Source organism: Rossellomorea sp. DUT-2 (genome assembly GCF_052665285.1).
In genome coordinates this window covers 288,357-345,073 of record NZ_JBQPEO010000003.1, presented here as the reverse complement: position 1 = coordinate 345,073, position 56,717 = coordinate 288,357, and the positions used below count along the sequence as shown (strand labels likewise).

Genomic DNA, 56,717 nt, shown 5'->3' with positions numbered 1-56,717 from the left:
TGAAACCCTTTTTCAACCGCCGCCATATGTAATAATAGGGCCCCGATGCTATTCCCATCCTCACTTGGCAAGAAGTCCAATTCAGATGTGGTTAGACCCTTTACTGCTTCCAAAGTTGTGTACCTCGCATAATCCATCTGCGAGACAAGATGACCGACCTGTGGAGTGAAATCTAAAATAAGGAAGCTTCCCCCTTTTTGAGGAACCCCCCTGTGATTGTAGTAATTTTTATCATAGTAGGCATGGCGATGATTCTCCAGCCATTATCAATTCAATCTTTTTCAGATCTCTTCCGCTGGTCAGCAAACTATCCCTAATCCTCTATAGCTGTCGATAATATAACAGTATCCCCAGTAAAATTACCTGTACATCGCTTCAAGACATACTGCTTCTTTCGACCATCTTCATTTATCACGACATTTTCACACCGGTATTCTTCAATGAATTCTTCGTCTACACTGCGATAAACGTGGACATCATCCCCATTATAGGTCAATTCTTCAACCACTCTCTGTCCCTCAATCCCATAATGGATCACATTGTTTTTTGCTTTTTGTTGACCTTTCAACCTATCAACAAAGGTATCCAAGTCTTCTAGATTACTGATGTTTCCGTGTTCATTGATGACTTCTTCTACGTTCAATTGGGAGGCTTGCTCTTCATCTGAGAATCCATCCTTGATTATTTCTTTCACCTCTTCACCTTGAAATACAAAGAACGCAACGATCGCTATCGTGCACAAAATGATACTTCCGAAAAGCAATGAAGGAATGAATCCTTTTTTCTTAGCCATGCTATGTCCCCCTTCACCATTTTAGTGAGAAATTTCATTGGTATGTAATCCTATTTCTACTCTCTGAATTGTTTATAATCATCAACATAGAAAGCCACATAGCCGCAGTTCGTACAAACGGCGGCATTAGGTTTTGCCGAAACTTTATTAAATAAACCTTTCCGTTTTTTACTTATCTTCATCCCATACATGACACCTTCAACATTGACGTTACACCCTTTTACCATTTCAATTTTGCAATGAGTACAGTTCATTTAATTCCCCCCTAGAGCCCCAGTTCTTTCACTACCAATTATTTCAAAATAGACTCCCAATCACAATCATTAATTTTCACAAAAAAAAATGACCACCCTCACGAAGGTCACTCTTCTTTCAGCATGATCAGCTTCTGAAATACAGGAAATTCGACAAAGAGATTATAAAATGAAAAGGTGGGTCATATTTCAGGATTCCGGATCATAAATGGGGAAACCGGTTCATATATCCAAAAACCGGATCATAAGTAGTGAAAACCGGTTCATAAAATCTTTTCATGAAGAAAAAAACCTCTAAATGCCTATCAGCACGATTCTTTTCACTTCGAAAATCGAAAAAATAACGATTATTTCACTCCCTAGGCAGGATTTTCACTCAAAATGGAGAACTTTTCTATAACCACCCAACGAAGGAGTGATCCCTTGATTGCAAAAGAAAGAAAACCCCCTCGCAAACTTCTCCAAACCGAGGCCATCTTAAGAAGGCTGCAACCCCCAAACCATCCGAAACGCCCCACCATTGAACAGGATCTGAAGAAAAGAAAAGCGGGATACAACGGAGAAAAAGCCGTGGATTATCACTTAAGTTTCCTGACAGACAAGAAGTACATGATATTCAACGACCTGAAACTCCCCCTTGCACCGGATTACTTCCAGATTGATAGCCTTCTTGTCACCCCACACTACTCACTCCCGATTGAAATAAAGAACATCGCCGGCACCCTGACGATCGACCCGGAATTCAATCAACTTTCTAAGCATTACCAAGGTATCGAAACGGGTTACCCCGATCCCATTACACAGGCGAAGCGTCAGATGCTGTTCCTGCAAAAGTGGTTTTATAACAACAAACTACCGTGCCCTCCCATTGAATTTCTCGTCGCATTCAGCAACCCGTCAACCATTCTGAGAATGGCTTCCGGTCACAGACTCATCCCCCCATACGACAAAATGATTCATGCCCAAAATCTCGTCAGTGAAATCAGCAAACTCAATACAAAGTACAACGGTGAAGAAAATGAAATCATCGATCTCAAAAAAACCAAAAGACTTCTATTGAATCAGCATCAAGAACACCACTATTCATCCATCCTGACCACCTATCAATTACAAGAAGCAGACCTGATAAAAGGGGTCCTCTGCGATCAATGTACGAAAGTCATGACAAGAATGACCGGCACCTGGTTTTGTCCCCACTGCCTTCACTCATCCAAAACCGCTCACCTGCAAGCCATCGACGACTACTTCCTATTAATCAAACCAACTATCACCAATCGGGAATTAAGGGACTTCCTGTTGCTTCCCTCACGGAGAACAGCTGCCACTATCCTTCAATCCCTCAACATGAATGGATCAAAAAAAGGAGTCTTCTACACCCAATCATTTTAGAAAACAAAAAAAAATGACCACCCACAGGATGATCATTCCTTCTTCTCCATTATACGTTTCTGACAGCCTCTTCAATCCCATCATTTCCTGAAATCAAATCGAAGCCCTTATTAAATGTACGTTCTTCTCCCAGACTCACTACGATCGTGCCCGCTACATCTTCACGTGGAATCGATGCTCTTGATAGATTCTCTCCTGCGGTCACCTTCCCTGTACCCGCTTCATTCAATAAACCGCCAGGACGGATGATGGTATAGGTTAATCCGCTCTGTTCCAGTGCACGGTCGGCAAAATGCTTCGCCACATAATACGGCTTCAAGGATTCGTTCCAGTTCTCACGGTTGTGAGCCTGCAGGGCACTTACCATGATGAACCGCTCGATTCCTGCCTGCTTGGCGGCATCCATCGTTTTGACCGCTCCGTCTAAATCGATGAGCAATGTTTTATCCGCGCCCGTGTTACCACCGGAGCCGGCTGTGAATACGACGGCATCGGCACCCTTCAGACCCTGTGTAATCTCCTCCACCGTTCCTTCCAAATCAACCAGTGAAGATTGGACCCCATCCTGTTCGAAGGCTTGGGCCTGCTCTTCCTTTCTCACAATGGCCCTTGGCGTATGCTCGCTGCTTTCTTTTAAGAGCCCGATCACTTGCTTCCCGATTTGTCCGTTCGCTCCTACTACTGCCACGTTCATATCCTCATCTCCTTATTCCGATAAATTTGGTATGAATTCATCTTCACATGTTTCTTTAATGATGACAAATCATCTGTTTGGGAAGTACGTTTCATATAAATTGATTCTATCAAAGGAATAATCCTTTTTTTCTATCGATACGTTATATAAATACATCATATTTGGTTAGGAGAATGTCCGATGAAGAAGATCATTCTGTTTGCGGATCCCGGCATTGATGATTCCATTGCCATCATGTACGCCCTGCTGAACCCTGACATTCAGGTACTCGCCATCGTATCAAGCTATGGGAATACATCCAAAGAGCAGGCAACGGATAATATCGCCTACCTGCTCAAGCTTGCCGGGAGAGAGGATATCCCGATCATCGGGGGAACCAATAGTCCATCCTCTGGGGAAATCCCCACGTACTACCCTGAGATCCACGGACAGGAAGGGCTCGGACCCATCAGACCGCCTGAGAGCTTTTCAGGTGAACTCACTAATTTCTCGGAACTCTACAAAATCATCAAGGATCAGGAAGATATCACCATCGTTGACGTAGGGCGGAATACTTCCCTTGCCTCCCTTCATTTGTTAGGTGAAAACATCGTCGAAGAAATCAAGGAATTTTACATTATGGGAGGCGCATTTATGGTTCCCGGGAACGTGACCCCGTCTGCGGAGGCGAACTTCTATGGAGATCCCATTGCCTCACAGGTGGTGATCAGAGATCTGAACAATCTATACATCGTTCCCCTGAATGTCTCGAACAAAGCCATCATCACCATGGACCAAATCCGATACGTCCAGCAGATGTCCGATAACCCATTGATCGAGATCATGGATGAAGTCATGGAATACTATATTGAAGCCTATAAGAAGCTCGTTCCCGGTATTAACGGTGCACCTCTGCATGATGTCGTGACCCTATCCCTGATGGTGAACCCGGAAATGGGGCAGTCCATCAGAAGGGAGGTCAACATCTTGACTACGGGGATTGGAAAGGGAACGTCCATCGCGGATTTCAGGCCCAGTTCCAAGCCGGCTGAAAAAAACATCAACATCTTCCTTGACTTGGACTATTCAAAGTTTGTCGAGGATTTCATCAATGTCATGGGAAAAGCAGATGGAAGACCCAGAAAGATCCTCACACCCGATTAAGAGCTTTTTTTTCCAAATAAACAAAGACATTCGTGATCCATTTCGCAATCAGACCGACCACCACGTAGCCAATGAATAAGATGAAATAATTTGTCCCCTTGCTCATTTCAAACAGACCGATCGCAACAAGCAATGGCTTGAAAGCAAATGCAAACACCGCACTGAGGAGCACCATGAATAGATAATAATTTTTATGACGGTTCAATGTAAATTGATACATGAGCATATAGGAAACCGGGACTACGGCCACATCCAATGAAACCGAGCTCGCCAGCACCGGGAAAATTTTATATGGATAAAACCACTTCACCATGTTGGCTCCTATGGCATCTACGTATGTAAAGAAAACATGAACATTATACCCATAGAACCCTAAAAGAAGGGCCTTTCGTTTATCTATTCTAAAAAAAAGCACGATTAAAGGAAGAACAAATAATGCAGCCAATACCCAAAACGGCCAGGTGGCAAAATCGGAATATTGCTGCCAATAGCTGGTCCACATTTCGGTTTGATTCTCCTGGATCTCTTTTAAACGGCCAAGCATGGTCTGCTGGGATTCACTCATGGTACTCGCTCCTTTAAACGTATATGGTATAGTATGAGCATGGAAAGGAACGATTATGTTTTTTCAGTATAAAAAGCGGGTCATCCTATAGGACGACCCGCTTTTCTTATTGACCATCGATGCTTCCTGCTCGCCTCTCTACACCTGAAGAATAAGTAGCCTATGCTTCGATTTTTTGACAAAAGGATCATAAAATGAAAAAGTGGTTCATATTTCAGAAATCCGGATCATAACTGAGGGAACCCGGTTCATAAGTGAAATAAGCAGATCATATATTCAAAAAACGGATCATAAGTAACGAAAACTGGGTCATATAGTGGAAGATAGCAGGATCCTATTCAACTAAAGTGCGCCCCATCCCTTTTCACCTTTAAATACCGTCCTGTTTTACTGATCTGATAAGCAGCTTCTCCTCTATTATTCAAGCCTCAAATGATCGAATACAATTCTTCCACACTTGTCACAACGTAATCAGCATGAGGGTTTTCTTCAACCTTATCCGTAAAATAACACGAACTGATCCCTGCATTTTTTCCAGATAATAAATCCAAATCCCGGTCCCCGATCATGATCGCTTCCGAATGATCGATATGATGGGTTCGAATCAGGTGCTGAATGGCGTTAGGACTCGGTTTCCTCTCAAACCCGTGCTGGGAGGTGATGAAGTCAGAAAAGTATTCTGTCAGCCCATAACTCTCCAGCATCTTGATCGAAGACTCGCCCCTGTGGGTGTACAAATAATTCCTTCTCCCCGTGGAATGAATATACTTACAAAGCTCCACGATTCCTTCAAAGGGCTTGGACAAATCGAATTCCACTGCTTTTCTGCGTGAATCGTAGGCTGTGATAAACTCGTCCCCGATTCCGTACTTCTCTCCATAATGATTGAAAGCATATGTCATCGTTACCTTCATATGTTTCATAATTTCCTCCAACGGCTCTTCGATTCCCTGGCTTTCAAGCGTTTCCTTGAAGCTTCCCGCCATCACGGGATAGGTATCAAAAAGAGTGCCATCGAAGTCCCATATGATGTGTTTGTACATGATCATTTCTCCCCCTTATGTAAACTATCCTAATTTTACCATAAACCTCACTTTCTTTGTCCATCACGAAAAAAGTACTCATTCAGAATAGGAAAAATATGCTAAACTATACATAAAGAACAACCAAGGGGGACCCCATGATCCGTTCACGGCAAACGCTTTTCCTCATAAGTTCGGCCGCCCTGTTTTTCGCAGGGATCATCCTTCTTTCCTATCGAGCATACAACTGGGGACTACTGCCGCTGCTAGGGCTTCTAATCCTCTATCTCGCTACCAGAGTCAACCGGTCCGTCGTGTCCTTATTCCTTTTCTTCCTTCTCGGGTTACTACTGTTTCAATTCGCAACCGGCTGGATGAACGAATGGGATATTTCAAAAGAAATGAAAATCGTATTGAACAGAGCTTTCCTTCTATTGATATTGATGTCTATAGCCGTCTCACACCTGATATCAAAAGAAAAGATCCGTTTTCACACAAGATTTCCGGTTTGGAAAAAGCGCATCTCCATGCCCTCCCATACCATTTCACTGCCCTTATTCTTACTGATTGGACTGGCGGGATCAAGCACCATCTTCATCCCCCTCTTCTGGTCACCGGGAATCAGTGAGGTGAAATCATTATTCCTATTCGCACTAGGATTTACCATCCTGAATGCTACCCTGGAAGAGCTCATCTGGAGAGGCGTCATGCTGTCATCGTTGAAACGAAACGTCTCCGTCCTTTATGCCGTCACGGTCACAAGCCTCGGATTCGGTCTGTTGCATCTATCTATCGGAATTCCGCTACATCTCAGCCTTCTTTTTTCTTTTGGTGGACTCTTCTATAGCATTGTCGTGCTTAAGACGGATAGTATCTATCCTTCGATCGTGTTCCATATGGTGATGAATATGGGGATGGTGTTGAATGGGTGGATAAATTAGTTTTCGATACTTCAAGAAAGAGGGAGAAAGATAAAAAGAATAAAATATTTGTCTTTCGTTCCGGTTATGACAGGAAATTAATTCACGCTGTACCTGGCTTAAAGAATCAAAGAATAGAATAGCCATAATGTATGCGGAGGTGAACATATGGAAATTCCATTCATCATTTTAGGGGCACTCGTTAGTCTACTAATCTTCTACATGATTATTGAAAGAGCTGTCCGGGACGGCATCAATAATTCTTCAATCGGGAGATACCTCGAAGAAAAGCATGGCATGAAAGAACCACAGGGGGATGAGGATTTATTCGACGATAAGTAATTCTCATGGTGCCCTTTTTACGGGACAATACAAACCTTGAGCCAAAATAAAAAAGGACTAAAATTAATAAAAATACGGTACTATTAATGAACAAAAGGAGAAGAAAACATGAAATACCTTAAATCCTTTCTAGCTTTCGAATGGATCACGATCATCGGGGCTTCAACAATCCTCTATACACGCTGGGACTTCCCCCTTTCTATTTGTATCGGCATCGTGGTACTTGGGGTGATCCTTACGCTTTATTTCACGAAAAAATATGAGCCCAAAGATGAAAACGTGAACGATATGTAGTGGATATGGGGAGAAAGAGATCTCACTTGATTATGAACATCATCCCCAACACACTTCATCCCTTACGTCACCTTGGTCACTAGTGGACACGAAGTCTGTATCCAAAAAAAAAAGCATCATCAACATTTACGTCAATGACACTGAGATCTTCACTGCATTTTTTCCCCACTTACCTGCTACAACTTCCCATCTACCTCAGACGTATCTACATCATCCCCGAACCAGTCACTCAACTTCGCCTTAGCCTTCGCTTTCACCTCGTCATCGATATACATGGCCACCTGCAATAAAGCAATACCCAGGGCACCAAAGTCGTCTGTGAAACCAATCCCAACTGCCATGTCCGGAATAAAATCTGTCGGAAGGATGAAATATCCAAGTGCCCCGATGATGATCATCTTCGACTTCTTTGGAACATCCGGCTTTTGCAGGACAAAATAAAGAAGCAGCGCCGTATACACGACGGAATGTCCCGCCTTCAAGCCGTACCTTTTCAACTTCCCCCAAAACTTTTCCTCTGAATAATGTTTCTCGGTATTATCCATTACTTCCACCTCCAGTATGAGACGAACGCCCATCTCTTGTTCCTTTTATTGTAGAAGGTTTGGTGGAAATAGACAAATGTTTGGATAGGTGGATTTTAAACCTAAGGCACCGAAGTACGTTATAATCCAATTACCATAAACTTATATAGGAAGTGATCCACATGTTAAATGCCATCATACTGTTTTTCATTGCAGGAATCGCCGAAATTGGAGGAGGATACCTCATCTGGCTATGGCTCCGGGAAGGGAAACCAGTCTATTGGGGCCTTGCCGGCGGAATCGCCCTTGCCCTATACGGAGTCATCGCTACCTTCCAATCCTTCCCTTCATTCGGCAGGGTCTACGCCGCTTATGGAGGGGTGTTCATTGTCCTGTCCGTTCTATGGGGATGGGGAATTGACAAGAAGACACCTGATCTGTATGACTGGGTTGGAGCGGGGATTTGTTTGGTTGGGGTTGGTGTGATGCTGCTTGGGCCGAGGCAGTAAACAAACACCCGAACAATCGAGCAAAACTAGAATCGATGCCATCGAAGCCTGGAATGAAATCAAGAAGCTTCCTGAGAGTAATAAAGTGTCTTCTCTCTGCGTGAAGACTCCTGCCTAAAAACACCATTCCACTGGACTTCCATTCATATGTACGTACATCCCATTCACAACCCCATATGGTTTCACCCTTTATATAGAGTTTAAGAAAAGAAGGCTCTCCTACCTTAATGGTGGAAGAGCTCTTTCAAATTAAATTATTTCTTTTTTACAATTGACCCAGAAATCAGGAAAGTATTACCCTTTCCCCCTCTCTCGCTTCATCAGGACCCCCATGGGAAGATACGTCACCAGAAACACCACAAGTGCCGCAATTTCCAGATTGATATAATACATGACACCCGACCCGAAAAAGGAAAGGATCGTTTTGGATTCCGTTGGATTGGCTAAGTAGAAGAAATTCGTTTCGAGAAGAAGGTTAAGAAAGAAAATCGGCAAGGCGAGAAGGTTGATCATCAGGAAGCCGGTCCATATCGCTTTTCTTGGTACCCGGTATCCCTCATACACGATGAAATAAAGGACGGACCACGCAATGGCTCCATGATGGAGGAAATATTTAAGAAAACGATAATGGGGAAATTGGTAAAACATCTCAGGCGTCACCATACTTAATATCGGTGGAAGCAACCCGATAAAGAACAGTAAATAAAAAGCTTTCTTATTCGGTTTCAAAAACAAATAAATCGATACGAATGTACTGATGGAACAGAGCTGCAGAGGCAGGTCACCCACCTCCCACTGTCCCGTTGCCACAAGCCAAATATGCCATGATAGCTCGCTTAGGACTAAGATTCCGAGTAACGTCCACTTGATGATCGGCTGATAAGGTTTCAGGAGCCGTTTACCATAAATCAGAAAAAGAGATATACCCACAAACATTATAAGCACAGTAATATGGGGAACAGAAAACAACTCGAACGTACGCATCTCTGTCACCGAAAACATCATGCCACCCCTATTCCTCTTGAAAGTGGTTATCATGAATAGTCTATTCGGCTTATAGGTTGATTAAGAATGGAGTTTACAAATAGAAAAAGCCCCCTTTAAAAGGGGGATCCCATCCTACATCGTAAACGGCGGAATATATCGTCCATCCACATCTGTGAACTCATACTCCTTCGCCAGGTCTCCGGCTTTTAACACCTGTCCCGTCTTCTCCATCACCCCTGGATCCATTGCCAGCGCTGTGATGGCACGTCCAATATAATAAGGGGTTTCGGATTTCCTTAAGTCTTCCGATTCCTGCCAGTGTTCCTCGTCCACCCCCATGTGCTCGAGTACAAGCTCCGTCCTCATAAATCCAGGTGAAACAGCAAGAACCGCGATATTATCCCCTTTTAATTCTTCTGAAAGTCCGTACGCCATGCGAACGAGAGCATTCTTCGCCAGATCATAATAGAACTGTCCCGTGTACTTGCCATCATCCCAGAAGGTCGTGTGAATGACGAGTGCTTCTTTATTCTCACGGAGTAACGGGATGGCAAAACGATTCGTCGCCAACTGAGCCCGCACACCGGCCGTGAACATCGTATCCCAATTGGTCAGGGGCAGCTCCCAGAATGCCCCCGGGTTAACCCCGATGTCGTGCGCTCCCCACACATTATTGATCAGAATATCGAGCTTCCCCTGTTCTTCACGAATCTGCCTGATGACCGATTCCGTTTCCGAATCAGCCGTATGATCACAACGAACCGCGATCCCCTTTCCACCTGCTTCTTCGATTTGTGAAGCCGTGTCATCAATCGTTCCAGGAAAGCCTTTCGTGGAATTCCCTTTCGTACTTCGTCCCGTGACATAAACCGTTGCGCCGGCTTTACCCAATTCAACAGCGATCGCACGGCCCGCTCCCCTGCTCCCTCCCGTTACGAGAGCAACTTTTCCATTCAATGATTTCATTGATCCCATTCCTTTCATCTACAAGATACGTTTATTATACGATCCTATTCTTGACATCCACTGTCATATTTAATTAAATAAACTTAATAAATTCAGGAAAAAGGTGAAGCAGATGAGAGGCGACCGACTGGTATCCATTCTATTATTATTACAATCACACGGGCAAATGACCGCAAAAGCACTGTCAGAGAGATTGGAAGTTTCCGAACGGACGATTTACAGAGACATGGACGCTCTGAGCGGAACAGGGATCCCCGTGGTGGCAGAGCGCGGAAAAAACGGAGGGTGGTCATTACTCGAAGACTATCAGACGGATCTGACCGGTCTGAAAGAATCTGAAATCCGCGCGTTGTTCGTGTCACCTTCATCCCAGCTCCTTGACGATCTCGGCTTGACCCGAACGTCCGAAGAAGCCAGAAACAAACTCATCGCCTCCCTTCCATCTATCTACCGTGAAAACGCGAAAGACGTATGGAACCGGATCCATATCGACACAAGTTCTTGGAGGAAGCAGAAGAAAAAAACAGCCTCCTTTGAAGTCATTAAAGAGGCCATTTGGAAGGAACAGAAACTTAGGATTACCTACCAGCGTGCAGACGGAAAAACAGACGACCGCATTGTGGAACCACTCGGACTCGTGGCGAAGGGTGATCTCTGGTACCTCGTGGCTTCCAAGGAAAACGGAGACATCAGGAATTACAGGGCCTCCCGTATCCTCTCCGCCGATTCTTTGGCCGGAACGTTCGTAAGACCCCAGGGATTCGACCTGGCTCAGTACTGGACATCCTCCACTCAATCCTTCATTAAACGTCTGCCCTCTTATGAAGTGAAAGTCGAGGTCTCTCCACTTGCTTTATCCAGGCTGACATTCACCGGACGCTTTGCCCGTGTCCTTGAGATGGGGGATAGAAACAAAGAGAACTGGATACCGGTGACCCTTTCTTTTGATACAGAAGACGAAGCAAAGGGGTATATCCTCGGTTTTGCCGATCAGGTAAGAGTGATTGAACCGAAGAATCTTCGTCAAAAGATACTAGAGATGGCAGAGGCGGCTGTTGCCTTTCATCGATAATAGACTTGAATGATCAGAGGATTTCATCTTGGTCAGGAGAGAGAAAATCGTACCAAAAAAGGGATGGGCATCTACTTCCACCCACCCCTTCCACTCTTTTATTTATCCTTATCTCCTATAGTGATCAACTCTTCAAGGAACACGTCAAGATCCCCCACTAACACTCCGCCGTGGCCTGTACACATCACGTCCGGGTCGTATTCCTGCATGATTCTTAGTCCGTTCAGAAATACCGGTAAGTCCAACTTTGCAACTCCACCACCTTGAAGATATTCAATCCAGGCCTGTCTAAGATCGTCCCCTTTTGAAACAAGCCCTCCATCAGACAAAGGATCCCCAAAGAAACAGAGGAAATCCCCCGTAAACAGAGTTCTCGTGGGCCGATGAAAGAAAATCACAGAACCCGGAGAATGATAGCCGACTCTTGTATATTCGTAATCCCCTATCGTTCCCCTATCAAGGAGCTTCCCGCTAATGGAAGACGCCACCGGCAACGTCTCATCAGCATGAATGACCTTCCTTGCCTTAGTAAATAGCGGCGCCCCTCCCACATGATCCTCATGTCCATGGGTGACGAGCATAAGCTTTACATCGTCTGACGTTTTCCCGATTTTGTTTAGGGCGTGCTGGAGAAACACCACGTGCTTCTCTTTACACGAATCGACCACTGTCATTCCAGCTTCTTCCTGAATCAAGTACGCATTGGTATATGTATTCCATTCCGGATCCCAAACCGCCACTACATATATATGATCCTTCACCCGTTCTAACAGATAATCCACTGTCGCTCCCCCTCCTGATCTCTACTTGAATCAATTCAACAAACTTGGGGGATTCTCCTTTTCAAGATGAAGAAGTTAGTAGATAAAGCCTTCAATGGCCACCAGGAGCAAGAAAGCAGATACACCAAATAACAAATAGCTTCGATACGACTTCCGATTCTTCTGAAGTTCTTCCGCTCCCATGATCACCATGAGGACCGCCAAGCCTGCCATCGTATAAGGAAGCATTTCATTATGATTTGAAAACAGTCCATAAAGTGATAGACCCAGAACGGTGATGCTTATCGTCATTCTTATTTTTTTAAGCACAGTTGTTCCCTCGTTTCGTCTTATACAAGTGAAGTTCTTCCACATCCTTATTTTACCACATCAACCAAATCCCATGGATCCTTACTTTAAACAATAAAAGGTGCCTAACCTCTATTTCAGGTCAGACACCCATCCATTCGCTAGTAATCTTCTACCAACCCTACTTCGCATCCTTATCCGGATGATGAATCCCGAAAATATTTCCTTCCGTATCCACATAATACCCCTGCCACGCCATTCCAGGCAGGGCATACTTCGGCATCGCTACCTTGCCGCCTTGGTCAAGAATTAGTTTCTCCGTTTCATCATAATTCTCGACGCCCATCGTACATGAATACCCGTTCATCGGTTGATTCGGTTGTGGCGGAGGACTTTGACGCTGCATCAACGCACCATTGATCCCCATCTCATTTTCATCCCCTGTCACCGCCCCAAAGTAAGGCATACCAGCGAATTCACTCCAGTCTTCGAACTTCCAGCCGAATACTTCTCCATAAAATGTCTTTGCACGTTCCATATCATCCACATGTACTTCGAAATGTACCATTCTTCCCATTTGTTAACCTCCCGAAATATCGATTATTTTTACTATACCCTTGCCTTTACTGTTAAGAAAGGAGAGCATCTGCGATTAACTTGTCAAACTTTCGAACATCGATCCCCTTTTTCAGCTTCACTTTAATATGACCAGCTCTCGTCCACAGCTCAACTTCTGCGTTGACATCAAGAAAGCTGCCAGCATTCTCCGTCGACCACATATTAATAGAAGAATACGGAAGTGAATAGATTTCGACCTTTTTCCCTGTCAGCCCCTGTGAGTCCCTGACGATTAATCTCTTAGTGGTGAAAATCGCACTATCCCGAATCGTCTTATACGCAGCAACGGCCTCTTCCCCTTTAATCAAAAGTTTCTCTACGTCATCTGGAATCGGACACTCCGACAGCAAAGTCCATTCCAAGATCCCTGTCGTTACAGCCATTCGTTATACCCCCTGAAAATATCATTCACTCTATTCATTTCTTTATCGTCAGAAGAAACCCTTCTTTTTTCCAAAAGAAAAAGAAACATTTCATGCACTATGCAAGAGAATCAGTGAATCAGAGAGATCGACTTTGCTATAATGAATTCACAGACAAATCCAAACAGAAAGGAGCCCCTCCTTCATGATCATTCGCGAAACCAAGGATTCATTTATCATGATCAGACAGCACGACCACGCCTTTTTATCAGGCGAAACCATCAAGCACTTGAAGCCGTCTCTACTAAAATCTGATTCATTCTTTGACGATGCCTTATACGCAGCCTATCAGCACGACCGGAGCTGGATCGGTTTGGACGACACTCCGATCTGGAATGACAGGGAAAAGATCCCCTACACCTTTTCAGACTACCCCCTCCTGCCAAAGCTCGCATTCTACAAAATCGGTGTGGACGAGATTGAGAGGGTGAACACCTATGCGAGTCTCCTGTGCAGCCTGCACTTTTGCTCCTTCTTTTCCCAATCTAATAATAAAGACTGCCTCGTTTTTTTAACAGGAGAAGCCAGAAGACAAATGAGACTTAAGGAGTCGTTCCCTGACCTTGATGAAGAATTGCTTCAGCAGCATTTCCGCTTACTGCAATTCTCAGATAACCTGTCCTTATATCTTTGCCTGAATGAGCCGGGAGTGGATAAAGAGGATGAACATCCGTGGTTCAAAGATGGATTTCAGAATACAGAGGTGTTTCATCAGGAAAATCAGCCTCTTATGGCCCTATGGATGAATGAAAAAGAAGTGACTCTTGATCCTTACCCTTTTGACAAGGACTTCCACGTATCGTTGAAGTACAAAATGGTAGCCAAAAGCCTGATTCAAGAGGTGGGGATTGCGGAGGCATATGAGAAGGGCACTATGGATGAAAAAGTGATTTTCGTTCGCCAATAGTTTCGAAAAAAACAGAAAAACATGAGGACGACTTGCTCCCCATGTTTTTCTTGAAATATTATTTTTCCGGAAGCAAAAGGATCTTCCCGAGTTTTCCTGAATTCTTGAAGTACGTTTGTGCTTCTCCCGCTTTTTCGAGAGGATAGGTACGATCGATGACCGGCTTGATCTTACCTGCAGCGATGGCGTCAAGCATCCGTTTAAACTCATCTCTCGTTCCTAATACCGATCCATATAACGTGATATGTTTTAAATAAACGGTCCTAAAATCGAGTTCCGTTTTCTGTCCCCCGGCCGAGCCTGATATACAAAACTTCCCGCCATTCTTTAAAACGCTTATGGATGTCGCAAACAACGCATCCCCGACTACGTCCAATACTGAATCCACCGGACCTCCATTAACTTCTATTATTTCATCGGCAAGGGAAGGGGACTTATAGGATAATACATGAGTCGCCCCCAGTTCTTTCATTCTACCTTCTAAACCCATGTCTCCTACAATCGCAATCACCTTCGATCCGAATACGTTGGAAGCGATTTGAACATTCAACGACCCTACACCGCCATTGGCACCGGTCACGATGACCGTTTCTCCCGGCTTAGCCTGGATCTGTTCCACCATATGCCATGCTGTCAATCCGCTGACAGAAAATACGGCACTTTCTTCATATGTTGGGAGAGGCATATCATAACAGAGTTCTAACGGCCAAACGACGTATTCAGCATACCCTCCATCATATTCGGAACCAATGAACGACATATCCTCTGAAATATGCTCATACCCCTCCATGCCACTTGAAGTGAAAGGAAACAGAACGACATTCTTGCCAATCACCGTCTCAGAAACATTGGAACCTACTCCTACAATTTCACCTGTTATATCCGATCCGGGAATTCTCGGGAACTGAACACCTTCAGGACGCCAGCCTGACTTCTCCCCTGTTCCATAAGCGCCTTCTCTCATCCAAATTTCCGTATTGTTAATGGCACATGCCTTTACCTTTACAAGGACTTCGCCTTTTCCCGGAGTCGGGGTCGAAATATCAACGACTTCTAATTTGTCGATTCCTCCATATCCGGTGACTTGAACAGCTTTCATCATACTCGCCCTCTCTTCTATTGAATCTTCATGGTTAGTTTATACCCTTATCGGGAAGCCATACAGACTCTTGTTTATTTCTATTAACTTCCCTGAACAACCCTGGTGAAAACATCAGGAATTCCACACACCACAATATAACTTTCAGAATTAATTGACAAATAAGCCGCGTTAGAACATATAATGGTATTACCATATATAAAATTGGTAAGACCAATAGGGAGGTGTACACTCCAGTGAAAGAACGTTCATCAGACATCATCGCCGGAAAACTCATTCAATCCATTTTAGAAGGGCACATCAAGGTTCATGAATCACTACAATCAGAAAGAGAATTGGCCACCCGTTTTCAAGTGGGAAGACCTACCATCCGGGAAGCTCTGCAGCGGATGGAACGGGACGGTTGGATCACGGGACGAAAAGGGATGCCCGCTGTTGTGAACGATTATTGGAAGCAGGGGAACTTAATGACGATCGTGAATATCCTCGAGCACCAGGAAGAAGTACCCGACGAATTCATCCATCATATGCTCGAGCTGAGAATCTCTTTGACACCCACCTATTTCAGGGATGCCCTTCACCATCACAGGCTCAAGATCATTACACTCTTCGTCCCTCTTGAAGAGGTGCAGGACGATGCGAGATCATATGCGGATTTCGACTGGCAGCTGCAGCAAAGCGTGGCCAAGTTATCGGCGAACCCCATCTATCTTCTCATCCTGAACAGCTTCAAAGACTTCTATAGCAGGATGGCGGAGAAATATTTCAGCGATCCGGATCATCGCAAAGCTTCACGGGACTATTACGAAAAACTGTTGGACTCCATCTTAAAAGGGGACATGGAAGGAACAGAGCGCCTCATTAAAGAAATGATGGAAACCAGCTTAAGGTTGTGGAAGCAAAAAATGAATGGGGGAAGTTGAGGATGAAAGAAAATCGATTGTATCGGGATTTCTTCTTACACTTTGATATTTTGGTCATGGTAGGCATCTTTCTTATAGTAATCGCCTTTTTGATGACCATGGATCTTTCTTTATACGCCTTCTTATTTTTTGCCATCGGGATCGTCGCTTACATGTTCAGTGAATACCTTACCCACCGCTTTGTCTTTCACATCAAGTCACCGAAGAACGCTTTTCTTCTAAAATTGATTAAGCGCCTGCATTACGACCATCATAAAAAACCGAATGACCTGAAGCTCCTGTTTTTACCCATTTGGTACAGTGTACCCAGCCTGTCCATCCTATGTCTGCTGTTTTACTTCGTGGTCGGCTCGATCTCAGCCACCCTTGCCTTTGCAACCGGCATTCTGTTCATGTTCTTTGTCTACGAGTGGAAGCACTATGTCGCCCATCGCCCCCTCAAGCCGAAAACACGGTTCGGAAAATGGCTCAAAAAAACTCACATCCTGCATCACTACAAAAATGAAAACTACTGGTATGGAGTATCCACCCCTTTCGTCGATGCATTGTTCGGCACCTTGAAGGATGAAAAAGATGTGGAAACGAGTCAAACTGCGAAGGATTTGGAAAAGAGGGCGTGAGAAAGTCCAATCGGGTTGATCCGATTGGACTTTCTCATGTTACTCCCACTTAAACACATAACTAGCCAGCGCAAACCCGCCAACCAGCCAGGCACCCAATATCATCGTCTCCATCCCCAATTCCATAAACGGGGTTCCAAGATTCATCGTTTCCCGCAGCGCCGAACTCAAATGGGCGATCGGCAGCACCTTTACGATCGGCTGGATAAGATCCGGCATATTGTTGATCGGGAAGAACACGCCACCAAGAAACAGCATGGGGAACGTCACGAATCCAGCAATCGGTCCGGCACTCTCCGGGTTCTTTGCCATACCGGCGATAATGAAGCCAAGTGCCATAAACGCAAGGGTTCCGAGGATGATGAAGAAGATCATGGCAAGCCATGAACCGGCGACGTTAATGTCAAAGATGAGGTCGGCGATCAGGACGACAAGCAGTGCCTGTGTTCCGTTCAGCATCAGGCGCGCCGTGATCTGGGCTGCGATGAACGTGGAGGCTTTCAATCTCGTCCCCTGCATTCTCCGCAGGATCCCCCGTTCACGCCACGCGGAAATTTGACCTGCCACCCCGTTCATATTGTTGCTCATGATCATCATGGCAACGATCCCCGGTACCAGGAAATCAACATATCGCAGGTTCAACGCCTCAATCCCTACCTTCTCGACCGTCACTAGCGGCTTATAGTCAACCAGGTCCTTGCTGTATTGATCAATGATGCCGTTCACCACCGTCAAACCAAGTTCTGACGTGGTCAGGTTTTTTTCATTATAGTACACAGGAAGAGAGGAAGCCTCCTCCCCGTCTTTCAGGTTCGCTTCATAGCCTTTCGGGATTTCGATGAGAAGCTGGATATCTCCATTTTCAACGGCTTCTTTACCCATCTTGACGCTCTCATATTTCGTGGTCTCGAGTCCCTCATTTTTATAAAATAAGTCCTTTAAGTCCTTCGAAGCTTCGGATTGATCCCCGTCGATCATTCCTACTGTTAACGAGAGGGAATTTCCCCCGCCTGCAAAGGACCCGAGTGCCACCATCAGGATGACCGGGAACAATAAAGTGAAGAATATCACCTGCTTGTTGCGGGCAAAAATCCGTAATTGTGCAAGGGTTAACTGCCAATAAGCTCTCATGATTCCCGCAACCTCCTTCCTGTCATATGAATGAAGACATCCTCTAATGTCGCCTGGCGCGTCTGGAGGTCCTGAATGGTCAAATTGTGCTCAGTCGATTTGGAAATCAAGGAGATCAGTGCCAGCTGAAGTTCATCGGTATAGAGCTGGACGAACGTATCCTTGATGGCCGCTTCCTCGACCCCATCAATTTCTACAAACCACTCCTGTTCAGGTGGATTGTGGAGATGGAATTCAATCGTACTCGTTGACTGCAGGGTTTTCACCAAATTCGTCGGTGTGTCAAGAGCAATCAATTCCCCTTGGTCCATAATGCCGATGCGGTCACAAAGCACATGGGCTTCATCCATATAGTGCGTTGACAGAATTACCGTCTTTCCACGCTCCTTCAGCCGCAGCACAATGTCCCACAACGTCCGTCTGGCCTGTGGATCCAGTCCCGTCGTCGGTTCATCGAGAAACACAATCTCTGGATCGTGAATGAGTGCAAGGGCAATCGCAAGCCGCTGCTTCTGACCTCCCGACAATCCCTTGATCCGGTCCTTCCGTTTCTCGGTCAACAGCATCTCCCCGATCAATTGGTCGATGTCCACATGGCTCGGGTAGAAGCTCGCGTACAAATGAAGGATCTCCTCTACTTTCAACAATTCAAACAAAGAGGTCGATTGTAGCTGAACCCCGATGACCTCTTTCACCTTATTCACTTCTTTCTTCACGTCGTACCCCGCCAGAGCGGCCGTCCCCTCATCCGGCTTTCGAAGTCCGACGAGCATCTCGATCGTCGTCGTCTTCCCGGCCCCGTTCGGACCAAGCAAACCGAAGATCTCACCCTTTTCCACCTGGAACTTCACTCCCTTCACTGCTGTGAAGGAGCCATATCTTTTCACTAAATCTTTTACATCCACCATGACTTCATTAGGCATAACGAGCCTCCTTTAACAAAAATGTAACCGCCCAAGAGTGAGCGGTCCTTCTGTGTTGTTTATACTCGATGATGATCTGCACGCCAATTTTGTATAGCTTTTTTAATGTCGTTAGGAGATAAGTTCTCTGTCACTGATCTTTCCACTAATCCTGGAAATTCTTCATCTGGCGCAAAGCGGAGCGCAATCATCTGCTTCAAGGATAACCTGGCATCGGGTGATTTCCCGGTTAAACGATAATAGCGGAAACTTTCCTCCGTGCGGATGATGCGATCCTGCAGCTGAAGAGCATAGGTTCTTAGCTTTATCCCTATAAGGATAATCGTCAACACAACAAACAGCACCACGAAGCTTAGCAAAGTCTCTGTCCCTACATTCTTGACGAAAAACGTAATCGTCAAAATGAGTGTGATGAGTGATAAAAGTGCAATTCCAACATGATAGGCGGGATCGATCTTACTGTGGTTTCCATAGTTTTGCTGTTTCATATGTACCTCCTGAGGGTTATAGGTATATTATAACTTAGTTGCGGAACAAAAAAAAAGCACACCTAAGAATATTATTCCGGTTTGAGATCTACCATTCCTATTAGATCTAAATCTTATTGGCAACGAGATCAATGATTCATCCTATCTTGCGTGTGCATTAACATCTATATTTTTCCATATGATAATGGTAAGATAGTAGCAGAAGCAACACCTGCAGGACGTTCACCCGCTTTTACCTAATAAGGTATTAAAAAAAGGAGGTTTTCAAAAATGGTTTGGTTATTCGTTTTAATTCCCTTATCCTTCATGGCCGGGGTCGTCATCGTGGGCAGTATCAAAGAGACGTACTTTTCTCAAGGCTATCTTACTGGTGATTGCTATGATACACACAAGAGTGAGGGGTATAAAGCTTATTGCCAGGGGCAGTCCCATCAATTCAAGTTTTATACAGGCGGGCGGTAATTTGATAGAGAAGAAGTAAAGAACCCTCCTGAAAATCCATCTGTTAAAGAAGGCTGTTTTCTTTCAAACAAAAGGACATTTCAATCGTTTTTATTCGATTGAAATGTCCTGTTTTTAGTTTATCTTATTTATTTGTTCCGTCAGCTGTTTGAACTTTTGATCCAGCTCAGCATACCCCACATCCCCCGGTACCATAAAACTAAGCCTTCCCAACACTTCCTGCCTCTCCGTCTCAAGCTTTAACCGCCATACTTCTTTGTCATCCCGTTCTGATACCGGTTCATTCAACTGCTTCCCGATGGTCCTATTCTCGATCACAAGCTTGATTTTCGTCGTTTTTTCAAGGAAATACCGGTCATGGGACACGACGATCAAAGTTCCATTATACTTCGAAAGGGTGTCCTCCAGCTGTTCACGGGAGGCCAAATCGAGATGATTCGTCGGCTCATCAAGGATCAGCACATCCCGTTCCTCCAGTATATACTTCATCAGCTTGCACTTTACGCGCTCACCCATGCTCATATTCCTGATCGGTTCCCGCCAGTGGGACGTCTGGAATCCCAGGTGCTTCATGAGCGTCTGGACTTTCCCTCTCTCCTCGAAGGTTTCCTTTTGGAAAAGCTGCTCGGGCGTTTCCTCAAGGGGAAGGTCGAACACTTCCTGTGTCAGATAGCCGATCTCTGCACATGGTGAAATCCATACATCACCGTCAGCCGCCTCCTGCCCCAGGATCACCTTCAATAATGTCGTCTTGCCGCTTCCATTCGGTCCGATGATCGACACCTTTTCCCCATGCTGGATCGTGAAATTGGCATTTCTGAATAGTATTCGTCCCTCAAATGCTTTCGTCAGATCTTTCACTTCCAAGAACCGCTTCCCTGTCTTATGCGTCGCCTTAAGTGAAAATCGCACAGTATGTTCTTCCTCGACCGCATCCACCTTTGCCCTCTCAAGCTCTTTCTCGAGACGCTTTTGCTTCGATTTCACCTGGCTGTCCGTCCGCTTCGCTTTTACCCGGTAGTATTCTTTATATCCTTCCTTTTTGGTGGACTGGGCGTGGGCTTTTTGTGACCATGACGAGAGTTCTTTCATCTGACTTTCAATCCGTTCCACCATCTTCTGCTGTTTCTCATATTCACGCTGCTGCGTAAGCCGTCTCTGTTTCCGTGCCTCCATGTAGCTCGAATAATGGCCCCGGTGCTCAATCAGCTTCCCATGTTCGATCGCCCAGATCTTTGTCACCGCCTCATCTAAAAAATACCGGTCATGGGAAACGAGAATGACCGTCCCTTTGTACTCCTTGATCTGGCTCGTCAGGAGTTTCATGCTCCCGTGATCCAGGTGGTTCGTCGGTTCATCCAACAGAAGAAGGTCGGCATTCTTCGCAAACCCTTTTGCAAGCCGGGCCTTCAGCTTTTCCCCACCGCTCAGCTGCTGGAACTCATGATTTGGCACACTCCACTTTTCCAAAAGCATGGCTTCAGAAGGTGTCGCGTCGTAAAAGGAATAGGACTCCGTTTCCTGCTCGACCATACCGATGTTCAAGTCATGCTGCAGCCACTGGATGGTACCTTCAGAAGGCATTAAGTCCCCGTGAATCAACTGAAGAAGCGTCGACTTCCCTGCGCCATTCTGCCCAATGATCCCGATGACATCCCCTTCCTGTACACCCGCATTGACCCCTTCAAAGATAGGCTGATCCATCATTTCATAGCTTATATTCACTAACTTCATTAATTCTCTCAAACCATCTTCTCCTCTCATCAAAGGGAGAACAAAAAAATCCTCCCATTTTTTCTGGAAGGATTAGCCGTACCTGTCGCGCTCAAAGAAAGCTATTATCGATCAATAGCTGAAACAATGTATAAAAATGGGCAGACTAATCCTATTTTGGTTAATTTGAAATATGGAATTTCAAACGTCTCGAAAATAAGATCAGTGCTTCATCGTCCACCCATCACTCCTGTCATATTTAGTAAATTCACTATAGCATGAAATGATTCATTATGGCAAAAGGAAAATGAACTTCCGCCATTCGATGTTACCTATTCGTTTAGAACATTTGAAAGAAGGTCTACTTTTAGTTATTTTCATTCTTTAATACATACAATTTCTTTGATTTATTCATAGTACCCAAAAAAACATCATTTATATCTGCAATGTTTTCTTTAAACAACTGACTCATTAGCCATCCTTCGTCTACTTGAAGTTCCTTTAAGTTCTCATGTACGATTCGACCTTCATTTATGACGACGAGGGGGATTTCAGTGGCACTTACAGGGAGATTCATGTCCTTGGATGTAACATGGGATTCCCGATCGTATTTCATGACGGATATAAACCCGTTTGGCTCTAAGATGGCATATTTGACCTGGCTTATATCGAAGACATCGTTTACCCGGAGTTCAGATAGGAGCAGCTCTAAATTGATAAATTGCCGCTTTAGATTTTTCAGGACAACCCTTCCATTATCGATCAGGATTGCAGGCTTGCCATTAAAGAAGAAGCTGAACCTTCTACTTTTCAGTGAAATCAGGCTGAACACGATGTGCCAAAAGAATAAAGTCAACAACGGAACCAGCATATAAGTAAATGATACCTTTCCATCCAACAAGGGAGATACCGTAATGGCACCAAGTATCCAAATGAGGGCAAAATCATATGTAGTTAATTGACTTACGGCTCGCCTTGATACCAGCCTGCCCACAAAGAACCCGACAACTCCTACAATCAGTGTTCTGATTAAATATCCAAATAATGAAATTTCCTCAATCACGCCAAATACATCAGGCAATGGATGTTCCTCCTTAATGAATGAACAATTCATTCTGTTCAGTAATAAGACCAAGATTGACATCTGCAATATCCGTTACATTCTGCTCTTTTAATTGAAGGTAGACCCAGTCTATATTAAGCTGTTTCTCCTTCATTATTTTCCTATCAACCTTTCCATCATAAATCAAAATTTTAGTGAGTTCTTTCGTGGTCATTGGTATACCCATAGTGGATTTCGTGACCGGTAAAGTATGGCTATCTTTCGCCACACTGAAGTCTCCATTTGGTTCCGCAATGACATATTCGACGTTTTGCAAATCAAAGACATTCTTTTTTCTTAATATTGATAACAAGTTATCGATGGTGAGCATGGTCTTCCTTAAATTCCCTTTATTCACTTTACCTTTTTCCACAAGGACTTTCTGTCTTTTAGAAGCAATGTATGGAGATATCTTTATGTAACTATAAGAGACCAATAAGATGATCAAGATATATACAAATGTAATCGCAATCGCATCAATTGGCCGTGACGCAGGCTGCACCATTCTTGATGCAGCGATGTGACTAATACCGGCAGCCACCAGGAAATTATAAGGAGTCACAATACCTGGCTGTCGAAATCCCAACGCTTTATCAGCTAAAAAAAGAACAAAATACAAAATCGTGGTCCGGAGAAATAATTCCAGATAAGTAAGCTCTTCCGCTTTAAAAAGTAAATTTTCCCACTCCAAGATAATCCATCTCCTTAATAACCCTAGATGATTAATTAATGGGGTATGTTATTAGTATTTGAGGTATTTCACTAAAGAATACCCATTCTTCGAACGGAGTCCGCACGTAATTTTTCTCGAAAAAACTAATGTCCTTAAAGTATCAGATGTAAAATAAGTGGTAAGATAAACACTGTGGACTTATTTTCAAAAGGATGACATCACTGCCTTTTCACTAGGAAGGAGTTTTACGTTTGGAATCAATCTGGTTAGAATACGGATGGACATTACTGATCCTTATCGGCCTTGAAGGCTTGTTATCAGCGGATAATGCCCTTGTCCTCGCCGTCATTGCGAAACATTTGCCCGATGAGGAGAAGAAAAGGGCAATCAAATACGGGATCTTCCTCGCATTTGCCTTCCGATTTGGTGCACTATTTGCGATTTCCTTTATCGCAAACGTCTGGCAAATCCAGGCGATCGGTGCAGCCTACCTTCTTTACCTGGGCTTAAAGCATGTCATCAAAGCACGGTTTGGAAAAGAGAATGAGAATATCCGTGAAGATACAGAAGAAGATGCGGCCGGTAAAGGCTTCTGGCCGACAGTAGGAAAGATTGCATTGGCAGACCTTGCTTTTGCGATTGATTCGATTCTCGCTGCCGTGGCTCTTGCCCTTGGTCTCCCTGATTCTCCCCTTGATGATTTTGGAGGGATGGATGGCGGACAATTTATCATTGTTGTCCTAGGTGGAATTGCCGGGCTGATCTTGATCAAATATGCTGCAACCTGGTTTGTGCAGCTGCTTGAAAAGCGCCCTGCTTTAGAAACAACCGCCTATGCCATTGTCGCCTGGGTCGGGGTGAAGCTGGCGGTCATTACACTGGCTCATGAAGATATTCATATCCTGGATCACGATTTCCCTCATAGCACCCTTTGGACCCTCACGTTTTACGGAGTCCTTGTGGGTATCGCCTTGTTTGGGTGGTTCGCACCGGGAAACAAAGAATCTCAGCATAGTGAAAGTTAAATAAAAGAAATGCCCTGTGAATCTTCACAGGGCATTTCTTTTCAAGACTGACTCTCTACACTCCCGGGAACCAGCCAGGCGTATTCACAATTGCATTCCATAACGGATCGGGAACGACCAATTCTTCCTGTTTCCCTTTATCGATCTCCGTTACAATTTCATCTTCTCTTCCATCTTCTATCTTCTTCAGCCAATCGGGATCAATGATCAGTTCACGTCCAAGGGCCAATAACGGAACGCCTGTACCGAACGCTTTATGTGCATCGTCGGCAGAGTAAATCGAACCTACACCGATCAGAGGTGTACGGTCACCGATGGTTTTCAATAAATAATCCATTCTTGTTCTCTCAACGTCCTCCACGCCTCTTCTTGGCTTCGAGAAGAACTCGAACAGGGACACGTGAAGATAATCAAGGTCCTTGTCTGCAAGGGCATCCACAAGGGTAAGGGTGTCACCCATCGTGAACCCATTGACTTCAGGCTCCTCAGGTGAGAAACGGTATCCAACGAGGAACGATGGATCCGCATGCTCAGCGACCACACTCTTCACCTTATCGACGATGGCAAGCGGGAACGTCATCCGCTTTTCCAGGCTGCCGCCAAAACGGTCTTCACGACGATTTGTCATCGGGGAGAAGAATTGATGGATCAAATAACCGTTCGCTCCGTGGATCTCCACGCCATCATATCCCGCTTCAATCGCACGGCGGGTCGTCTCACCGAAAGCATCGATGATATTCTCGATCTCTGCTTCTGTTAAGGCTCTGGCTTTCTTTTCACCATTTTCACCCATTACGTCACTCGCACTAACAACGTCCCCGTCAGGAACCAAATCTGGTGGGCATTGTACACCTCCGTGGAAAATCTGGAGGACAGCTTTTGCGCCCTGGTCTTTGATTCCCTTTGCCAATCGTTCAAGGCTCGGGATCATTTCATCGGAATCCCCGCCGAACTCACCAGGGAACCCTTTTCCATCAGGCGTGACATATGTGCAGGCAGTAATCACCATGCTGACATCTTTTGAACGTCTTGCATAGTAGTTGACCTCTGCATCCGTTACGTTACCCTGCTCATCCGATGAGAAATTCGTCATCGGTGCCATGATGATGCGGTTCTTTAATTCGACTCCATTTTTGAAAGTATAGGGAGATAATAGCTCTTTATATTTATTGTTCATGATTTTGCCTCCTTGTGGTTGTTCAAGGGACATCTTAATAGATAAACGGGTTTATTGACCAGACATCTGCTTGGAGGATGTGCCGATGTGATCTAAAATGGGCATCCCTCAGCGATTGAAGGATGCCCTATTGTTTGTTTTATAGTGTGGTTTCAATCAAATACTCAAAAAATTTCTTTACGGCTTCATGGGAAAAATCGATGTCACCTGCATTATCTATATCGACAATAATAGGAGTAAAGTCATCGCCATCACGAACAATGCAGTACCCATCTCTTTCTTCGAGGATTCTCTCAATCCCATAGCCGAATTCAATATCTGTAATCACAAAACCATCATTTAATCTACGTCCAATTGTATCTGAATAGAAGTGTCTATCATGAATATCATCATACCTTAGATACCTTACCTTCACCTTTCCCATTAAACTCTTCCTTTCTAATAAAATTGTCGCTGTTAAGAAAGAGGATTCCTACAATTTTTATTTGAGAACCAGCCTCGCCACAACCTCCACATGCGCGGTCTGCGGGAACATATCCACCGGCTGTAAATATTCCACCCTGTACTGTTTCTTCAAGTAATCGATATCCTTCGCCAGAGTCGATGGGTTGCAGGAGACATAGACAAATGTCTTCGGTTTCACTTCTTTCAACGTATCCAGAAGCTTGTTGTCACAACCGGTCCTTGGCGGGTCTACCACTACGACATCCGGATGCCAGCCTTCGTTTTTCCATTTTGGCATGAGGGTTTCAGCACCGCCGACGAAGTATTCAGCATGATCGACTCCGAATTTCTTTGCATTCTTCTTCGCGTCATCGATACCTTCCTTGATGACGTCCATGCCGCGGATTTCTTTCGCTCCGTCTGCAAGCCATAATCCGATGGTTCCTACTCCACAATAGGCATCGACCACTTTTTCCTCACCTGTAAGGGCCGCTGCTTTTTTTGCTTCATTATACAACTTGCTCGTCTGAATCGGGTTGAGCTGGAAGAACGCACGTGCCGATAGCTCGTAGGTGAACTCTTCGAGGCGCTCTTCAATACTTTCTTTCCCTGATAGATGGATCGTTTCATCTCCGAATATGAGTGCCGTTTTTTTCGGGTTGATGTTTTGGGCAATCGATACGACTTCCGGGAGATTTTTCTGGATTTCCGAAATCAGCAATTCCTTGCGCGGGATCTTCTTCTCTGCAGTGACGAGTACGACTTGGACTTCGCCTGTTTCAAAGCCGACACGGGTGACGATCGTTTTCAGGATCGGCTTCTTCTTTTTATCATCAAAGACAGGGATGTTGAAGTCGTTGATGATGCGTTTGATTTCGGTTGTCACTTTATTTGTCAGCGGGTGCTGAACGATACATTCATCGATGTCTATCAGCTTGTTTGAGTTCATACTGTATAGGCCTGCGATGACCTTGCCGTTTTGGATCCCCACTTGGAATTGGCTTTTGTTCCGGTAGTGCCACGGGTTGTCCATTCCAATCGTCGGTCGGATGTCCAGGTCTTCCAATCTAAGCTTCGTGTGACGCTCGAGAGATTGAAGCAGGATGTCCCGTTTGGCCTCCAGTTGTCCTTCATATGAGAGATGCTGAAGCTGGCAGCCTCCGCACTGCTCGTATACCGGGCATGGAGCTTTAGTACGTTGTGGTGACTTCTTCCGGATCTTCTTGATGCGGGCTTCGGTGAATTTCGGGTGGACCTTGGTCACTTCCACCACCACTTCTTCCCCTGCAAGGGCCCCGGGTACGAAAACGATCTTTCGTTTAAAGAACCCGACTCCTTCACCGTTGATGCCGATTTTTTTTATGGTTAGAGGAAACTGTTGTTTCAGCTCGATTTTCACTTCATTGTGCTGCTTTTTTTCGTATTGCTTTTTCATTGGTTCACGTCCGTTCTATTCGATACTTCTCCATAAATACAAGGATGCATAGCTTAAATAAGGATGCCAGGATTCGCTGAATTGGTCAAGCTCATCCATGGTCGGTTTCTGATCCATTCGAAATAATTTCTTGATGGCATTTTGGATGCCGATATCCGCTTTCGGGAAGAGATTCGGCCGACCGAGTCCGAATAACAGAAAGCTTTGGGCTGTCCATGGGCCGATGCCCCGGATTTTGGTAAGTTCCTTGATCACTTCTTCGTCCGGCTGCTGGGCTAGTTTGTCCAGGTCCAGTTCGCCATTCGATACCTTTTGCCCGATGCCGATCGCATATTCCGCTTTCCGCTGACTGAATTGCAGCTCCTGCAGTTCTTCCACAGTGAGCCCGGCGACTATTTCCGGTGATGGATAGAACCAGACCCCATCCTTTTGCCAGCCATATTTTGTGACAAAACGATGGGTCAGGGTGAAGGCAAATTTCAGGTTCAGCTGCTGATGGATGATGCTTTTGATAATCGTCGCAAACGGGTCGAATTCCAAGATGATGGGCGTCCCGATATGCTCCTCGAAAATGGGCTTCAGATCGGTCTGTAGGAAGTGCTCATGCATGTCCCGGAGACCGGTGTGCCACTGGAAAATGTCCGAGATTCGGCTCTGCTTCTCTTCAAGGTTTTCTTCGTTTTCAAAGGTCATGCTGAATTCAGGTCGATCCGTGGTGCCTGTCGCCTGAACCTTGATGACCTCCCCTTTCCCATCAGGGAGATAGTAGGGAACCTTCACGCTTCGGTCTTCCTGATCCACTGCGTTCAACGGATCCAGCGCCAGCCTCTCCAGTACCCGGTCAAAATCATAGGGACCCTCAACCTTAACATTCCTTATCACCATCATCCTCATCCTTCCGCACAAAACTTGTATGTGTATTATAGCATACCGTCGGTGTAACACCTCAACGTTGTCGTCCGTCTAATACAATAGCTGAGGGACGGACCTGTAAAAGTATAGGGGCTATAGTATAGGGACGGACCTCATGGAATTTATGAAAGGGATGATTTGGTTCGTGAAGAGATGGATGATGGCTGGTTTGTTCCTTTTATTCTGTGTGGGTGGTTGTGAGGAGCCTGGCAACCAGGTGGAAACTCAAGTGGGGAAAAAAGCGGGGGCTTATGAGCCTGTGGAGACAGATATAGTGAATACTCATGGAAATGTTGAGAATATGGAGAGGTTTGAAGAGTTTTATCAGAATGTGATGGATGATGTAGAGGATCGCATTCGGATTGTTTCTTATACAGAGGAAGGAGATCCTATTTTGCACGACCTCGAGTTTGACGGGAATGTACTTCATTCCGCTAGGGACTCACGTCGGGATACGTTCGGTAATGGGGAGATTGTAAAGATGTCCTGCGAGAATATCGAGTATGTACAAAATGGGGAAATGGCGGACAATATGTATAGATTGGCCGATTGTGACCGGAAAGATGCCGATGACAGTGTGCTTTGGTATTAAAGTGTTGAGGGACGGACCTCATTTCCTAGGACCAGGTCCTAGGAATGAAGGTCCGTCCCTCTTATTTTTTCATCATTGGATGTTCATCCAGGCTTTTGAAGGTGTAGCCTCTTTTCTTTAGGTCTTTTATGGCTTTTTCCATGGCGTCTGCGTTGTCTTTAGAGACGGAGTGCAGAAGGATGATCGCGCCTGGGTGGGCTTGGGCCATGATATTGTCGTACGAATATTGCCAGCCTCTTTGCTGATCGGTCTTCCAATCGATAAAGGCTAGTGACCAGAAGACGTGAGTGTAACCTTCCTCTTTCGCAATTTGGAGAGTACGTTCAGAGAATACACCTCTTGGGGGGCGCAGGTAGTTCATTTCTTTCTGACCTGTCAGTTCCTTCGTTTTCACTTTTACTTTTTGTAGCTCTTCCCGGATTTTTTGATCCGAGCTTGCCGTGAAGTCCGGGTGATGCCAGGAATGGTTCCCGACGATATGCCCTTCTTTCACCATTCGCTTGACCAGATCTTCAGCGCTAAGTAAGTAGTGACCTGTCACGAAGAAGGTCGCCGGTACTTTTTCCTGTTTCAACACATCAAGGATCTGACCTGTGTAGCCATTTTCATACCCGTTATCAAAGGACAGATACAGGACTTTTTTATCCGGTGATCCTTTGTAAAAAGCTCCATATTTCTCAAGCAACCGATCATGCTGAGCTCCTGCTTCTGCAGGAACTTCATTCTGACTTTTCTTAAATCCCCAGCCAATCGGGTTATTCGAAACTGCATAAGCTTGTGCCGGGATGAGTAATACTAAGATTGACGCTATAATCAACACTTTTAGTGAATTCCGCAAAACTGAACCCTTCTTTCACTTCCGTTTCCCTTAGTTTTTGAGAACGGAGAGGATTCATGTGTACTAAAAGTATCCATATATGGGTGTGATGACATGAATTTTTGTTTGTTGCCGCACTTTTGCTAACTGTTGCGGCACCTTCAATGATTGTCGCGGTACTTTTCAACACTTGGTGCGGCAAATTGTGAACAACCGGTCCTAAAGGTCCGTCCCTCACTCAAAAAACGTCTGATACTTCGTGGCCATTTCGGTTAGTTTTCCGTTGTGTTCATCGATGAATTGAGATACGGTCTTTTTATCCCAGATGGCCTCCCCTGTTGGGAATTCTTCAAATTCATCCTGGAGGTTCTTGACCATTTTGTCCCTTGAAATGGATACCATGGATTCGTCTATCTGGAAGTGATATTCCTGGGCATTCGGAACGAGTAGGGTCAGGTAGATGGCGTTGTAATAAAAGTTCTTCTGGTCGGCATGATTACCATCAAACCAAAACTCTTCCACGTCACTTTGAGTGAGGCTCCCTTCTTCATGGCCATAGGTCACCTTCACCATTTCCCCTGAAAGATCGATCTCCTGAATGGTTTCCCCACCAGGCAATTCCTGAAGGATCGCACTGACCTTGGAGTTATCCCCCACATAGGTTCCACTGTTTTCTTTTAACGTATCAACGTTCACATCTTCAATGGAAGTGATATTCGATTTTTCAGTATTATTTGCACACCCTGTTAAGAACACCATTAAGGAAAGAAACAACATGCTCACTAATTTATTGAAAATCATCGTAGCCCTCCAGATCCTGTTTGTATGTAATACGAAAAATAGGTCTTTATGGTTTCATATTTTAACATAAATACCCAATAGAAAAACCACCCCGCAACTTTAACGAGGTGGTTCGATTTCCTTATTTAAAAACAGGCTCTTTAAACTGAGCTAATTTTTCCAATGACGATTTATCCACTTCTTCATGCAGGCTGTTACCATGGGAATCCATCGTTACAACTGCTGTGAAGCCTTCCACATTCAGGTGCCACATGGCTTCAGGAATACCGAACTGCATCAGATCCACTCCGTCTACACCCTTGATACAATCTGCGTAGTACTGAGCCGCTCCACCGATGGCATTCAGGTACACTCCGCCGTGATCTTTCAAGGCGGCAAGGGTTTTCGGACCCATTCCGCCTTTTCCGATGACCGCCCGGATACCGAAACGCTTCATGATGTCCCCTTGATAAGGCTCCTCGCGAATCGATGTCGTCGGACCAGCCGCTTTCACGTGCCAGTTGCCTTCATCGTCCTTCAGCATGACCGGACCACAGTGATAGATGATTTGACCGTCAAGATCAACTGGCGCATCGTTGTCGCTCAAATGTTTATGGATCGCGTCACGGCCGGTGTACATACGGCCGTTGATATGAACCACGTCTCCCACCTTCAGCTCACGAATTTTTTCTTCCGTAATCGGTGCTTCCAGTACGACTACGTTTGGCTGTTCCCCGGATGAAGCTGCTGCCGTTTCAAGCTCAGCCTCTGACCCTTGAGTAAGATCGATTTTCTCACCTTCCTGGTAGAACCATTCGTCAATACCGCCCGATTCCATATCAAGCTTCACACCTAAACGACGGAATGCCCAGCAATTATAGGCAACAGATACGAAGAAGCTGGCAGGGATACGATTCATCACGCCGACTTTACAGCCAAGCAGAGTCGTTTCACCGCCGAATCCCATCGTGCCGATTCCAAGCTCATTCGCATGGTCCATTACGTACTCTTCTAACTTACGAAGATCTTCATTCGCATTCACATCATCAACGGAACGGAATAATTGTTCTTTTGCCAGATCATAGCCTGAAGAACGGTCTCCCCCGATTCCAACGCCGATGAAGCCGGCACTGCACCCTTGTCCCTGGGCCTGATACACCGAATGCATCACGCATTTACGGATCCCATCCAGGTCACGTCCGGCACGGCCCAGTCCTTCAAGCTCACACGGAAGGCTGTACTGGATGTTTTTATTTTCACAACCGCCGCCTTTTAATATCAGACGCGCATCGATATAATCCTTTTCCCACTGCTCGAACTTGATGACCGGTGTCCCTAAGCCCAGATTGTCTCCTGAGTTTGCCCCAGTCAATGAATCAACTGAGTTTGGACGAAGCTTCCCGTCCTTCGTCGCCTGTACCATGGCAGCATAGATCGCTTCTTTGATTTCAAGCTGATTCACGCCGACCGGTGTTTTTATTTTAAAAGTCGGAAGTCCCGTATCTTGACAAATCGGTGATACATTTTCATCCGCCATCTTTACGTTATTTGAAATCGTGTCCAAGCTCATCGCCGAACGCGTACCGGCGTTCTCACGGGCTTTCGCCGACCGGATCGCACGTCTGACATCCTTTGGCAGGTTCGTGGATGTTTCCACAATCAAATCGTACATACTTTGCTGTAATGTCTCTTTATTCATCGTTCTCCCCCTCTAAAGATCTCAAAAACAGTCTTAATTTTCATACATCATTATACTCCTATAAGAATAAGATTGAAAGGGATTTCACAATGGAATTTCCTTCTCGAAATAACACGAAACCTCATCTTCCCCCTTATAGATGTACCCGTTGTTTTGGTAAAATCGGATGGCGTCCGACCACTGTTTGTTCGTTTCGAGGTTGAGGCTGCGAGCCCCAAAGGAGTGTGCTTTTTCTTCCAGAAATTTGAGCATGATGCATCCGAGACCACGTTTCCTGTAGGGGGATTGGACTGACATTCTCACAATCTGATACGTATCTGGTGTTTCTTTTCGAATGGCGCCTGTGCAGATGATGTCGTTGTTCTCTCTCCCAATAAAAAAATGATAGTCCCATCATACTCTTCTGAAATATCACGGATATCGGGATTCAAGCTGTGATCGATGAACCCGAATCGCTCGAGGAAACCGGACAAAATCACATCTTTAGCAGCCTGGCATTGGTGTTTTTCGATGGGTGTGATGATCATGGGGATTGTTCGCTCCTTTAATAGATGGTTTTATGTGAAGTTTGACGTTTCGGTGGGGAAATCCTGCTTGACATTGTTGTCTGCTATCCTGAATAGGATGAGGTGTGGGGTTGATGGAGCGTTGTTGGTGGATTTAGACCGTTATTTGAATTTATCAACTGTTATTCTGTTTTATCAACCGAAATCACTTATATACCGACCGTTCTACAAAATACGACAAATTTCACACCCGGCCCGGCAGAACCATACCGCCAACACATACATCCAAGGTCCGTCCCTCAAAAAAAATAAGAGCCCCATCCAGGACTCCTACTCACTCTTTTTAAATTGCTCGCATTTTACTTCTATATCATCGATCATGGCAATAAGGCGATCGATATCGTCTATATCCGCTTGTTCGGGATCGATTGAGTCCAGAACGTCGACGAACAGGTTCAGGCGTTGTTTTAAATAGCTTACTTGTGAGTCTTTATCGTTGATTGCTTTACCCAAGAGTTCTCTCTCCTTTCAATACGTTTACTATGGTAACCAATAACTTTCGGATTGACAAGGGCTGGACGTTTCTCAATAATGAATAGGTACTTATTTATAAAGGAGCTTTTATAATGAAAACTGATACTCTCTCCAAGAAAATGTCGATTGACCATGATCCTTGGGAGGCTTACTTAGATGTGGATGAGCATGGTGACATCACGCTTTCCAATATAGAATTCACCACCACGACGCTCTGTAACATGAGGTGCGAGCACTGTGCCGTCGGTTATACCCTGTCCCCGAAGGATCCAAGCGCCCTTCCCATTGAATTGATTCTACAGAAGCTCGACGATATCAAAACACTTCGTTCCCTTAGTATTACCGGCGGAGAGCCAATGATGTCCAAGAAATCAGTTGAAAATTATGTCTTGCCATTACTGAAGTATGCACATTCCAGAGGCGTACATACCCAAATCAACTCAAATCTGACCCTGGACCTCGATCGCTACTTGATGATTGCCCCATACTTGGATGTGCTGCACATCTCGCACAACTGGGGAACGATCGATGAGTTCATTGATGTCGGTTTTGCCAATATGGAACGAAAGCCGACAAGGGAGCAGCGTCAGAAACTGTTTGACCGCATGATCGAGAACAGCCGTGCTCTATCTGAACGCGGAGTCCTTGTATCGGCAGAAACCATGTTAAATAAGAACACCCTGCCTTACTTGGAAAAAATCCACCGTCAGGTAGTAGACGAAATGAAGTGCGGTCGTCACGAAATTCACCCAATGTACCCTTCCGATTTCGCGTCAAGCTTAGAAACTCTTTCATTGGAAGAAACTAGGGAAGCCATCAGGGACATTCTGACCTTCCGTGATGAAAACATATGGATGCTATTTGGAACACTTCCATTCTATCCTTGCAGCTCTTCACAGGAAGACTTGGATTTTCTAACGGAACTTTATGCTGCTAAAAATGTCAGCGTCCGTAATGACCCTGACGGCCGTTCTCGTCTGAATGTAAATATTTTCACTGGAGATGTCATTGTCACTGACTTCGGTGACACGCCAGCCCTTGGAAATATAGCGAAGGATACGCTGCCTGCCATTTTTGAAAAGTGGAAACAACAACCTCTTGCGAAAGAGTTGAATTGCCACTGCCCTATGGCCCGCTGCCTTGGACCAAATGTGCTTGTGAAATCTATGTATTATGGAGATGTAGACTTTTCGAAGCGTGAAGCGAGGATTTCTCGATAGAAATAGTGTGAAGGCTCAAATCTGTTATGGGTTTGGGCCTTTTTTATAGAAGTTTGGAATATGAACTTCCATCAATTGACTAAATTTCTGGCTTTGTTGTGCCAGTTCCGCCCCAACTTGTGCCACTTTTCGGGTTTGTTGTGCCAAATTGTGAACAAATCGACATTCGCACCCATTCCAAACCCGCTACTTCTCCCCTCACTCAAGGTCCGTCCCTCCCATTCCATTTCCACTACCCTACCCCAAAACCAAGGTCCGTCCCTCTCCAATAAAAAAAGAAGCACAACGGAAATTCATCCGGTGTGCTTCTTATCCGATTGGGCCGCGGTGGTTTTCTTTTACGGGTTGGTCCATTTTCTGTAGTGCCGGGTCCATTACGTTATATTGTTGATTCTTGAGGCTTTCGGCATATACTTTTGCCCTTTTTGCTCCGAACCAAATTCTCATTGCTGTGTACGCAATCAGGATCCCACCAAAAATAAGTAGATACTCCATGATACCCCTCCTTCAATTCTGAATATTCTAATTATTATAACATATCAAAGAAAATAATAAAAGAGTGAAATAAGTTTTACCCCACTTCACTCTTCTTTAAACATTTATCTTGGTGTTTCGCTTGCCATGAAGCCGAAGTGGACGTGATCCTGGACTGGAATCCAGGCTCCGACTCCTTGGGATGTAACATTTTTCACGACTACGGAGCGTTTTGTTCCCTTCATCACAAGGAACACTTCACCGTAGGTCACTTTTCCTTTTTCGTTGATCGCCGGAGCGTAGGCATAGAGGTAGCCAAGTCGCTTAGGTGAAATGTTGTACACCTGATCCTTCTTCGTTCCTGCTCCTACAATCGTTTGGAATGCAAGGGGCAGCTTTGATTTATCCATGGCTTTGATGAGCATCATCTTTTCTACATCATCGGCGTGTGGGACTTTAGCCGTCAATCCACCCTTCACTACTTTTTGTGCTTCCTGGACGTAGTGAATTTGATAATTGGATTTCCCGCCGCGGTTATCGAAGTAGTTCGTGTTGACCTTTTGATACTCCCAGTTAGGAGAGGTCTCGGTTGAAGCATAGTTCAAAGGCCATTCTCCTAAATAGATCGTTGCCCGCAATCCAATGGTTGGTGCTTTATTCATGGTGGATTCATTCAGCATCCGGATTAGATTCGGGTTTTCAATTCTCACATTCGATGTTTCGATTAATTCCTGGGACCATTCGCTCGGTTGAAGATACGGTTGATCCTGGGTTGAGTTGGGATACGTATTTTCCTTTGCGATGTTTAATACTGAGTTTGGGATCTTTACGCTGGTATCTTCAGTTGGTTTCGGAGCTTTCTCCGTTGTTTTTGGTGCTTTGTCATTTTCTTTTTTAGGACTATTTTCAGCGTGAATACCCGTTGTTGCAACGAAAAATGCGAGTATGACCATAAGAACAGTGCGCATGATTTTCATGTTTTGACTCCTTTCAAGCTTAAGGGTTTGCCGTTAGTTTTTCCTAGTTGAAAAAGCTTATCCCAAAAACTTTATTTGAAAGAATATTTACAAAATTCAAATATTATTTTATACTAATATTTATAAGAAAACAGTCAGGCTTCTACCTACAAAGCAAACTGGCCTGTTTTCAATCATTCCTACATTCCCTAAAAAAAGCAGCGGAGTTCATGATTGAACTCTGCTGCTTTTTTTATCCTACTCACAGGAACATTCTTCAGGTGGACAGACACATTTAATGTGTACTTCATATGGTTTTGTGGAAACCTTCTTGCCATCAATGACGACAAAAGCTTGGATTGAAATACGATCATGCATTCCGTATTCAGGAATGATTTTTGCTGAATAGTTTCCTTCCTCGTCTGTGATGGCAGGATTGGGTGCGATGATCCCCTTAAAGTGCTCTTCTTTCACTTCAAAGTAAACCTTTATATCTTCAAGTGGACTGGAGTCACACAGTACTCTCCCTGTGAGGCGTGCTCCTTTGCATCCCACATAAGGCGGCACCTTAAATATCAGTTTCACTTCACTGCATTTCAGGCATCCTGCATAAACAAAGGCTTTTTCTACGATTTCCTCATCCTCTATCACGGTGCTTGCCAAATATATAACGTCTTTGAACGGCGTGTTCGGCGGCACTTTGGCGTCACTGGTAAATCTCCCATGTTCATCTGTAGACACAACAGGGGGTTCAAACTGTAAGGTCGGACTGGACAATTTCACTTTCACATCATGCAGAGGTTTCTTGTCACAACATACTTTACCGCTCACCTTTCCATAGCAGTCTATTTCTTTTATATGATCCAGTTCAATGGTCGGATCTTTGCATTGGCAATGGATTTTGACCGTTTTGATCATCGACTTGATCACCGTGTCACCAAAGATGGTCGTCGCCTGAATCGATATGTCTTCGGATTTTCCCGAGACTGGAGTGATCATCGTTTCATATTCACCATGCTCATTGGTCCGGGCAGGATTAGGATTCACTTCCACAGCACCTGGTGATGAATCTATGATCGCAATCGTGATTGCTGCATGTCGGATAGGGGTTCCGTCACATGTTAATTGTCCGGTCAATTTAGTGCCTTTACAAGGGATGACCTCGCACGGAACTTCGAGAGTCAATTTAGGCTTTTCACACTTGTCACAGCCTGCAATGACTTGATCAGTGTCCGAAACTGTTTTTCCATCCACCATTGCTTCCACTTTATAGAAAGCGGACTGAAACTTAGTTCCGTTTTTCACCTTGACGACAGATGAAAATTCTCCCTTCTCATTGGTCACTGGGACAGGCGGCTTAAACTTCAAAATCGGGGAGCCGGTTAATGTTACCGGGACATTCGCCTGAGGTACGCCATCACAGGTAACTTTCCCACTCACAATGGCACGGCAATCGATTTTCTTTAAATTAGTTACCTTTATGTCCGGATTCTTACATTTGACGCATCGAACCTTCACTTCTCTCGTTTCTGAGGTAACCTTTTTACCTCCGAGTTTCGTTATTGCTGTAATTGTAATGGTCTCCTTCACATCAGGAAAAAGGACCAGGGTTGCCGTGAACTTCCCGTCACTCTGAGTAATCGCAGGATTTGGAGTGATCACTATACGCTTGGATGGTGATTCAATGATAAATGAAATGGCCGCATTCCCTATTGCCCTTCCATCGCATATGAGCCGTCCTGAAAGTTTTGCCCCCTTACACCCGACCGGTTCCTTGATCGGATCCAGCATAAGTTCAGGATGTTTACATATAATACAGTCCACTCTTACCGATGTCGAATCCCAGATGGTTTTCCCGATGACCATTGCCGTTGCGGTCACAATTACGTTAGGTATGATCGAAGTACCCTGAGCCACAGTCACTCTCGTTGAAAACCGGCCGGTGCTGTCCGTGACAGGAGTCTCGTTATCAAATATCAGTCCCGTGAAAGATGACGACAGAGTAACCGTGACACCTTGGAGGGGTTGATAATCACATAGCACTCTGCCGCTGATGATGCCTTCACAGCTGATCATTCCTTTTTGATCTAGTTGAATGATAGGATTTGTACACCCTTCAAAGGGAAAAATCCCGGGACATCCTCTGGGAGGTAAATCGATTTTACAATCAATGACTTTGCCTAAGATCGGTTTTTTCTTTTTTCTCACCATTCTCATTCCTTTGCACAAAAACTCTTCTGTTATCTTATTCAGGATTGAGTAGGCGGTTCTCACGAATTTTTACGGGACAAAGAAAAGACCCGACAGACTAACCTGCCGGGTTCTCGATTATATTATAGTAGATAAAATCCAATCCCCATGATGAAGTAGGCTGCCAAAAGGGTTAGACCCTCAAACCAGTTCGTCTCCCCGTCATTGGATATGACGATAGTGACAAGTACGGCTGATACCATGGCCACCAGTTCCGGTAACGTAAACACAAGCGGCATGCTCGTTTCGAAAAACAGTGAAATCAACACAAGAACCGGCGCTACAAACATCGCAATCTGCAGGGTAGAACCGACTGCAATCTCCACAGCTATATCCATCTTATTTTTATAAGCCATAATGATCGCTGACGCATGTTCAGCAGCGTTTCCGACGATGGCTACGATGATGACCCCGATGAACAGTTCGCTCCAGCCGAACGTGTTCCCGACCTCTTCAAACGTATGAACGAGGCGTTCCGATACATAGGCAACGGCTGCAGTGGAAGCGGCAAGGATCAACAACGCTTTCCCCTTACTCCACTCCGGCTCTTCATGAGCGTGCGCACCCTCTTCGCTTTCATGCTGATACACTCCGCGGTGAGTCACTAACTTAAAGAATAAGGCAAATAAATAAAGGGCGATTAAGATGACCGAGACACCGATGGAAAGGGTCATGGTCTTCGCTTCGTTCATATCCTGGGCAAATACTTCCGGAATCACGAATGCCACGATGATCGCAAACATGAGCAACCCCGAGTTGTGACGGGCATCAAACACATTGAACTTCTGACGTTTGAACTTGATTCCCCCAACAAAAAAAGATAACCCGGCAACTAAGAGCAGATTCCCAAGCACGGAGCCCGTCAAGGACGCCAGCACGACGCCGATCAAGCCAGCTTTTAACGCAAAAATAGAAATAATGAGTTCAACCGCGTTTCCAAAGGTCGCGTTCAATAATCCGCCGATACGGGGTCCCGACACAACGGCCAAACTTTCCGTTGACCTTCCCATAAAAGCTGCAAGGGCAATGATCGTCACACAATAGATCACGAACATGATGACATTCGGCCAATGAAGCAGTGAGCCGATGACCGAGATCGGAACTCCTGCAAATACTAGCAGTGCAAATACTTTATTCATGTGTAAGATCCTTCTTTCCTAAAGAAAATTTGTTTAAATCAAGGGAGATGAGACACATTATAGATAGAACCCAATTAGGAGGTACAACCCATGTCCCAATCCTTAAAAGATAAGATCGTTGAGCTTTTTTTCCACCATAAAATCGGCACCCTTGCCACGATTCGCGACAACAAACCGTATTCACGCTTTATGATGTTTTACCATGAAGACCTTACACTCTACACCGCAACCAATGAGCATGCACACAAAGCGGAAGACATCGCGCAGAACCCTCATGTTCATATCCTTCTGGGCCATGACCGCGATTCCGATCATGAACACTATGTAGAAATCGAAGCAGAGGCTTCCGTCGAAGAATCCAAAGAGCTCAAAGAAAAATTCTGGAACGACCAACTCAAATCCTGGATCGCAAGCCCCGACGACCCGGAATACATGCTCCTCAAACTCACACCCAAAACCATCCTCTACTACGAAAAAACAGGCAAAGAACCACAGGAACTAAACCTGTAGAGGGAACCTAAGAGGGACGGACCTTCACCTGGGCTATAACCTTAATTCAATGAGGCTTGTGCTGTTTTGAGGTCCGTCCCTCATCACTTTAATGCACTGAAGGACGGACCTTTATCTAGTTATAAACCTTGATTCAATAGGTCTTATACTCCTTGAAGGTCCGTCCCTCAACGCTTTACTGCACTAACTCAAAGGTTTCTTCGATTTTGATGCTGTCTTGTACGGATTGGACCATGGAGCAGTTTTTGCGTGTGAGCTTCATGGCTTTTTCGATTTTGTTTTTGTCGAGGTCCGTCCCTCTGATGGTGAAGTGAAGGGAGATGGCTTCGACGCGGTTGGCTTCGGCTTCGTTTCGTGTTACGTCGGCTTTGATATGTATGTCGTCAAATTTGATGCGCATTTTCTCCAGGACTTTGCGGAGCACTCCCCCGCTGCACACGGCTACGGATGAAACCAATAATTGGAATGGACGAAAGCCATACTCTTCGTTACCCGAAACCTCCAGCTTCCCAAACCCTAAATCTGTGTAAAATCCGCCTTCTTGCATGTTAAATTCCATTTCCACTTCATTCCTTCCTTATTATGTTAGTAGATGTTTTGATTTTACTCTATTCGTTTCGTATTGCCAAACAATGAAATTGGGGGTACCATCTAAGAAGTAATCATCAATGATTGGGAGTTTTTGCAAATGAATCAAACACTAACCTTCCGTTTCTGGGTCCTTGTCGGAATCGTCGCGATTTCGGGATTTTCACAAGGGATGCTCCTTCCTATAATCGCCATCATATTCGAACAGGACGGCGTTTCTTCCTCTTTGAACGGATTAAACGCAACCGCATTATATATAGGAATCTTACTCGCCTCTCCATTAATGGAAAGACCACTTCAGAAGATCGGATACAAACCGATGATCATCATCGGGGGAATCGTGGTGGCAGCGTCACTCTTACTGTTCCCGGTCTGGAAATCCTTCTGGTTCTGGTTCTTCCTGCGTCTTTGCATCGGAATCGGCGATCACATGCTTCACTTCGCCACCCAGACATGGATTACATCGTTTTCATCGAAAGAACATCGCGGACGTAACATATCTATCTACGGGGTCTCTTTTGGAGTCGGTTTTGCCGTCGGACCGATGATGACGCAGCTCATCACCATCCATCAAGCACTGCCATTCATCATCTCTTCCTTATTAAGCCTGACCGTGTGGATGTTCGTCTTTAAATTACAAAACGAATTCCCCGACCAGCATAATATCGGCAGTGCCTCGTTCCTTGGATCTTTTCACCGTTTCGGAAAGGTTCTCAAGTATGCCTGGGTCGCTTTGCTGCCTCCATTGGGATATGGATTCCTGGAAGCTTCATTAAATGGAAATTTCCCTGTTTTCGCACTGCGAAACGGCCTCTCCATTGAAGCCGTCGCGATCCTCCTGCCTGCTTTTGCAGTTGGAAGCATCATATCCCAGGTTCCACTTGGAATTCTGAGTGACAAATATGGCAGACAAAATGTCCTGCTCATCGTCATGATGATCGGCTTCCTCTGCTTTTCTGCCGCAGGAATCGTCTCTGAATCCACCATCGGCCTATTTATCTGCTTTACTTTAGCCGGCATGGCCGTCGGATCGACTTTTTCACTCGGTATTAGTTATATGACGGATCTTCTGCCAAAAGAATTACTTCCTGCCGGAAACATCATGTGTGGAATCTTCTTCAGCTTTGGAAGCATGATTGGACCATTCGTAGGAGGGATTACGATAGACTGGTTTAAAGGCTCGAGTTTCTTCTATTTAATCGCATGCATGATGCTGATGATTTTTGTGAGCCTACTCGTCTTTTCCCTTCAAAATCGACGCAGTGAAATAACCCAGAATAACTAGCACAAAACTCTTTCCATTCTCATATACATGTGATAGGATTAGATTATAATAATTATAAATTACTAACTTCATATAAAATCATCTAAGAGCACGTGCAGTTTTGCTGTCACCTTTCATTGGTGGCAGCTTTCGTCGTTTTATAGGGGTATTGACGTTGATTATTATTCTCAATGAGAATCTCGTATTTTCATTTAACTAAAAGGAGGAATACGCTATGAGCTCACAATCCAAAGCCTTAACCATGGGGACACCTAATGAAAAAATTAACTTCTTTGAAAAAATAAAGCCTCATGCAGAATTGATCGCCGCACTGGTCAGCGGTGTGTTTATTTTACTGGGATGGTTGACGTCTAACAATGACTCCACCTTAAGCATCATCTTCTATCTCCTCGCCTTTGCCATCGGCGGGTTCGCCAAAGCCAAAGAAGGAATCGAAGAAACCATTGAAAACAAAGAACTGAATGTAGAAATGCTGATGATTTTTGCCGCTGTCGGATCTGCCATCATCGGTTACTGGACAGAGGGCGCCATCCTCATCTTCATCTTCGCAGTCAGTGGCGCACTTGAAACGTATACCATGAACAAAAGTCAGAAGGAAATTTCCGCACTCATGCAGCTTCAGCCTGAAGAAGCATGGCTCGTGACAGGGTCTGGTGAAAAGAAAGTCCACGTTTCAAGTCTTGAGATCGGCGACCATATTTTAATTAAACCAGGTGAACGCGTGCCAACAGATGGTGTTGTCGTAAAAGGAACAACGTCCATCGATGAAGCAGCCATTTCAGGGGAAGCCGTCCCTGTAACAAAAGGTCAAACAGATGAAGTGTTCGCTGGAACGGTCAACATCAACGGTGCCATCACCATTGAAATGACCAAACCAAGCAGCGAAACCCTATTCCAAAAAATCATTGATCTGGTGCAATCAGCCCAAAGTGAAAAATCGCCTTCCCAGCAGTTCATCGAACGCTTTGAAGGAACCTATGTAAAAGTCGTGCTTGCCGTAGTCTTCCTGATGATGTTCGTTCCCCACTTCTTCCTCGGATGGAGCTGGACGGAAACATTCTACCGGGCAATGGTCCTGCTCGTTGTTGCTTCTCCTTGTGCACTGGTTGCCGCGATTATGCCCGCGAGCTTATCGGCCATTTCAAACGGTGCCCGTCACGGAATTCTTTTCAAAGGCGGCGCCCATTTGGAAAACTTAAGCAACATCAAAGCGATTGCCTTTGATAAAACGGGAACGTTGACAAAGGGGAAACCAGTCGTGACGGATATAGTGGTTACGGATCATGTGGATGAACGTGAAGTCATGTCTACCGTTGCTTCGATTGAAAACCAGTCGAATCATCCACTTGCTCAGGCCATCGTCCGCCACGCAACCCGCGAGTTAAACCTGGAACTCTCACAGCCTGATTCCCTCGAAGACGTATCCGGTTGGGGAGTCAGAGCTGTTGTGGACGGTGCCGAATGGAAGATCGGGAAAGCCGATTTTGTGGATAAAGTGTTAGCAGAACAATTTATGGATGGTGCCTTTGGACGGATCGCTTCTGAAGGAAAAACGACGGTCTTCGTTGCCAAAGAGAATGAAATTGTCGCATTGATCGCACTGAAAGACGTGGTACGTGAAGAAACCATTAAAGCTTTGCAGCTCCTGAAAGATGAAGGCGTCCAAACGATCATGCTGACAGGAGACAATGAAAAGACGGCCCGTGCCATTGCCGAAGAAGCCAAGGTTGCCTCCTTCATTGCCGAGTGCCTGCCGGAAACGAAAGTAGACGAACTGAAAAAGCTGAAACGGCAATTCGGTACCGTCGGAATGGTCGGTGACGGAATCAACGACGCGCCGGCACTTGCAACGGCCAACGTCGGAATCGCCATGGGTGAAGGAACCGATGTCGCCCTGGAAACAGCCGATGTCGTGTTGATGAAAAATGACCTTACCCGAATTGCGGAAGCGATTAAACTATCGAAAAAAATGAAACGGATCGTGCAACAAAATGTAGTCTTTTCCATCGCTGTGATCATGCTGTTGATCGCGTCGAACTTCCTGCAAATCCTCGATCTCCCTTATGGAGTGATTGGGCATGAAGGTAGTACGATTTTGGTTATCTTGAATGGGTTGCGATTGTTGAAATAATGGTGATAAGCATCCAATCTTGAGGGATTGGATGCTTTTTTTGTGGATATCTATATAATTCCATCCTTATACACATCAATGCAAATAACTACCTTCAAAATTATCCACAATCCACAAAGGGTAATTCTATCCACATTTCAAATTCACTTACTACCTAATCCTTCTCCCCCACTACCAAACAACCATACCGATTTCCTCCATCACCGCCAGAACGCCCCCCCCCTACCAAGGTCCGTCCCTTCACCTAATAATATTTTACTAAAATAATATTTTGTTGTTGCTTTCTTGAAAGGGATATCATAAAATGTGTTTAGTTAGTGCAAACGGTTGCATCCATTTTCATGTTACATAGGACTCTAATGATGAAGACGCACCAACCAGCATTTCATTTAAACTGAAATGTAAACGCACACATCTCATTCCATGTAAAATATATAAACAAATAGATTGATATTTAAGGAGGAAACGGGTTTATGAAGAATTTATTGTCGTTTGATTTTTGGCAGAAGTTCGGGAAAGCACTGCTTGTGGTCGTGGCCGTCATGCCAGCTGCAGGGATCATGATTTCTGTCGGTAAGTTGATTGCAATGATGGGTGGAGACATCACATTAGTGCAAACGATTGCAAGAGTTATGGAGGATATCGGTTGGGGAATCATCACCAATCTTCACATCCTGTTCGCCGTGGCCATCGGTGGCTCGTGGGCGAAAGAACGTGCGGGCGGTGCCTTCGCTGCATTGATTGCCTTCGTCCTGATCAACCGTATTACCGGAGCGATTTTCGGAGTCAATGGAGATATGCTCGGTGATCCCGAAGCAACGGTCTCTTCTCTTTTCGGACAAACATTAGTGGTTTCTGATTACTTCACATCGGTTCTTGGTGCACCTGCTTTAAACATGGGTGTATTCGTCGGAATCATCTCCGGTTTCTTAGGAGCCAATCTTTTCAACAAATATTATAACTACAGTAAATTACCCGATGCCCTTTCCTTCTTTAACGGAAAACGTTTCGTACCATTTGTCGTGATCGTCGGCTCCATCGTCATTGCTGTCATCATGGCGATTGTATGGCCAGTCATCCAAGGGTTACTGAATGACTTCGGTCAATGGATCGCAACTTCCCGGAACACGGCACCAATCATTGCGCCATTTGTATTCGGTGCATTAGAGCGTCTACTATTACCATTCGGTCTGCATCATATGTTAACGGTTCCGATCAACTACACGGAACTCGGCGGAACGTACAAGATCCTGACTGGTTCTGGCGCAGGTTCGACGGTTGCCGGTCAAGATCCATTATGGCTTGCCTGGATCGCGGACTTAAACAACTTCCTTGCTGCAGGAGATACAGCAAGCTACAAACAATTATTGAATGACGTGACACCTGCCCGCTTCAAAGTAGGTCAAATGATTTTATCCACAGCTGCCCTGATCGGTATCGCTTATGCCATGTACCGTAATGTGGATAAAGACAAGAGGAAGAAATACAAATCGATGTTCCTTTCAGCTGGTTTAGCTGTATTCTTAACAGGTGTTACAGAACCAATCGAATTCATGTTCATGTTTGCTGCCCCACTTTTATACGTTGTGTATGCAATCATGACGGGACTTGCTTTCGCGATTGTGGATATCGTCAACATCCGTGTCCACTCTTTCGGATCCATCGAGCTTTTGACTCGTGTTCCAATGATCATCAAAGCCGGTCTGTGGGTCGACCTTGTGAACTTTGTGATTGCTTGTATCGTATTCTTTGGCCTTAACTTCACGGTTGCCAACTTCTTAATCAAAAAGTTTAACTTCCCGACGCCGGGTCGTAATGGAAACTACATTGAAGACGAAGCCACTACAGGAGGCGGGACTGTAAGTAAAGATTCCATCGCGCCGAAAGTCGTTGCCATGCTTGGTGGAAAAGACAACATCGTAGACGTGGATGCATGTATGACCCGCCTACGTGTAACAGTAAAAGACACAAGCCTTGTCGGGACTGAACAGGAATGGAAGAAAAACGGAGCATTGGGACTCATCCTGAAAGACAAAGGCGTACAAGCCATCTATGGTCCGAAAGCAGACGTCATCAAGTCTGACATTCAAGATCTACTGGGAGCGTAAGACATGAAATTACTCACGTTGAATTGTCACTCATGGCAAGAAGACAACCAACTCGAAAAAATCTCGATCCTGGCCACTGACATCGCGGAGAAATCCTACGATGTCATCGCCCTCCAGGAAGTCAGTCAGCTGATCGAAAGTGAACCAGTGGAGGGCTTAGTTAAAAAAGACAATTTTGCCCTCGTCCTTCTTGGGGAACTGGAGAAACTTGGCGTGACGGATTACACACTCGTCTGGGACTTCGCTCATTTAGGGTACGACGTCTATGAAGAAGGCGTCGCCATTTTAACGAAGCACCCGGTCGTTGAAGAACACCGCTTCTTCATTTCAAAAAGTCACGACCAATCCTACTGGAAAACCCGTAAGATCGCAGGGGCCACGATTTCGTATGAAGGAAAGCCCCTCACCTTTTACTCCTGCCACCTCGGCTGGTGGACGGACGAAGAAGAACCGTTTAAGTTTCAGGTTGACTCATTGATTGAGCAAGTCACTCCTGAATCCCCCTTCTTTTTAATGGGCGACTTCAACAACAATGCCCTGGTTCGTGAGGAAGGGTATGATTATCTTCTTTCAAAAGGACTTGTAGATACATTTGATGAAGCTGTTCAAAGGGACAGCGGCGTCACCGTTGAAGGGAAGATTGCCGGATGGGATGAGAATAAGGTCGATTTAAGGATTGATCTTGTACTCTCCAGTGAGAAAGTGGATGTTAAGTCTACACGTGTCATCTTTAATAATGTGAATAAACCTGTTGTCTCGGATCATTTCGGGGTTGAAGTGGTTTTGGGTGACGGGGAAAGCAGCTGATCTTGGATTGGCTGCTTTTTTAATGATTTGAATGGGGTTTGTGTTGTTTTTGGAGGAGTTTGAACGGGAATCAGATGAGTTTTGGGTGTCAGAGTCGTTTTTGACCGGGGAGATTATGGGCGCTTTGAGATTTATCAACCGTCACAGAGATTTATCGACCGTATTTTCAATATATCAACTTTATTTTCATTTTATCGACCGTTATTTCTTTTTATCAACCAAAAACACTCAAATATCGACCGTTCTACTATTCTCGACAAAAACTGCACGCCCCCCCGACCCGACGGAACATTTAGTTCAAAGCTTTCACACACCCTCACACCCTCACACCTCCCCACACTCAAAAACTAAACAAAAAAGTACAGCGCCCAATAGACGCTGTACCCCAATCCTTACTTCAACTCCACATTATCAATGACCACATCATGTGCGCCAAGCACCTCTCCAGAGGCACCCAGCAAAAACTTCACACTCGTCTTCTCCCTCACAGGGGTGATAAACGTATATTCAAAGCGACCCTTATTTTCTTTAAGCTCTGCAATTTCCGATAGGTACCTCGTATATTGACCGTTTTCCAGCGTCACTTCCATCGACCGGGCTACCGAAGAGCTTGCATCGAAGGAAAGCGTGTATTTTTTCCCGGGCTCAAGCACCAGATTCCCTTGAAAGAGTTGAACGCTCCATGGTTCCTTCCCTTCATTCCCGATGGAGATATGCGCTTCACCATCAACATGCTGAATACTTGCCCCTGCGTCAAAATGAATGTAGGACTCCCAAGGTGCTAAGCCATTATCGAATGACCCGTTTTTAATAGGGAACGGATCAACGGGACCCACTTTTTTCAATAGTTTAATATTATCAAGCTTCACCTCATCGGTGCTTCCACCCACAAGGATGACCATCTGCGATTCCAAATCCGTCACATCCGGCATCGTGAACGTCATGCCATGACTTTCCCAATCAGCAGTCAGAGGGATCGTTTCCGTTGCATAGAATGCGTCCCCGTCCTTGCTTCTCAATTCTACCTGGATTTCACGGGCACTTTCAGCCACCCCATCCAACGTTAATTCATATTCGCTTCCAGCCTTAAGCTGAACGCCTTTTTGTACTAATCCAACCTCGTCCGTTTCATTTAAAGGCTTGGCAGAAAACACCCGCTCTTCGGGATCCACACCCATCGATTCAGCATTCTCAGAATCTACCAAATTCCAATAAAGCAAGCGGTCAGGGAATCCCTGGTCGAAAGTTCCATTATAGATCAGGTTTCCACTAGGAAGAGCCGGCTTGGAAGCATCCGGATCCACTTGCACAGGAGGGATTTCCTCCACCCTGACATTCCCGAGCCACACTGGCAGCTTCGACAATCCGAGATTCAACTCCACACGTGCTGCAAGATCGGTTTCCTCGGTCATCTGGAACACCAATTCATAGGATTCCAACCCGTCTTTCAGTGAAAATGATTCGCTGTTTGAATAGGCTGCATATCCTCTGCTTTCACCTCCGCCGACTTTTACATTGATCGGACGTGATCCGGTCGACTTTGCATCGAAGGATACACGGTAATACCGGCCTTTCCCAAGAGAAACATCTTGAATGAGCTGCACGGAATATGGCTGGCTCCCGGGTTCTTGAATATCCACTTTGGCAAAATTCCTTCCCTCGACCTGATCAAGGGACACATTCGCCTTCCCTCCAAAATCAGGGACGGTCAAGAAATACCAATGATCTGTACCCGGTACTCCTGCAATCCCTTCAACGTCTTCCCATTCCTGATCAAACCCATTGTTATAAATGAGGTTTCCGTCTTCAAGGGGCTGTTTCGCCTCTTCCGGTAATGGCTGCTGTTCGAATACAGGCAGCTCCGGCGTTTTATACGGTCTTCCCGTCAGATCATAAACCCTCACATAGTCAACGTCCATGGACTGAGGGAACATCGTATCCTCTGTCGGTTCCCCATCGAAATTCCCGCCGATCGCCACATTCAACAACATGTGGAAAGGCTGATCGAATGGTGCAGGATACGTGAAGCTGGCCGCATTGCCTGTCCCTTTGCTATACCAATTGTTTTGGGTTTGACGGAGCTTCCCATCCACATACCAGCGGATTTCACCCGGCTCCCACTCAACCGAGTACACATGCTCGTCAGCAATCGTCGATCCATCTTCAAAGGCATAGTGAGCGCCGGTATATTTATTATTCGGCCACGTTTCACCGTAATGAATCGTCCCGATCGCTTCTTGTGGATTACTTCCCTGGGCTTCTAAAATGTCAATTTCTCCAGACGCTGCCCACCCGCCATACTTATCATCCTCCGGGAGCATCCAGAACGCCGGCCAGTAGCCTTTCCCGACTGGAAGGGAGGCCTTCATTTCGAATTTCCCGAATGCCTTTGAAAATAGACCCTTCGTTTTCAAGCGGGATGACGTATAAGCAAAACCTTCATATTCTTCTTTCTTGGCAGTGATCAATAGCTTCCCATCTTCTGTCCTCGCGTTTTCCGGACGGTCTGTGTAATATTGTTTTTCATTATTCCCCCATCCGGGAACATACGCACCGCTTGCATCGGTAAACCCGTTGCCGATATCGAAGGTCCATTTCGAACGGTCAATCTCGGCCTGATTGAATTCGTCATTCCATACGAGGGACCATGGTGAAGCAAAAGAAGATGCATCACTTGTTTCTTCTCCCTTATATGTAATGGTGCCGTTCAAGGTTGCTTTCTCCACGTTACCCTCTCCATCGATGACCGATCCTTGACCGGATGCTGATACAGTAAGTTCCTTTACTAACGCATCCGCAGCAAGGTTAACAGTTGAAAGCGCGTTCATTTCCAACCGATCTGCAACGCCGTCAAGTTCTACTTTGGCCTCTCCTTTTTTACCAGTGGTTGTAATCGTTTCGAACTCGCCTTTTAAATTAGCCTTCTTCGTTTTGACCGTTGATGCCGATACGCTTACATCCTGGAATCCAGCGGAGGTAATCTCTCGTTCTTCCAGCAATACATTTCCATCCAACACGGTTTCTTCGACGATCGATTCCCCAGAGACGGTGATCTTTGTAGGGTGACCAGGTCCTTGAACCGATAGATGGTGTAACTCCGAATCGGACAGCTGAAGGGTATCAGGAGCTTGCCCTTTGATAAGGGTCTTCCCGTGAACCGTCACGTTTTCAAGGGTGATGTCTTTTCCGGCATCAGGTGTGATCACCAGGTCGCCTTCAATCGTTTTATCTATTAATGTCGAATCCTTGAGGTGAAAAGGCTTTTCTTTCTGTGCTGCTTTTCCTATGTTTCCAGGTGTAAGACTCATGATGAGACATGCGGCGGTAAAAGAAGTGACTGCTTTTTTTATCATTGGAACGCCTCCTGTATTCAATTATGTCTCACGTGGGACATTTGTATATAACTATAAAACCAACCCCACTCTTTGACAACATTTTTTTACAATAACAATCTCTTTCTCTATTAAAAAAATGCTGACTCCCTTGGGAATACAGCATTTTCTTTTCTCTTATTATTTTTTTTGACGGCAGGAATCTCGTTTGACGAGTGTCGCTTGAAATGGACTCATATTTTCATAGGGGAGCTCCTCGATTCTGTGAATCAACTGCTCCACCAGGGACACCGCCATCTCAACTCTTGGAACATTCATGGTCGTTAATGCAGGGGACGTATATTCCGTAAGCAATAGATTATCAAAGCCAATGAGAGACACATCGTCAGGAACACTTCTGCCGGCATCTTTTAACGCCTTGAGGGCACCGAATGCAATATGATCATTCGAACAAACGATAGCTGAAGGAAGAGTTCCCTGCCCGATCCAATGATTGACGGCATCCCTTCCTGAATCCTCGATGAACTTACCTTTAAATATATCATTCGATTGCACGGGAATCCCTGCTGTTTGCATCGCTATTTGATAGCCTCTCAAACGCGCAATTGCTGCAGGATTATCTTCATCACCCGTAATGATCCCAATCTCCTCATGACCAAGCTCAATGAAATGATTGGTCGCCCCCATTGCACTCACCTCGTTTTGTAATACGGGCATCGGGATCTCGGGTGTCCATCTTGACACGTTGTTTTGATCAAAGACCCCCACCAAAAAGCCCGCTGCGGAAATTTGATCCACGATTGATTGGACGTTGCTCCAACTGATGATGATCCCCGCATCGATGCTCTTTTCACGGTAAAGTTTTAAAACGGGGGAGGAATCGTTCAGATCCGTCATGGTCACAAGCATATTATAGCCCCGCTCTGAGCAGGCATTGATCATAGCCCCAATTACCACACTGTAAAAAAGGTCATCCGAATATATACGATGCTTAGAAGGATCTTGAATGATAAAAAGGCCGATCGTGTGCGTCTTTTTCTTCACCAGCCTTCTCGCTGACACATTGGGCTGATAGTGATTCTCCTCCATAATCTGCAGAATGCGATCACGGGTCTCCGCTCGTACCTGATCCGAATTGTTCAATACACGCTGTACCGTCTTCCGCGATACCCCCGCAATCCTCGCAATATCAAATATATCCATAGGCTCCTCCTGAAATGGTTACTTCTTTCTATTATAACGAATGATTTTTGGGTTGGATATATGACCATGATTGAACGTCCTTCTCCATCTTCAAAAAACAGTTGAAACCTCCCTACCCCCTCATCCGTATATACACTATAAACAGAAGCACTTGAAAGGGGAACACTATGGGAAATATATTACTATTTTCAGTCATTGTCGGATTGGTCATGGCCTTACTCGTCGTACCGATGGCAATCATGAAAAAGCAGAATAAAAAAGAGGGCTATCCGTCATTTGCAGCACTGTTCGGAGCCACCCTCCTGATTACGACTATCATTGTATTTGTCTTCTATTACATGACAAATCTTGATCAGAACTTTACGAGCATGTGGATCTTGCTTATCGTAGCTGCAGGATTCGGCGCCACACTTGCAACTGGGACCGAACGAATGGTGAAGGGTGCACTGTTCCTAGGAAGTCTCCTCGTCGGGGCTTACTTCCTGACCGCCTTTGTGTTCAACGCCGATCAGAAATTTGAATCAGCGCAAATGGACGTGAAAACGGAAATCGAAGCGTTTGATGAGAAGGAAACGCCTGCAAGCGTTCCTCCACAATTCGCCCGCAACAAGATGAAGAAAGCATTTGGTCAGGTTCCGAATACGAGTTACTATGAGCTTGGACGCCTGCAGATTCAGAAGGTCAATGGGGAGTACGTCTACATTGCACCGGTTGAATTCTCCGGGTTCTTCAAATGGTTCAAGGGAGATGAAACACCTGGTTACTTCACCCTAAGTGCCACCGACTCATCATCAAACCCTAAATTCATCAAAGAAGAAATGGTCTTCACACCATCTGCTTTCTTTAATAAAAAAATCGAGCGACACATCCGCTTGAATTATCCAAAACAGATCTTCAATGGAGATGTTCAGCTTGAGATCGATGACGAAGGAAAGCCATTCTATATTCGAACGTACGGTGAATTCATTTCCGCACGTAACGGATTTGAAGCGAAAGGTATCGTCATGGTCGATCCAAAATCGGGTGATACCAAGTCATACAAAATCGATGAAGTCCCGTCTTTCATTGACGGCGCGATTTCACCAGAAACCGTCAGCCTCCAAAACAGTTATTTCGGTAACTACGTTCAAGGATTCTGGAACAGCCGCTTCGGTAAATCAGACGTCAAGCTTCCTTCTGATGAAGGAACGGAAGCCAATGTGAGCCCTATTTTTGACGAAAATGGTGACATGTACTACTTCACCGATTTCACCTCGCCAAAAGAAGGCGTCGATTCCATGCTCGGTTACTCCTTAACGAACTCAAGAACGGGAGAAGCGACGTTCTATACAGGAAATCTTGAAGATTCCTACATGGATTCACAAGGTGCCCTGCAGATCATTCAAAAGAAATTCATCGAGAAAAAATGGGATGGCGAAATGCCTGTGCTCTATAATTTCTATGGAGAAGCAAGCTGGCTGACTCCGGTGCTCGATGCGAATGGTTTCTTACAAAACTACTTCATCGTCTCAGCTGCCAACCCGGAAATCTCAGCTTATGCGAATACACCAAACCAGGCATTGAAGCAATACAAAACTGCGCTTCAACGGGGAGGCGGCAGTGTGGACGGCAGCTCGAAAGCTGAGGAAAAACAGACAAATGGTACAGTCGTCCGTGTCTACAAAGAAAAGACAGGTGACTACACGGTCGTATCATTCTTACTCGACAACGGCCAAAACTATATCGTTTCCTCGGAAAGCAGCTTACTTGCGATCTACCTGAAGGAAAATGACAAGGTGAACGTGAAGTACATGGATACAGGGGAAGAATTCCTGCCAGTGAAAGAACTGACCATCGAAGGCTTATAATAAAGAAACGATGAGGGCCATGAGCTCTCATCGTTTTTTTATTACTCTCCTGCATTCACATAATACACCAGATTATCCGTCCACTTCCCAAACTCATAAATGAATCCTTTCCGCGTGCACTCATACTGCATTCCGACACTTTCTGCGAGACTGATCGATGGAGTGTTATCCAGATTGATATGGGCCTCGATCCGGTGATAATTCAATTTCACAAAAGCCAGCTGAAGGGCTGCCTTCACCGCTTCCTTCCCGTAGCCACGGTTCCAGTAACGATTATGAACCGTGTAACCGACCCTGCCCCAGTTAAAGTTGTACCGCATCAGAGTGGAAAAGTCGATGGTCCCGATACTCGCACCACCTTCTTTCAGAAAGATCCCCAGAATATAGACCTGGTCCCGATCGATCATCTCATCATGCTTCAGAAGCATCTCCCGGAACCAAAACTCCGTGCACTCACTCATGTCCTGATAGCCAACGTCAAATTTATGCTGGGATGGGAGCCTGTTCAGATGTTCCCTTAACCAGTTTTGGTAATCACGGTTTACAAAGGGTCTGATGACCAACCTTGGCGTTTCAATGGTCAAGTCCTTGTGCTTCATCCTTGCTCCTCCCTATTCGTTTATCTCTATTTTTAATAGTATCAACCTGCCATTTAGAATGGTAGTCCTTTTTTGAAAAAACGGAAGGCGTCCCTCTGCTGAGAAACGCCTTTGTCATTACTTGTCTTTATACCATTCTTCCTCTAATTCCTTCTCAATCTGCTCATCGGACAAGTATTCTTCATCCAGCTGCTGCACATGCTCGGTGATCCGGTTGAGCTTGGAATGCACGACCCAAAGGCTGACTACCACGACTGCCATGAATAAAACAAGGATGAGTTCAAACTCCATATAATCGATGCCTCCTTTACCTATGTTTATTAATCAAACACGGGAAAAAGAAGGCTTTAGGGAGAAAAAAGGCGAATAGGTCCGAAAGTCCCCTCTTCATCCGGAACTCACGAAATACCAGTGTTCATCCAACTTTTCTATCTTGTTGAAGTCCCCTCCAAAGTCACCTGTACGGGGTCTCTCCCCTGATGACGAATAGACAAACCCGGAGAAACTATCCAATATCCCCCGAAAGGTAAAGAAAAGGACCTTCATATCCTTCTCCTTCTTCTCTACCAGAATATCGCCTCCACCTTTGGACACACCTTGGTATTCCCCGGGGAGGTGAATGATAGAGTCATTGTAGGGTACATTCGGGGTAATTGCCCCTTCATTTATTTTATTCACCACACTCATTCGATCATCATGATTTCTCTTGAAATCCATCTCCAATATGACCTTTGTGAAAGGGAATAAAATCATGAAGATAACGGTAAGTACTTGAATGAAGAGCGGTATCCAGTTCTTGTTTTTAAAAACGTCTATAACGGCGAATATGATAATGACCAAGAAAAAACCTCCTGCCATCAACCAAAGAAAAGGCATCAAGAACGGCGTCAGGATGTGTACGAGTTCCCACTGAAAAAACGCCAGTGCCACTATCATCACACTGCTGGCTAGAGACAATAAGAGAATGACACTTCCCTTCTTCAATATGCTTTCGCCCAATAAACCAAATGTTTCGCATCCATACCACAACACACACATGTATCCGACACCAGCTCCTGCTCAAACGGCATGCACCGTGAAGTGGCACTCGTTTCTTCCTTGATCTTGTCTTCACAAGCTCGGTCCCCACACCACATCGCTTTGACGAATCCGCCTTTTTCCCTAACCATCACTTTGAAATCTTCAAACGTTTTAGCTACAGTGGTTTTTTCATCGCGATGAGCTCTTGCTTTCTCTAAAAGATTGAGTTGAATGTCCTCCAGAAGTTCAGCGACTTTCCCTTCAAGGTCTTCCATCGTGACCGTGATTTTCTCACCTGTATCACGTCTCGCCAATACCACCTGCCCGTTCTTGATGTCCCGTGGACCAACCTCCAAGCGAAGTGGGATGCCCTTCATTTCATATTCATTAAACTTCCAGCCCGGCTTTTTATCACTCGCATCGATGTCGACGCGGGCAACGCCGGCAAGCCGGCTTTTCAGATTATAGGCAAAATCAAGGACGCCTTCCTTGTGCTGGGCAATCGGCACGATCATCAGTTGAGTCGGTGCGATCATTGGTGGAACCACCAGCCCCCGGTCATCCCCGTGCACCATGATCATGGCACCGATGATCCGGGTGGTGAATCCCCAGGATGTTTGCTGCACATACTGAAGCTTTCCATCACGGTCCGTAAATTGAATGCCGAATGCTTTCGCAAATCCGTCACCTAAATGGTGGGAAGTTCCTGATTGCAAAGCCTTCCCGTCATGCATCAGGCTTTCGATCGTATACGTATACTTCGCACCGGCAAACTTTTCTTTTTCCGTTTTCTGTCCCTTGATGACCGGGATCGCCAGTAGCTCTTCGCAAAGCTCCGCATACACCTCCAGCATTCTCACCGTTTCATCATGAGCCTCCTGGTCCGTTTCATGACACGTATGACCCTCCTGCCAGAGGAATTCCAATGTTCGCAGGAATGGACGGGTCGTCTTTTCCCAACGGACCACATTGGCCCACTGGTTATAAAGCTTAGGCAAATCACGGTAGGAATGGATGATGTTTTTGTAGTGCTCCCCAAACAATACCTCAGAAGTCGGACGTACGCACAACCGTTCCCCCAACTCCTCTTCTCCTCCATGGGTCACCCATGCTACTTCCGGCGCGAAGCCTTCGATATGATCCTTCTCCCGTTGCAGGAGGCTTTCTGGTATGAAAAGTGGCATATACACATTTTCATGCCCTGTTTCTTTTATTTTCGCATCAAGGGCATCTTTGATATTTTCCCATAGGGCGTACCCGTAAGGTCTGATGATCATCGACCCGCGGACGCTTGAGTAGTCGATCAGCTCCGCCTTCGTCACGACATCCGTATACCACTGGGCAAAGTCTTCATCCATGCCCGTTACATCTTTTACAAATTCTTTTGCCATTTGAGAGCACCTCTTATTTTAAATTGGATTGGTTTAGTTATCAGCGGAAATCTGAATATATCAGCGTAATTTCCATTTTATCGGCGAAATCCCGGATTTATCAGCAAATCGCCCGTTTGACACCCATATAAAACAAAAAAAGCCCTGCTTCTCATCAGGGACCATTTCTGGCGGTACCACCCTGATTCAAAGCAAAGCTTTACACTCATTCCATGATAACGGTATCGGACCGCTGATATCTTCATTCGATACAGAACTTAGAGGCAGGTTCAAAGGTTCATCCATAGGAGCTTTTCACCAATTTAGCTCCC

General features: G+C 45.3%; 61 protein-coding genes and 1 other annotated feature (2 of these 62 cut by a window edge). Of the genes, 20 read left to right on the top strand and 41 right to left on the bottom strand.

The features are described 5' to 3' along the window. From ACOSV2_RS12495 to ACOSV2_RS12485, 3 genes are all read right to left on the bottom strand, one after another. Window positions 1-179 carry the start of a DinB family protein gene (locus ACOSV2_RS12495; protein ID WP_428975886.1) on the bottom strand. 313 nt of this gene lie to the left of the window's left edge, so 179 of the gene's 492 nt are visible here — the first part of the coding sequence; the start codon lies at window positions 177-179; its stop codon lies beyond the left edge, outside the window. 134 nt (window positions 180-313) lie between these two features. Continuing rightward, on the bottom strand, window positions 314-793 hold the full coding sequence (locus ACOSV2_RS12490; RefSeq protein ID WP_428975357.1) for a DUF4362 domain-containing protein: 480 nt from the start codon (window positions 791-793) through the stop codon (window positions 314-316). 56 nt (window positions 794-849) lie between these two features. Beyond that, window positions 850-1,047, bottom strand: coding sequence for a hypothetical protein (locus ACOSV2_RS12485; RefSeq protein ID WP_428975356.1), 198 nt, complete (start codon window positions 1,045-1,047; stop codon window positions 850-852). 423 nt (window positions 1,048-1,470) lie between these two features. Between ACOSV2_RS12485 and ACOSV2_RS12480 the strand changes: the two genes are divergently transcribed. Continuing rightward, entirely contained in the window at window positions 1,471-2,436 is a 966-nt protein-coding gene (locus ACOSV2_RS12480; protein ID WP_428975355.1) for a nuclease-related domain-containing protein, read from the top strand. Window positions 2,437-2,485: 49 nt separating this feature from the next. On the opposite strand, the gene ACOSV2_RS12475 is transcribed toward ACOSV2_RS12480, so the two are convergent. Continuing rightward, window positions 2,486-3,130 (bottom strand): SDR family oxidoreductase, encoded by a 645-nt coding sequence (locus ACOSV2_RS12475; protein ID WP_428975354.1) that lies wholly within the window; start codon window positions 3,128-3,130, stop codon window positions 2,486-2,488. A 180-nt stretch (window positions 3,131-3,310) separates the two neighbouring features. Between ACOSV2_RS12475 and ACOSV2_RS12470 the strand changes: the two genes are divergently transcribed. Beyond that, window positions 3,311-4,273: a nucleoside hydrolase gene (locus ACOSV2_RS12470; RefSeq protein ID WP_428975353.1), complete on the top strand. Its 963-nt coding sequence runs from the start codon at window positions 3,311-3,313 to the stop codon at window positions 4,271-4,273. Here the strand turns inward: ACOSV2_RS12470 and ACOSV2_RS12465 are convergent. Next, window positions 4,260-4,838 carry a CBO0543 family protein gene (locus ACOSV2_RS12465; protein ID WP_428975352.1) on the bottom strand — a complete coding sequence of 193 codons (579 nt, stop codon included), beginning with the start codon at window positions 4,836-4,838 and terminating at the stop codon, window positions 4,260-4,262. The two genes, ACOSV2_RS12470 and ACOSV2_RS12465, sit on opposite strands and share 14 nt — an antisense overlap. 428 nt (window positions 4,839-5,266) lie before the next feature. After that, window positions 5,267-5,881 carry an HAD-IA family hydrolase gene (locus ACOSV2_RS12460; protein WP_428975351.1) on the bottom strand — a complete coding sequence of 205 codons (615 nt, stop codon included), beginning with the start codon at window positions 5,879-5,881 and terminating at the stop codon, window positions 5,267-5,269. Window positions 5,882-6,018: 137 nt separating this feature from the next. On the opposite strand from ACOSV2_RS12460, the gene ACOSV2_RS12455 reads away from it, so the two are divergent. The 3 genes from ACOSV2_RS12455 to ACOSV2_RS12445 all read left to right on the top strand — a co-directional run bounded on the left by ACOSV2_RS12455 (window position 6,019) and on the right by ACOSV2_RS12445 (window position 7,416). Next, on the top strand, window positions 6,019-6,801 hold the full coding sequence (locus tag ACOSV2_RS12455) for a CPBP family intramembrane glutamic endopeptidase (RefSeq protein ID WP_428975350.1): 783 nt from the start codon (window positions 6,019-6,021) through the stop codon (window positions 6,799-6,801). Window positions 6,802-6,948: 147 nt separating this feature from the next. Then, a complete protein-coding gene (locus tag ACOSV2_RS12450) occupies window positions 6,949-7,122 on the top strand; it encodes a hypothetical protein (protein ID WP_428975349.1) in 174 nt (57 codons plus the stop codon). A gap of 108 nt (window positions 7,123-7,230) precedes the next feature. After that, window positions 7,231-7,416 (top strand): hypothetical protein, encoded by a 186-nt coding sequence (locus tag ACOSV2_RS12445; protein WP_428975348.1) that lies wholly within the window; start codon window positions 7,231-7,233, stop codon window positions 7,414-7,416. Between the two features lie 176 nt (window positions 7,417-7,592). Here the strand turns inward: ACOSV2_RS12445 and ACOSV2_RS12440 are convergent, their stop codons facing one another. Next, window positions 7,593-7,961 (bottom strand): YkvA family protein, encoded by a 369-nt coding sequence (locus ACOSV2_RS12440; RefSeq protein ID WP_397554196.1) that lies wholly within the window; start codon window positions 7,959-7,961, stop codon window positions 7,593-7,595. 161 nt (window positions 7,962-8,122) lie between these two features. Between ACOSV2_RS12440 and ACOSV2_RS12435 the strand changes: the two genes are divergently transcribed. After that, on the top strand, window positions 8,123-8,449 hold the full coding sequence (locus ACOSV2_RS12435) for a YnfA family protein (protein WP_428975347.1): 327 nt from the start codon (window positions 8,123-8,125) through the stop codon (window positions 8,447-8,449). Window positions 8,450-8,743: 294 nt separating this feature from the next. Here the strand turns inward: ACOSV2_RS12435 and ACOSV2_RS12430 are convergent, their stop codons facing one another. Continuing rightward, a complete protein-coding gene (locus ACOSV2_RS12430; protein WP_428975346.1) occupies window positions 8,744-9,451 on the bottom strand; it encodes a YwaF family protein in 708 nt (235 codons plus the stop codon). Window positions 9,452-9,568: 117 nt separating this feature from the next. After that, the gene (locus tag ACOSV2_RS12425) at window positions 9,569-10,402 is read right to left on the bottom strand and encodes an SDR family NAD(P)-dependent oxidoreductase (protein WP_428975345.1); all 834 of its coding nucleotides are present in this window, start codon (window positions 10,400-10,402) and stop codon (window positions 9,569-9,571) included. A 112-nt stretch (window positions 10,403-10,514) separates the two neighbouring features. On the opposite strand from ACOSV2_RS12425, the gene ACOSV2_RS12420 reads away from it, so the two are divergent. Further along, window positions 10,515-11,474 (top strand): helix-turn-helix transcriptional regulator, encoded by a 960-nt coding sequence (locus ACOSV2_RS12420; protein ID WP_428975344.1) that lies wholly within the window; start codon window positions 10,515-10,517, stop codon window positions 11,472-11,474. A 98-nt stretch (window positions 11,475-11,572) separates the two neighbouring features. Here ACOSV2_RS12420 and ACOSV2_RS12415 read toward each other — a convergent pair whose 3' ends face one another. The 4 genes from ACOSV2_RS12415 to ACOSV2_RS12400 all read right to left on the bottom strand — a co-directional run bounded on the left by ACOSV2_RS12415 (window position 11,573) and on the right by ACOSV2_RS12400 (window position 13,545). Further along, window positions 11,573-12,256, bottom strand: coding sequence for an MBL fold metallo-hydrolase (locus tag ACOSV2_RS12415; RefSeq protein ID WP_428975343.1), 684 nt, complete (start codon window positions 12,254-12,256; stop codon window positions 11,573-11,575). Between the two features lie 75 nt (window positions 12,257-12,331). Continuing rightward, window positions 12,332-12,565 carry a hypothetical protein gene (locus ACOSV2_RS12410; protein WP_428975342.1) on the bottom strand — a complete coding sequence of 78 codons (234 nt, stop codon included), beginning with the start codon at window positions 12,563-12,565 and terminating at the stop codon, window positions 12,332-12,334. A gap of 160 nt (window positions 12,566-12,725) precedes the next feature. Then, window positions 12,726-13,121, bottom strand: a complete 396-nt coding sequence (locus ACOSV2_RS12405; protein WP_428975341.1) for a VOC family protein — start codon at window positions 13,119-13,121, stop codon at window positions 12,726-12,728. Between the two features lie 52 nt (window positions 13,122-13,173). After that, complete coding sequence (locus ACOSV2_RS12400; protein WP_428975340.1) at window positions 13,174-13,545, bottom strand: PH domain-containing protein; 372 nt, start codon at window positions 13,543-13,545, stop codon at window positions 13,174-13,176. A gap of 184 nt (window positions 13,546-13,729) precedes the next feature. Between ACOSV2_RS12400 and ACOSV2_RS12395 the strand changes: the two genes are divergently transcribed. Further along, complete coding sequence (locus ACOSV2_RS12395; RefSeq protein ID WP_428975339.1) at window positions 13,730-14,491, top strand: DUF3891 family protein; 762 nt, start codon at window positions 13,730-13,732, stop codon at window positions 14,489-14,491. Window positions 14,492-14,549: 58 nt separating this feature from the next. Here the strand turns inward: ACOSV2_RS12395 and ACOSV2_RS12390 are convergent, their stop codons facing one another. Beyond that, the gene (locus tag ACOSV2_RS12390; RefSeq protein WP_428975885.1) at window positions 14,550-15,590 is read right to left on the bottom strand and encodes a zinc-binding dehydrogenase; all 1,041 of its coding nucleotides are present in this window, start codon (window positions 15,588-15,590) and stop codon (window positions 14,550-14,552) included. A gap of 236 nt (window positions 15,591-15,826) precedes the next feature. Here ACOSV2_RS12390 and ACOSV2_RS12385 point away from each other — a divergent pair, with 236 nt between their 5' ends. Continuing rightward, the gene (locus ACOSV2_RS12385; protein ID WP_428975338.1) at window positions 15,827-16,513 is read left to right on the top strand and encodes a GntR family transcriptional regulator; all 687 of its coding nucleotides are present in this window, start codon (window positions 15,827-15,829) and stop codon (window positions 16,511-16,513) included. Between the two features lie 2 nt (window positions 16,514-16,515). Next, the gene (locus tag ACOSV2_RS12380) at window positions 16,516-17,133 is read left to right on the top strand and encodes a sterol desaturase family protein (protein WP_428975337.1); all 618 of its coding nucleotides are present in this window, start codon (window positions 16,516-16,518) and stop codon (window positions 17,131-17,133) included. Window positions 17,134-17,172: 39 nt separating this feature from the next. Here ACOSV2_RS12380 and ACOSV2_RS12375 read toward each other — a convergent pair whose 3' ends face one another. The 3 genes from ACOSV2_RS12375 to ACOSV2_RS12365 are packed head-to-tail and all read right to left on the bottom strand — an operon-like array spanning window position 17,173 to window position 19,675. Then, window positions 17,173-18,264: an ABC transporter permease gene (locus ACOSV2_RS12375; protein ID WP_428975336.1), complete on the bottom strand. Its 1,092-nt coding sequence runs from the start codon at window positions 18,262-18,264 to the stop codon at window positions 17,173-17,175. Beyond that, entirely contained in the window at window positions 18,261-19,187 is a 927-nt protein-coding gene (locus ACOSV2_RS12370; protein ID WP_428975335.1) for an ABC transporter ATP-binding protein, read from the bottom strand. The genes ACOSV2_RS12375 and ACOSV2_RS12370 overlap by 4 nt, the downstream gene beginning before the upstream one ends. Before the next feature lie 59 nt (window positions 19,188-19,246). Continuing rightward, the gene (locus tag ACOSV2_RS12365; protein ID WP_428975334.1) at window positions 19,247-19,675 is read right to left on the bottom strand and encodes a DUF6526 family protein; all 429 of its coding nucleotides are present in this window, start codon (window positions 19,673-19,675) and stop codon (window positions 19,247-19,249) included. A gap of 270 nt (window positions 19,676-19,945) precedes the next feature. Here ACOSV2_RS12365 and ACOSV2_RS12360 point away from each other — a divergent pair, with 270 nt between their 5' ends. Beyond that, complete coding sequence (locus ACOSV2_RS12360) at window positions 19,946-20,137, top strand: hypothetical protein (protein ID WP_428975333.1); 192 nt, start codon at window positions 19,946-19,948, stop codon at window positions 20,135-20,137. Window positions 20,138-20,251: 114 nt separating this feature from the next. Here ACOSV2_RS12360 and abc-f read toward each other — a convergent pair whose 3' ends face one another. From abc-f to ACOSV2_RS12345, 3 genes are all read right to left on the bottom strand, one after another. Next, a complete protein-coding gene (abc-f, locus tag ACOSV2_RS12355; RefSeq protein ID WP_428975332.1) occupies window positions 20,252-21,883 on the bottom strand; it encodes a ribosomal protection-like ABC-F family protein in 1,632 nt (543 codons plus the stop codon). 334 nt (window positions 21,884-22,217) lie between these two features. Beyond that, the gene (locus ACOSV2_RS12350; protein ID WP_428975331.1) at window positions 22,218-22,931 is read right to left on the bottom strand and encodes a YetF domain-containing protein; all 714 of its coding nucleotides are present in this window, start codon (window positions 22,929-22,931) and stop codon (window positions 22,218-22,220) included. 13 nt (window positions 22,932-22,944) lie between these two features. Next, a complete protein-coding gene (locus ACOSV2_RS12345; protein WP_428975330.1) occupies window positions 22,945-23,643 on the bottom strand; it encodes a YetF domain-containing protein in 699 nt (232 codons plus the stop codon). Between the two features lie 233 nt (window positions 23,644-23,876). On the opposite strand from ACOSV2_RS12345, the gene ACOSV2_RS12340 reads away from it, so the two are divergent. Next, window positions 23,877-24,650: a TerC family protein gene (locus ACOSV2_RS12340; RefSeq protein WP_428975329.1), complete on the top strand. Its 774-nt coding sequence runs from the start codon at window positions 23,877-23,879 to the stop codon at window positions 24,648-24,650. Window positions 24,651-24,705: 55 nt separating this feature from the next. Here ACOSV2_RS12340 and ACOSV2_RS12335 read toward each other — a convergent pair whose 3' ends face one another. The 4 genes from ACOSV2_RS12335 to ACOSV2_RS12320 form a co-directional block, all read right to left on the bottom strand. Further along, entirely contained in the window at window positions 24,706-25,827 is a 1,122-nt protein-coding gene (locus ACOSV2_RS12335) for an NADH-dependent flavin oxidoreductase (RefSeq protein ID WP_428975328.1), read from the bottom strand. A gap of 139 nt (window positions 25,828-25,966) precedes the next feature. After that, the gene (locus tag ACOSV2_RS12330; RefSeq protein WP_428975327.1) at window positions 25,967-26,251 is read right to left on the bottom strand and encodes a hypothetical protein; all 285 of its coding nucleotides are present in this window, start codon (window positions 26,249-26,251) and stop codon (window positions 25,967-25,969) included. A gap of 57 nt (window positions 26,252-26,308) precedes the next feature. Then, window positions 26,309-27,706 carry a 23S rRNA (uracil(1939)-C(5))-methyltransferase RlmD gene (rlmD, locus tag ACOSV2_RS12325; protein ID WP_428975326.1) on the bottom strand — a complete coding sequence of 466 codons (1,398 nt, stop codon included), beginning with the start codon at window positions 27,704-27,706 and terminating at the stop codon, window positions 26,309-26,311. Between the two features lie 15 nt (window positions 27,707-27,721). Further along, window positions 27,722-28,591, bottom strand: a complete 870-nt coding sequence (locus ACOSV2_RS12320) for a DNA-3-methyladenine glycosylase family protein (RefSeq protein WP_428975884.1) — start codon at window positions 28,589-28,591, stop codon at window positions 27,722-27,724. Window positions 28,592-28,733: 142 nt separating this feature from the next. On the opposite strand from ACOSV2_RS12320, the gene ACOSV2_RS12315 reads away from it, so the two are divergent. Continuing rightward, on the top strand, window positions 28,734-29,210 hold the full coding sequence (locus tag ACOSV2_RS12315) for a DUF4362 domain-containing protein (protein WP_428975325.1): 477 nt from the start codon (window positions 28,734-28,736) through the stop codon (window positions 29,208-29,210). Between the two features lie 61 nt (window positions 29,211-29,271). Here the strand turns inward: ACOSV2_RS12315 and pdaA are convergent, their stop codons facing one another. The 6 genes from pdaA to ACOSV2_RS12285 form a co-directional block, all read right to left on the bottom strand. After that, window positions 29,272-30,048 carry a delta-lactam-biosynthetic de-N-acetylase gene (gene pdaA / locus ACOSV2_RS12310; RefSeq protein ID WP_428975324.1) on the bottom strand — a complete coding sequence of 259 codons (777 nt, stop codon included), beginning with the start codon at window positions 30,046-30,048 and terminating at the stop codon, window positions 29,272-29,274. A 213-nt stretch (window positions 30,049-30,261) separates the two neighbouring features. Beyond that, window positions 30,262-30,828, bottom strand: coding sequence for a DUF4825 domain-containing protein (locus ACOSV2_RS12305; protein WP_428975323.1), 567 nt, complete (start codon window positions 30,826-30,828; stop codon window positions 30,262-30,264). Between the two features lie 121 nt (window positions 30,829-30,949). Beyond that, on the bottom strand, window positions 30,950-32,506 hold the full coding sequence (locus ACOSV2_RS12300; RefSeq protein ID WP_428975322.1) for a fumarate hydratase: 1,557 nt from the start codon (window positions 32,504-32,506) through the stop codon (window positions 30,950-30,952). A gap of 84 nt (window positions 32,507-32,590) precedes the next feature. Next, window positions 32,591-32,842, bottom strand: coding sequence for a GNAT family N-acetyltransferase (locus ACOSV2_RS12295; protein ID WP_428975883.1), 252 nt, complete (start codon window positions 32,840-32,842; stop codon window positions 32,591-32,593). Then, complete coding sequence (locus ACOSV2_RS12290) at window positions 32,806-33,033, bottom strand: hypothetical protein (protein WP_428975321.1); 228 nt, start codon at window positions 33,031-33,033, stop codon at window positions 32,806-32,808. Before ACOSV2_RS12290 ends, ACOSV2_RS12295 begins: the two co-directional genes overlap by 37 nt. Before the next feature lie 309 nt (window positions 33,034-33,342). Beyond that, the gene (locus tag ACOSV2_RS12285; RefSeq protein ID WP_034761313.1) at window positions 33,343-33,525 is read right to left on the bottom strand and encodes an SE1561 family protein; all 183 of its coding nucleotides are present in this window, start codon (window positions 33,523-33,525) and stop codon (window positions 33,343-33,345) included. Window positions 33,526-33,638: 113 nt separating this feature from the next. On the opposite strand from ACOSV2_RS12285, the gene yfkAB reads away from it, so the two are divergent. Continuing rightward, the gene (gene yfkAB / locus ACOSV2_RS12280; RefSeq protein WP_428975320.1) at window positions 33,639-34,766 is read left to right on the top strand and encodes a radical SAM/CxCxxxxC motif protein YfkAB; all 1,128 of its coding nucleotides are present in this window, start codon (window positions 33,639-33,641) and stop codon (window positions 34,764-34,766) included. Between the two features lie 309 nt (window positions 34,767-35,075). Here yfkAB and ACOSV2_RS12275 read toward each other — a convergent pair whose 3' ends face one another. The 4 genes from ACOSV2_RS12275 to cax all read right to left on the bottom strand — a co-directional run bounded on the left by ACOSV2_RS12275 (window position 35,076) and on the right by cax (window position 39,585). Further along, window positions 35,076-35,261 (bottom strand): hypothetical protein, encoded by a 186-nt coding sequence (locus tag ACOSV2_RS12275; RefSeq protein WP_428975319.1) that lies wholly within the window; start codon window positions 35,259-35,261, stop codon window positions 35,076-35,078. Between the two features lie 104 nt (window positions 35,262-35,365). After that, on the bottom strand, window positions 35,366-36,217 hold the full coding sequence (locus tag ACOSV2_RS12270; protein ID WP_428975318.1) for a YfkD family protein: 852 nt from the start codon (window positions 36,215-36,217) through the stop codon (window positions 35,366-35,368). A gap of 237 nt (window positions 36,218-36,454) precedes the next feature. After that, window positions 36,455-38,407, bottom strand: coding sequence for a hypothetical protein (locus ACOSV2_RS12265; RefSeq protein ID WP_428975317.1), 1,953 nt, complete (start codon window positions 38,405-38,407; stop codon window positions 36,455-36,457). A 122-nt stretch (window positions 38,408-38,529) separates the two neighbouring features. Beyond that, window positions 38,530-39,585: a calcium/proton exchanger gene (gene cax / locus ACOSV2_RS12260; protein ID WP_113968709.1), complete on the bottom strand. Its 1,056-nt coding sequence runs from the start codon at window positions 39,583-39,585 to the stop codon at window positions 38,530-38,532. 90 nt (window positions 39,586-39,675) lie between these two features. On the opposite strand from cax, the gene ACOSV2_RS12255 reads away from it, so the two are divergent. Then, window positions 39,676-40,095 carry a pyridoxamine 5'-phosphate oxidase family protein gene (locus tag ACOSV2_RS12255; RefSeq protein ID WP_428975316.1) on the top strand — a complete coding sequence of 140 codons (420 nt, stop codon included), beginning with the start codon at window positions 39,676-39,678 and terminating at the stop codon, window positions 40,093-40,095. Window positions 40,096-40,270: 175 nt separating this feature from the next. On the opposite strand, the gene ACOSV2_RS12250 is transcribed toward ACOSV2_RS12255, so the two are convergent. Next, the gene (locus ACOSV2_RS12250; RefSeq protein WP_428975882.1) at window positions 40,271-40,654 is read right to left on the bottom strand and encodes an OsmC family protein; all 384 of its coding nucleotides are present in this window, start codon (window positions 40,652-40,654) and stop codon (window positions 40,271-40,273) included. Window positions 40,655-40,783: 129 nt separating this feature from the next. Here ACOSV2_RS12250 and ACOSV2_RS12245 point away from each other — a divergent pair, with 129 nt between their 5' ends. The 4 genes from ACOSV2_RS12245 to ACOSV2_RS12230 all read left to right on the top strand — a co-directional run bounded on the left by ACOSV2_RS12245 (window position 40,784) and on the right by ACOSV2_RS12230 (window position 47,014). Further along, a complete protein-coding gene (locus tag ACOSV2_RS12245; protein ID WP_428975315.1) occupies window positions 40,784-41,968 on the top strand; it encodes an MFS transporter in 1,185 nt (394 codons plus the stop codon). 214 nt (window positions 41,969-42,182) lie between these two features. Next, window positions 42,183-44,099 (top strand): heavy metal translocating P-type ATPase, encoded by a 1,917-nt coding sequence (locus ACOSV2_RS12240; protein ID WP_428975314.1) that lies wholly within the window; start codon window positions 42,183-42,185, stop codon window positions 44,097-44,099. 473 nt (window positions 44,100-44,572) lie between these two features. Further along, window positions 44,573-46,207 carry a PTS transporter subunit IIBC gene (locus ACOSV2_RS12235; protein ID WP_428975313.1) on the top strand — a complete coding sequence of 545 codons (1,635 nt, stop codon included), beginning with the start codon at window positions 44,573-44,575 and terminating at the stop codon, window positions 46,205-46,207. A gap of 3 nt (window positions 46,208-46,210) precedes the next feature. Continuing rightward, window positions 46,211-47,014, top strand: a complete 804-nt coding sequence (locus ACOSV2_RS12230; RefSeq protein WP_428975312.1) for an endonuclease/exonuclease/phosphatase family protein — start codon at window positions 46,211-46,213, stop codon at window positions 47,012-47,014. Window positions 47,015-47,406: 392 nt separating this feature from the next. Here the strand turns inward: ACOSV2_RS12230 and ACOSV2_RS12225 are convergent, their stop codons facing one another. Together ACOSV2_RS12225 and ACOSV2_RS12220 are read right to left on the bottom strand one after the other, a co-directional pair. Then, window positions 47,407-50,367: a carbohydrate binding domain-containing protein gene (locus tag ACOSV2_RS12225; RefSeq protein ID WP_428975311.1), complete on the bottom strand. Its 2,961-nt coding sequence runs from the start codon at window positions 50,365-50,367 to the stop codon at window positions 47,407-47,409. 159 nt (window positions 50,368-50,526) lie between these two features. Continuing rightward, a complete protein-coding gene (locus ACOSV2_RS12220) occupies window positions 50,527-51,549 on the bottom strand; it encodes a LacI family DNA-binding transcriptional regulator (RefSeq protein ID WP_428975310.1) in 1,023 nt (340 codons plus the stop codon). Between the two features lie 167 nt (window positions 51,550-51,716). Between ACOSV2_RS12220 and ACOSV2_RS12215 the strand changes: the two genes are divergently transcribed. Then, the gene (locus ACOSV2_RS12215) at window positions 51,717-53,396 is read left to right on the top strand and encodes a hypothetical protein (protein WP_428975309.1); all 1,680 of its coding nucleotides are present in this window, start codon (window positions 51,717-51,719) and stop codon (window positions 53,394-53,396) included. Between the two features lie 41 nt (window positions 53,397-53,437). On the opposite strand, the gene ACOSV2_RS12210 is transcribed toward ACOSV2_RS12215, so the two are convergent. From ACOSV2_RS12210 to proS, 4 genes are all read right to left on the bottom strand, one after another. Next, on the bottom strand, window positions 53,438-53,995 hold the full coding sequence (locus ACOSV2_RS12210; protein WP_428975308.1) for a GNAT family N-acetyltransferase: 558 nt from the start codon (window positions 53,993-53,995) through the stop codon (window positions 53,438-53,440). Window positions 53,996-54,112: 117 nt separating this feature from the next. Next, window positions 54,113-54,286: a hypothetical protein gene (locus tag ACOSV2_RS12205; RefSeq protein WP_181778067.1), complete on the bottom strand. Its 174-nt coding sequence runs from the start codon at window positions 54,284-54,286 to the stop codon at window positions 54,113-54,115. 96 nt (window positions 54,287-54,382) lie between these two features. Beyond that, the gene (locus tag ACOSV2_RS12200; protein ID WP_428975307.1) at window positions 54,383-54,979 is read right to left on the bottom strand and encodes a hypothetical protein; all 597 of its coding nucleotides are present in this window, start codon (window positions 54,977-54,979) and stop codon (window positions 54,383-54,385) included. Next, complete coding sequence (gene proS, locus ACOSV2_RS12195) at window positions 54,976-56,406, bottom strand: proline--tRNA ligase (protein ID WP_428975306.1); 1,431 nt, start codon at window positions 56,404-56,406, stop codon at window positions 54,976-54,978. Before proS ends, ACOSV2_RS12200 begins: the two co-directional genes overlap by 4 nt. Window positions 56,407-56,559: 153 nt before the next feature. Further along, window positions 56,560-56,717 (bottom strand) — a binding site (T-box leader) (it continues 49 nt past the right edge of the window).

Excerpts from the sequence above, each read along its gene's own strand:
- ACOSV2_RS12490 (WP_428975357.1), bottom strand. The coding sequence starts at position 793 with ATGGCTAAGAAAAAAGGATTCATTCCTTCATTGCTTTTCGGAAGTATC.
- ACOSV2_RS12485 (WP_428975356.1), bottom strand. The coding sequence starts at position 1,047 with ATGAACTGTACTCATTGCAAAATTGAAATGGTAAAAGGGTGTAACGTC.
- ACOSV2_RS12475 (WP_428975354.1), bottom strand. The coding sequence starts at position 3,130 with ATGAACGTGGCAGTAGTAGGAGCGAACGGACAAATCGGGAAGCAAGTG.
- ACOSV2_RS12470 (WP_428975353.1), top strand. The coding sequence starts at position 3,311 with ATGAAGAAGATCATTCTGTTTGCGGATCCCGGCATTGATGATTCCATT.
- ACOSV2_RS12465 (WP_428975352.1), bottom strand. The coding sequence starts at position 4,838 with ATGAGTGAATCCCAGCAGACCATGCTTGGCCGTTTAAAAGAGATCCAG.
- ACOSV2_RS12460 (WP_428975351.1), bottom strand. The coding sequence starts at position 5,881 with ATGTACAAACACATCATATGGGACTTCGATGGCACTCTTTTTGATACC.
- ACOSV2_RS12455 (WP_428975350.1), top strand. The coding sequence starts at position 6,019 with ATGATCCGTTCACGGCAAACGCTTTTCCTCATAAGTTCGGCCGCCCTG.
- ACOSV2_RS12450 (WP_428975349.1), top strand. The coding sequence starts at position 6,949 with ATGGAAATTCCATTCATCATTTTAGGGGCACTCGTTAGTCTACTAATC.
- ACOSV2_RS12445 (WP_428975348.1), top strand. The coding sequence starts at position 7,231 with ATGAAATACCTTAAATCCTTTCTAGCTTTCGAATGGATCACGATCATC.
- ACOSV2_RS12440 (WP_397554196.1), bottom strand. The coding sequence starts at position 7,961 with ATGGATAATACCGAGAAACATTATTCAGAGGAAAAGTTTTGGGGGAAG.
- ACOSV2_RS12435 (WP_428975347.1), top strand. The coding sequence starts at position 8,123 with ATGTTAAATGCCATCATACTGTTTTTCATTGCAGGAATCGCCGAAATT.
- ACOSV2_RS12430 (WP_428975346.1), bottom strand. The coding sequence starts at position 9,451 with ATGTTTTCGGTGACAGAGATGCGTACGTTCGAGTTGTTTTCTGTTCCC.
- ACOSV2_RS12425 (WP_428975345.1), bottom strand. The coding sequence starts at position 10,402 with ATGAAATCATTGAATGGAAAAGTTGCTCTCGTAACGGGAGGGAGCAGG.
- ACOSV2_RS12420 (WP_428975344.1), top strand. The coding sequence starts at position 10,515 with ATGAGAGGCGACCGACTGGTATCCATTCTATTATTATTACAATCACAC.
- ACOSV2_RS12405 (WP_428975341.1), bottom strand. The coding sequence starts at position 13,121 with ATGGGAAGAATGGTACATTTCGAAGTACATGTGGATGATATGGAACGT.
- ACOSV2_RS12400 (WP_428975340.1), bottom strand. The coding sequence starts at position 13,545 with ATGGCTGTAACGACAGGGATCTTGGAATGGACTTTGCTGTCGGAGTGT.
- ACOSV2_RS12395 (WP_428975339.1), top strand. The coding sequence starts at position 13,730 with ATGATCATTCGCGAAACCAAGGATTCATTTATCATGATCAGACAGCAC.
- ACOSV2_RS12390 (WP_428975885.1), bottom strand. The coding sequence starts at position 15,590 with ATGAAAGCTGTTCAAGTCACCGGATATGGAGGAATCGACAAATTAGAA.
- ACOSV2_RS12380 (WP_428975337.1), top strand. The coding sequence starts at position 16,516 with ATGAAAGAAAATCGATTGTATCGGGATTTCTTCTTACACTTTGATATT.
- ACOSV2_RS12375 (WP_428975336.1), bottom strand. The coding sequence starts at position 18,264 with ATGAGAGCTTATTGGCAGTTAACCCTTGCACAATTACGGATTTTTGCC.
- ACOSV2_RS12370 (WP_428975335.1), bottom strand. The coding sequence starts at position 19,187 with ATGCCTAATGAAGTCATGGTGGATGTAAAAGATTTAGTGAAAAGATAT.
- ACOSV2_RS12365 (WP_428975334.1), bottom strand. The coding sequence starts at position 19,675 with ATGAAACAGCAAAACTATGGAAACCACAGTAAGATCGATCCCGCCTAT.
- ACOSV2_RS12360 (WP_428975333.1), top strand. The coding sequence starts at position 19,946 with ATGGTTTGGTTATTCGTTTTAATTCCCTTATCCTTCATGGCCGGGGTC.
- ACOSV2_RS12335 (WP_428975328.1), bottom strand. The coding sequence starts at position 25,827 with ATGAACAATAAATATAAAGAGCTATTATCTCCCTATACTTTCAAAAAT.
- ACOSV2_RS12330 (WP_428975327.1), bottom strand. The coding sequence starts at position 26,251 with ATGGGAAAGGTGAAGGTAAGGTATCTAAGGTATGATGATATTCATGAT.
- rlmD (WP_428975326.1), bottom strand. The coding sequence starts at position 27,706 with ATGAAAAAGCAATACGAAAAAAAGCAGCACAATGAAGTGAAAATCGAG.
- ACOSV2_RS12320 (WP_428975884.1), bottom strand. The coding sequence starts at position 28,591 with ATGGTGATAAGGAATGTTAAGGTTGAGGGTCCCTATGATTTTGACCGG.
- ACOSV2_RS12315 (WP_428975325.1), top strand. The coding sequence starts at position 28,734 with ATGGAATTTATGAAAGGGATGATTTGGTTCGTGAAGAGATGGATGATG.
- ACOSV2_RS12305 (WP_428975323.1), bottom strand. The coding sequence starts at position 30,828 with ATGATTTTCAATAAATTAGTGAGCATGTTGTTTCTTTCCTTAATGGTG.
- ACOSV2_RS12300 (WP_428975322.1), bottom strand. The coding sequence starts at position 32,506 with ATGAATAAAGAGACATTACAGCAAAGTATGTACGATTTGATTGTGGAA.
- ACOSV2_RS12290 (WP_428975321.1), bottom strand. The coding sequence starts at position 33,033 with ATGATCATCACACCCATCGAAAAACACCAATGCCAGGCTGCTAAAGAT.
- yfkAB (WP_428975320.1), top strand. The coding sequence starts at position 33,639 with ATGAAAACTGATACTCTCTCCAAGAAAATGTCGATTGACCATGATCCT.
- ACOSV2_RS12275 (WP_428975319.1), bottom strand. The coding sequence starts at position 35,261 with ATGGAGTATCTACTTATTTTTGGTGGGATCCTGATTGCGTACACAGCA.
- ACOSV2_RS12270 (WP_428975318.1), bottom strand. The coding sequence starts at position 36,217 with ATGAAAATCATGCGCACTGTTCTTATGGTCATACTCGCATTTTTCGTT.
- ACOSV2_RS12265 (WP_428975317.1), bottom strand. The coding sequence starts at position 38,407 with ATGGTGAGAAAAAAGAAAAAACCGATCTTAGGCAAAGTCATTGATTGT.
- cax (WP_113968709.1), bottom strand. The coding sequence starts at position 39,585 with ATGAATAAAGTATTTGCACTGCTAGTATTTGCAGGAGTTCCGATCTCG.
- ACOSV2_RS12255 (WP_428975316.1), top strand. The coding sequence starts at position 39,676 with ATGTCCCAATCCTTAAAAGATAAGATCGTTGAGCTTTTTTTCCACCAT.
- ACOSV2_RS12250 (WP_428975882.1), bottom strand. The coding sequence starts at position 40,654 with ATGGAATTTAACATGCAAGAAGGCGGATTTTACACAGATTTAGGGTTT.
- ACOSV2_RS12245 (WP_428975315.1), top strand. The coding sequence starts at position 40,784 with ATGAATCAAACACTAACCTTCCGTTTCTGGGTCCTTGTCGGAATCGTC.
- ACOSV2_RS12240 (WP_428975314.1), top strand. The coding sequence starts at position 42,183 with ATGAGCTCACAATCCAAAGCCTTAACCATGGGGACACCTAATGAAAAA.
- ACOSV2_RS12235 (WP_428975313.1), top strand. The coding sequence starts at position 44,573 with ATGAAGAATTTATTGTCGTTTGATTTTTGGCAGAAGTTCGGGAAAGCA.
- ACOSV2_RS12230 (WP_428975312.1), top strand. The coding sequence starts at position 46,211 with ATGAAATTACTCACGTTGAATTGTCACTCATGGCAAGAAGACAACCAA.
- ACOSV2_RS12225 (WP_428975311.1), bottom strand. The coding sequence starts at position 50,367 with ATGATAAAAAAAGCAGTCACTTCTTTTACCGCCGCATGTCTCATCATG.
- ACOSV2_RS12220 (WP_428975310.1), bottom strand. The coding sequence starts at position 51,549 with ATGGATATATTTGATATTGCGAGGATTGCGGGGGTATCGCGGAAGACG.
- ACOSV2_RS12215 (WP_428975309.1), top strand. The coding sequence starts at position 51,717 with ATGGGAAATATATTACTATTTTCAGTCATTGTCGGATTGGTCATGGCC.
- ACOSV2_RS12210 (WP_428975308.1), bottom strand. The coding sequence starts at position 53,995 with ATGAAGCACAAGGACTTGACCATTGAAACGCCAAGGTTGGTCATCAGA.
- ACOSV2_RS12205 (WP_181778067.1), bottom strand. The coding sequence starts at position 54,286 with ATGGAGTTTGAACTCATCCTTGTTTTATTCATGGCAGTCGTGGTAGTC.
- proS (WP_428975306.1), bottom strand. The coding sequence starts at position 56,406 with ATGGCAAAAGAATTTGTAAAAGATGTAACGGGCATGGATGAAGACTTT.